This is a genomic window from Amycolatopsis sp. FU40 (genome assembly GCF_021903635.1).
Taxonomy (GTDB): domain Bacteria; phylum Actinomycetota; class Actinomycetes; order Mycobacteriales; family Pseudonocardiaceae; genus Amycolatopsis; species Amycolatopsis dendrobii.
The window spans coordinates 5,010,948-5,068,618 of the sequence record NZ_CP091381.1; the positions used below are offsets into that span (position 1 = coordinate 5,010,948).

Here is a 57,671-nt window from a genome sequence, read left to right on the forward strand (position 1 = left end):
CTACGCCGCTCAACTGCCGCTGCCGACCGAGCCGATCCGGGTCGAACTGACCAGTCCCGACGGGGTCGTCTGGGGGTGGGGCCCGGACGACGCGGCACAGCGGATCCGGGGCAGCGCAAGGGATTTCTGCCTTCGCATCACCCAGCGCCGCACCCTCGACGAAACCGGCCTGGCCGCGATCGGCAAGGACGCGAAGGCGTGGATGGAGAACGCCCGGGTGTTTCTCTAACGCCGCCGCGGCCGCAGCAACGCGATTCCCGCCGACAACGCGCTCGTCGACGCCACGTGAATCGCCAGCGCCTTCCGATTCGGCGCCCACACCCCGGTCGCCGGGCCACCCGACCACATCGCCGCCACGAAACCGCCCGCGGCACAAGCCATAGCCCGCCACAGCGCGGGCGAGCGATCGCGTCCGGCCGCCAAACCGGTGCCCACCGCACCGAAAGCGCCCGCGGTGATCAGGGCTTCGCGTGCCATGTGGTACTGCACGTGACCTTCGCCGTGGCGGACCTCCGGCGCACGGTAGCTCGGATCGGTGATGTGCGTGACCGTCTGCCACACCGAGGGCGCGGCGGCGGCCAGGCCCGCGACGATGGCCGCCGCGCCAAGGGTTTCGCGTTTCATTGCTCGTCCTTTCCTTTGAGGTGGTGCGAGACCCGCCGGAGCGCGTCGTTCACCACGTCGACGGTTTCCGGGTCGAGAGCCTTCGCGATTTCGCGTTCGATCTCCGTCTTGAGCTCGAACGACGCGAGCGCCTGGCGTTTGCCTTCCTCGGTGAGGGACACGAGCACCGAACGCCGGTCGCCAGGGTCCTTGTCGCGGCGGACCCAGCCGCGCGCCTCCAGCCGGGTGATCCGGTGCGTGACCGAACCCGAGGTCAGCTCGACCGCGGCCATCACCTGTCCTGGAGTCAGCCGGTGCCCGGGCGCGCGCTTGAGCGCGGCGAGCATCTCCAGTTCCCACAGCTCGATCCCGTGCGCGGACAGTTCGCGGCGCATGGCCAGTTCCAGCTGGTGCGCGACCCGCCGCAGCCGGTAGGACAGCGACTTCGCGCCCAGCACGCTCTCGTCGCCGCCCCCGCGCCGCACGGCGTCCACCAGGTCGTCGACCGCGTCCCGAGGCGAGGTGTTCACCGGCACGGCCCTTTCTCTCGACATCAAGACAGTGGAAGAATACCTTGACGTCAAGACAGTTCGCGAGGCGAGCACCGACATAGGGGGAAAAATGGACACAGAGGTCGCGATAATCGGCGCCGGGCCGGTGGGAATGGCCGCGGCCGCGTTCCTGCACCGAGCCGGCATCGCGGTCCGGGTCTTCGAGGCCAACCCGGACCGCGCGGGGCAATCGAGGGCGACCACGATCCACCCGCGCACCCTCGAGCTTTTCGACTCGATCCCGGACGAGCGGGGTTCGCTGGCCGCGCGCATGGTCGCCGCCGGAAATCCCGTGCCCGCCACGCATTTCGCGGCCCTGCCGAACCGGCTGGACTACCGCGGGCTCGACACCTCGTTCCCGTTCGTCCTCCTGCTGCCGCAGCCGGAAACCGAGCGGTTGCTCGCCGAGTATCTCGCCGGGCAGGGCGTCGTGGTCGAGCCCAGGTGGAAACTCGCCGGCCTGACGCAGGACGAGCAAGGCGTCGCCATCGTCTCGGAAACCGGCGACACCCGGCGGGCCGGTTACGTCATCGGCGCGGACGGCGCGCACAGCGCGACCCGGCACGCGCTCGGCCTCGGCTTCCCCGGAACTCCCGCGTCCACCATGGGATTTCTCGCCGACGTGAAGCTGGAACGCCCGCCTGCCCAGCCGCACAACTGGGATTGCGAACGCGGCTCGTACAGCGCGCTTCCGCTGCCCGGCGGCATCTACCGCATCTTCGGCCACGAACCCGGCGACACCGGCCTCACCCCGGAGGAGGCCGCGCGCCGCCAGGCCCAGATTCCCGACGAAGCTGAGTTGCGCGCGACGCTCAAACGGCTCGCCGACGATGATTTCGGCCTCACCGAGGTCATCTGGGCTTCGCGCACCGGCGACGCGACGCGCCACGCCGAGCAGTACCGCGTCGGCCGGGTGTTCCTCGCCGGCGACGCCGCGCACGTCCACCTTCCGGCAGGCGGGCAAGGGCTCAACGTCGGCGTGCAGGACGCGGCGAACCTCGCGTGGAAACTCGCCGCGGAGGTGCGGGGACGCGCGCCGCGGCGGATCATCGACGGCCCGCAGTCCTACGACGCCGAACGCCGCCCCATCGCGGCCCGGCTCGCGGCGAACACCCTCGCCCAGGCCGCGCTCATGGTCACCTTCACTCCGGGCGGAAAAGCGTTGCGGGACTTGATGTCCGACCTCATCGGCCGCAACGGCGACACCGCGGACGAACTGCGCGGCTGGCTGTCCGGGCTCGACGTTTCCTACGCCGAAGACGGCAGTCTCGCCGGCCGTCGAGTACCCAACCTGCCGCTCGCCGACGGCCGCACCCTCCATCGTGCGCTGCGCCCGGACAGGTGCACGCTCGTAGTCTTCGGCACCACCGTTGCGGAAGGGGAGAATGTCGTGCGCTCAACCCGCGACTGGCACGATTTGGCCGCCGTCCTCGTCCGCCCGGACGGATACGCCGCCGAAGTATGGACCCCGGGCGAAGAAATCAAGGCGCGCTGAATGGGAGTCGACACCGCGCGCGGCCGTTTCGGCGTTCTCGCGATCCTCTGCTCCAGCATCCTCGTGGTCGCGATGGACAACACCATCGTCAACGTCGCGCTCCCGGTCATCCGCACCGACCTCGACGCGTCCATCAACGGTCTGCAATGGACAATCGACTCCTACACGCTCGTGATCGCCTGCTTCCTCATGCTCGCCGGCGCCACCGGAGACCGGTTGGGGCGCAAGCGGACCTTCCTGGCCGGGTTGGTCCTTTTCGGACTCGGCTCGCTGCTGTGCAGCGTCGCCCCGTCGATCGGCTGGCTGGTCGCCGCGCGCATCGTGCAGGCGCTCGGCGGCGCGATGCTGAACCCGGTCGCGATGTCGATCATCACGAACGTCTTCACCGACCCCGGCGAGCGCGCGCGGGCGATCGGGGTGTGGGGGTCGATCGTCGGGATCTCGCTGGGCGTCGGCCCGGTGCTCGGCGGCGTGCTGACCGAAAGCATCGGGTGGCGGGCGATCTTCTGGGTCAACGTGCCGGTGGTCGTCGCGGCGATCGCGCTGACCGTGCGCTACGTGCCGGAATCGCGGGCGCCGCACCCGCGCCGCCCGGATCCGGTGGGACAGGTGCTGGTCGTGCTGCTGCTCGGTTCGGCGGTGACCGCGGCGATCGAAGGCCAGCGGCTCGGCTGGGGTTCGCCGGCGATCCTCGGGCTGACCGGACTCGGCGTGCTCGCCTTGACCGCGTTGATCCGCTGGGAACTCCGCCGCCGGGAACCGCTGGTCGAACTGCGCTTCTTCCGGAGCGCGCCGTTCTCGTCGGCCACGATCAGCGCGGTGTGCGGGCTCGCCGCGTTCGGCACGTTCCTGTTCCTGTCGCCGCTGTATCTCCAGGACGTGCGCGGGCTGTCGGCGTTGCAATCCGGGCTGATGCTGCTCCCGGCCGCTGTGGCCGTCACGATCGCCGCTCCGCTGTCCGGCCGTCTCGTCGCCAACCGCGGCGCGCGGATTCCGCTGCTGACCGCGGGGATCTCGATGACCGTCGTCGCAGTGCTGCTCACCACCGCGTCCGCCGCCACGCCGCTGTGGGTGCTCGCGATCGCGTACGGGGTGTTCGGGCTGGGGTTCGGGCTGCTGAATCCGCCGATCACCAATGCCGCGGTCAGCGGTATGCCCCGCTCCCAGGCCGGAGTCGCCGCCGCGGTCGCGTCCACCTCCCGGCAGGTCGGGCAAACGCTCGGCGTCGCGATCGCGGGCACCATCCTCGCCGCGGCGACCACCCCGCTGGCCGGGTACGCCACGGCGTGGTGGGCGGTCGCGGGCGGGACCACGTTGATCATCGCGCTCGCCGTCCTCGCCACCACGGCCTGGGCGCGCGCGGGCGCGGAACGGGTAGCCCGCCGTTTCGCCGACGAGCCGATCACCGAACCGGTCTAACCAGGGCGGGGTGAATCGGGCAGAGGTGTGGTCCTTCCGTCGCCTATCCCGGCCGATCGCCCCGCCGCGGTGCGGGCGTCTCCAGAGTGGAAGATGCCCGCACCCGTCGGAGGAAAGGCGCCATCCGCATGCCCACCTCGCCCGAGACCCCGGCCCTCCCGACCACCCACCCACCGGCCCTCCCGACCACCCGCCCGCCCGGCTGCCCGTTCGATCCGCCCGCCGGGTACGCCGCGCTGCGGGAGACTTCGCCGGTGTCGCGGATCCGCTGCCCGGCCGGGTTCGAGACCTGGCTGGTCACCCGCTACGACGACGTCCGCGCCGTGCTCGCCGACCCGGCGCTGAGTTCGCGCGGGGCCTCGTCAGCGCACGTCAAAGCCGATCTGGACCCGTACGAGGAGGCCGACCCCGGTTCGATCATCCAGCTCGACGGCGCGGAGCACGCCCGGCTGCGCAGGATGGTCGTCGCCGAGTTCACCGTGCGGCGGGTGGAACGGCTGCGCGAGTACGTCCGCGAGCAGGTCGAACGGCACCTCGACGCCATGCTCGCCAAACCCGGCCGCGCTGACCTGGTCCAGGACTTCGCGCTGCCGATCCCCTCGCTGGCGATCTGCGAACTGCTCGGCGTCCCGTACGCCGACCGCGAGCTGTTCCAGCGCCAGAGCAGCCTGCTGGTCAGCACCGACCAGGAAGCGGGCACCACGGACCAGGCGTTCCACGAACTGGCCGGCTACCTGGGCAAGCTGTTCGCCGGCAAGCAACAGGACCCGCGGGACGACCTGTTCAGCAAGCTGATCGTCCGCGCCGAGGCCGCCGGGGAATCGCTCGACCTGGACGAGCTGATCATGCTCGGCCTCAGCCTCCTCGTCGCGGGACACGAAACCACCGCCAACATGATCGCGCTCAGCACGCTTGTGCTGCTGGAACACCCGGAGCAGCGCGCGCAAGCCCTCGCCGATCCGCCGCGCGCGGTCGAGGAATTGCTGCGGTATCTGTCGGTCGTGCAGTTCGGTGTGCTGCGGTACGCCACTGAGGAGGTCGAGGTCGGCGGCCAGACGATCGCCGCGGGTGACTGGCTGATCGCCGCGCTGAACTCCGCCAACCGTGACGAGGACCGTTATCCGCACGCCGACCAGCTGGACTTCGCCCGCGAATCGCCGCGCACGCACGTCGCCTTCGGGTTCGGCGCGCACCAGTGCGTCGGCCAGCAGCTGGCGCGGGTCGAAATGCAGGAGGCGCTGACCGCGTTGTTCCGCCGCGTGCCCGGTCTGCGACTCGCGGTGCCGAAGGAATCTTTGGCGTACAAGCACAACACGCTCGTCTACGGCCCCGAGGAGCTGCCGGTCGCCTGGTCCGCGTAGTTCGCCCGGCCGATCCGCGAGCTGTCGGGTTAACCTCGTCGCGCACACCAGCGCACACCAGGGGGACCGATGGCCGCGGACCAGCCTTCGCGCAAACGCGACGCGACGGCGACCAAGACCGCGCTGCTGGACGCCGCGGCCGAACTGTTCGCCGACCGCGGCTTCGATCGCACGACAGTGCGCGACATCGCGAACCGCGCGGGCGTCAACCAGGCGCTGCTGTTCCGGTACTTCGGCAGCAAGGACGCGTTGTTCGAGCACGTGATGGCGCGCGGCGGCCTGGCCCAGGTCGAGACGACCCCGCCCGAGCGGCTGTTCTCCGCGGCGCTGCGGAGCCTCCTCGAACGCGACGACTCGGCGTCCCGCTCGATCGAGACCTACCTGCGGTCATCCGGCACCGATCGCGCCGACGAGGCGCTGCGCGCGCGACTCGACGCCGAGTACACGCGCGCGCTCTCCGGGCTCACCGACGCGCCGGACGCCGAACTCCGCGCCGACCTCGCGATGGCCTGGCTGCTCGGCATCGGGCTGGTCCGCTCGATCACCCGCAAGGACCCGCTCGCCACCGCGCCCGCCGACGAGATCGAGCGGCTCATCGGCCCGGCCGTGCGCACCCTGCTCGAACGCAGCAAGTAATTCGCTACGCCCGCGCCGGGACCCGCGGATACCGTCGCCGCATGTTCCCGCCCGCCGCCACTGCGGCCGAGTTCGACCAGCTGGCCCGCGAAGACCTGCTGCCCGCGGTACGAGACCTTCTCCGGACGCTCGGCGAGCACGGCGAACCCGTGCCGTTCGCCGACGGTTCGCTGCCTGTGTACGCCGTGGGCGAGCAGCTCGTCCTGAAGCTCTATCCGCCGGTGTACCTCGACGAGCTGACTACCGAGCGCACCATGCTGGAAGTCCTGCACGGCAAGCTCCCGATCCCGACCCCGGGCGTCGTGCACGCCGGGACCCGCGACGGCTGGGGTTACGTCGTGATGGAACGGCTGCGCGGACACTCGCTCAGCCAGGTCTGGCCCGACCTGTCCGCAGCGGGCAGACTCGCGCTCGCCCCGCAGATCGGCGAGGCGCTGTCCGCCTTGCATGCCGTGCGCGACCCGGCGTTGTCCGTGCTCGCGCCGCAGGACTGGACCGCGTTCCTTGCCGCCCAACGGGAAAAGCTGCTCGACCACCATCGCAAGACCACATTGGACGAACACTGGCTCGCCCAGCTTCCGGAGTTCGTCGACTCGGTCGAGCTGGGGACGCCGGAAACCGTGCCGCTGCACACCGAAGTCATGCGCGATCATCTGATGGTCACCCGGGAAGGGGACGGCTGGCGGCTGTCCGGCCTGTTCGATTTCGAACCGGCGATGCGCGGCGCGGCGGAATACGAGTTCGCGGCGGTCGGCTTGTTCGTTTCGAGCGGCGACCCGGCATTTCTGCGGAGTCTTCTGCTCGCTTACGGTTACCGTCCCGACGACCTCGGCCCGGACTTCTCCCGCCGGTGCCTCGCGTACACGCTTCTGCACGTGTACAGCAACTTCCGCTGGTACCTGGACGTGCTCCCGGCCCCGGAAAAACCTACTTTCGTATCCCTGGCGGACGCATGGTGGGGCGTATGAGGGGTACCCCGCGACATACCCCCGTAAAAAGGAGTGAAATACGCGACAACCCGGCAATCGCGACGGACACTGGAACCGTTCCCGGGGTACACCAGGGGCCGGGACAGAAGGAGGAACCGCCGTGACTGCCGAGTTGAACCATCGGGAGCGGGCAACCCTGCGTGCCGTCGCCGAGGGGCACGCGGAGATCAGCTGCAGCTGTGAACCGGACCTGTTCGTCGACGGGCTGAGCTGTTGCGACCAAGGCACCGTCCGCGACCTCGTCCGCAAGGGCCTGATCGAGCCCGCCGAGGCCGGAGCGTGCGGCGCGCGGGTGCGCGCGGTGCTCACCGAGGCCGGGGTGCGCGCGCTGGACGGAAAGCCGGTCGCGGCTTGATCTTCCGGGCTTGAGCCCGAGCGCGGGCTACCCGCGCACCCACTCCTCCCCCAGTTCGACCGCGACCGCCTCGCCGCCGGTGAGGTCGGCCAGCCAGCCGCTGAATCGTTCTTCCTCGCCGGGCGAGAGCCCCACCTCGAAGTGCGCCGCCGCCTCGAACCGCGTCTCGTGCAGCACGTACGGCGAGGCGCGGAGATCGTTCTCGAAGCGGCCCGCCCGGGTGTAGTCCATCGTTACGTCGAACAGCCGCAATCGCCGGTACTCCACCAGGCCTACCGCGTCGAGCGCGTCCGACACCGCTTGCCCGTACGCGCGGATCAACCCGCCCGCGCCGAGCAGCACGCCGCCGAAATGCCGCGACACCACCGCGACCGTGTCGGTGACTTCGCGGCGACGCAACACCTCCAGCATCGGCACCCCGGCCGTCCCGGCGGGCTCGCCGTCGTCGCTCGAACGCTGGGTGCGGCCGTCCGGGCCGAGAACGAACGCGTGACAGTGGTGCCGCGCCGCGGGTTCGGCCCGCCGGCGGGCCGAAATGATCTCCCGCGCGGCCGCTTCGTCTCCCACCGGCGCCAGCGCGCACAGGAACCGTGAACGCCGTATTTCGATCTCGTGCAGCCCGGCCACTGCCACGGACAGATAACGATCAGTCATCGGCGTTCCCCCTCACGACCCCCAGTCAACCAGCAGCGAGCACGGGGTTGACACCGGGCAGGCAGACAGGTTTGCGCAGGTCAGCGACTTCGCTGACCGCGTGGCGGGAGAGACGGCCCGACATATGGGAGTACCCCGGAGGGCGTCAACGTATGCGTGGCTTATCCCACGAGAGCGCGATGACGTATGTCGATCACAGCGAATTCACACTATCGTCATAAGACCCGGCGAACCCGGGAGTCACCACCACGCGCCCCGGCTGGCCCCCACCACACAGGCTGACCGACCCCGGCGCGTGCGCCTGTACAGCGACGTGCAGAACTTTTCCCGCCGCCCATCGCCGTGCGGTGACAAACCATCCGGCACCCGGCCCGGTCGTCGACCGGCCGCGGTCAGCCACGCATCGCGACGCAGTGCCGCGCCTCGCGACAGCGGAGGCACCGGATGGTTTCCCTTCTCGACTGACCATCGCGGTTTCGGACCACTTCGTTAACCGGTTCAGTGCTGAACCCCTCTTCGGAGCAACGAAACCGCGCCAACGCCTTGGGAGGCGGCCAGCCGTGACCCACCGTTCGAGCACCCCGGCCACTGACGGCCTCTACGACCCCGCTTACGAGCACGATGCCTGCGGGGTGGCGTTCGTCGCGGACCTGACCGGTCGCCGAGACCATCAGATCGTGGCGAAAGCCCTTGTCGCGCTGAAAAATCTGGAACATCGCGGGGCACGCGGGGCGGAACCGGACACCGGGGACGGCGCGGGCCTGCTCATCCAGGTGCCCGACGCGTTCTACCGCGAGGTCGCCGGGTTCGAGCTGCCTCCGGAAGGCAGCTACGCCGTCGGCACCGCGTTCCTGCCGCAGGACGAAAAGCGCCGCGGCCGCGCCATGACCACCATCGAGCGGATCGCCGCCGAGGAGGACATGCGCGTGGTGGGCTGGCGCGAGCTGCCGGTCGACACCGCGCACTGCGGCCCGACCGCCGCGCAGACCATGCCGCACTTCACCCAGCTGTTCCTGGCCGGGCACAAGAACAACATCGACGGCCTCGCCCTCGAGCGCGCCGCCTTCTGCGTGCGCAAGCGCGTTGAGCACGAGCTGGTCGAGGACGACGTGTACTTCCCGTCGCTGTCCTCGCGCACGATCGTCTACAAGGGAATGCTGACCGAGCCGCAGGTCGAGAAGTTCTTCCTCGACCTCACCGACGAGCGCGTGACGAGCGCCATCGGCCTGGTGCATTCCCGCTTCTCCACCAACACTTTCCCGTCGTGGCCGCTCGCGCATCCGTACCGCTACGTGGCGCACAACGGCGAGATCAACACGCTCAAGGGCAACCGCAACTGGATGGACGCCCGCGAGGCGCTGCTGGAAACGGACCTCATCCCGGGCGACCTCAAGCGGATCTACCCGGTCATCACGCGCGGCGCGAGCGACTCGGCGTCCTTCGACGAGGTGCTGGAGCTGCTCCACCTCGGCGGCCGGTCGCTGCCGCATGCGGTGCTGATGATGATCCCGGAGGCCTGGGAGAACCATCAGGAAATGGACCCCGCGCGCCGCGCCTTCTACGAATTCCACTCCACGCTCATGGAGCCGTGGGACGGACCGGCGCTGGTGGCGTTCACCGACGGCGCGCAGATCGGCGCGGTGCTGGACCGCAACGGCCTGCGCCCGGGCCGCTACTGGGTCACCGACGACGGCCTCGTGGTGCTCGCCAGCGAGGTCGGCGTGCTGGAGCTGGACCAGGCCAAGATCGTCCGCAAGGGACGGCTCGAGCCGGGCCGGATGTTCCTCGTGGACACCGTCGCCGGCCGGATCGTCGAGGACGAGGAGATCAAGGGCCGGCTCGCTTCCGAGCACCCGTACGACGAATGGGTCGACGCCGGGCTGCTCCGCCTGGAGGAGCTGCCCGAGCGCGACCGCGAGGTCCCGCTGCACGCCGCTCTCGTGCGCCGGCAGCAGGCGTTCGGCTACACCGAGGAAGAGCTGGAGACCATCCTCGAGCCGATGGCCCGCACCGGAGCGGAGCCGATCGGGTCGATGGGCAACGATTCGCCCCTAGCGTCCCTTTCGTCGGGTTCGCGCCCGTTGTTCGACTACTTCATCCAGCTGTTCGCCCAGGTGACCAACCCGCCGCTGGACGCGATCCGCGAGGAGCTGGTGACCGCGCTCGGCACGCAGATCGGCGCGGAGCCGAACCTGCTGGCCGCGGACGCGTCGTCGTGCCGCCGGATCGTGCTGCCGTTCCCGGTGCTGGACAACGACCAGCTCGCGAAACTCGTGCACGTCAACGACGACGGCGACCTGCCGGAGTTCCAGGCGGTCACCGTCATGGGCCGGTACAACGTGCACGGCGGCGGCGAGGCGCTGCTCAAGCGGCTCGACGAAATCCGCGCCGAGGTGTCCGAGGCGATCGAGGACGGCGCGCGGCTGATCGTGCTGTCCGACCGCGGGGTGGACGCCGACCACGCGCCGATCCCGTCGCTGCTGCTCACCGGCGCGGTGCACCACCACCTGGTGCGGGAGAAGACGCGCACGCAGGTCGGCCTCATCGTCGAGGCGGGCGACGCGCGCGAAGTGCACCACATCGCGCTGCTGGTCGGCTACGGCGTGGCCGCGGTGAACCCGTACCTGGCGATGGCGACGGTCGAGGAGATGGCGCACCGGGGCCTCATCCCGGGCGTGACTCCCAAGCAGGCCACCACGAACCTGATCAAGGCGCTCGGCAAGGGTGTCCGCAAGACCATGTCCAAGATGGGCGTGTCCACTGTGGCCTCGTACACCGGCGCGCAGATCTTCGAGGCGGTCGGCCTCGGCTCCGAAGTGATCGACACCTGTTTCACCGGAACCACTTCGCGGCTCGGCGGCGTCGGCTTCGACACGCTCGCCGAAGAGGTTTCGCAGCGGCACGTGCGCGCTTTCCCGGTCGACGGCGTCCGGGCGAGCCACCGCGAGCTGGAAACCGGCGCGGACTACCAGTGGCGGCGCGAAGGCGAACCGCACCTGTTCAACCCGCAGACGGTGTTCAAGCTGCAGCACTCCACGCGGTCGGGGAAGTACGACATCTTCAAGGAGTACACGAAGGCGGTCAACGACCAGGCCGAGAAGCTGCTGACGCTGCGCGGGCTGTTCGACTTCAAGTTCGGCGACCGCACGCCGGTGCCGATCGAGGAGGTCGAGCCGGTTTCGGAGATCGTGAAGCGGTTCGCCACCGGGGCCATCTCGTACGGCTCGATCTCGATGGAAATGCACCAGACGCTGGCGATCGCGATGAACCGCCTCGGCGGCAAGTCGAACACCGGCGAGGGCGGCGAGGACCCGGAGCGGCTGTACGACCCGGAGCGCCGGTCCGCGGTCAAGCAGGTCGCGAGCGGCCGGTTCGGCGTCACCAGCGAGTACCTGGTGAACTCCGACGACATCCAGATCAAGATGGCGCAGGGCGCGAAGCCCGGCGAGGGCGGGCAGCTGCCCGGCGGCAAGGTGTACCCGTGGATCGCGAAGACGCGGCACTCCACGCCGGGCGTCGGGCTGATTTCGCCGCCGCCGCACCACGACATCTACTCCATCGAGGACCTGGCTCAGCTGATCCACGACCTCAAGAACGCCAACCCGGACGCGCGCATCCACGTGAAGCTGGTGTCCGAGGTCGGCGTCGGCACGGTCGCCGCGGGCGTGTCCAAGGCGCACGCGGACGTCGTGCTGATCTCCGGCCACGACGGCGGGACCGGCGCCTCGCCGCTGTCCTCCATCAAGCACGCGGGCGGACCGTGGGAGCTTGGCCTGGCCGAAACGCAGCAGACGCTGCTGGCCAACCGGCTGCGCGACCGGATCGTGGTGCAGACCGACGGCCAGCTCAAGACCGGCCGCGACGTCATGATCGCGATGCTGCTCGGCGCCGAGGAGTTCGGTTTCGCGACCGCGCCGCTGGTGGTGTCGGGCTGCATCATGATGCGCGTCTGCCACCTCGACACCTGTCCGGTCGGCGTCGCGACGCAGAACCCGAAGCTGCGCGAGAAGTTCAGCGGCAAGGCCGAGTACGTGGTGAACTTCTTCGAGTTCATCGCGCAGGAGGTCCGGGAATACCTGGCGGAGCTGGGGTTCCGGTCCGTCGAGGAGGCCGTCGGCCACGCCGAGCTGCTCGACAAGCGCAAGGCGGTCGACCACTGGAAGGCCGCCGGGCTCGACCTGTCGCCGATCTTCCACGTGCCCGAACTGCCGCCGCGCGCGGTGCGGCACCAGACCGTCAAGCAGGACCACGGCCTGGACAAGGCGCTCGACAACACGCTGATCCAGCTCGCCGAGGGCGCGCTGGCGGCGGGCGACAAGGTGCGGCTGGAACTGCCGGTGCGCAACGTGAACCGCACCGTCGGCACCATGCTCGGGTCGGAGCTGACGAAGAAGTGGGGCGGCGAAGGGCTGCCCGACGACACCATCGACGTCACCTTCACCGGCACCGCGGGCCAGTCGTTCGGCGCGTTCGTGCCGAAGGGCATCACGCTGCGGCTCTACGGCGACGGCAACGACTACGTCGGCAAGGGCCTCTCCGGCGGGCGGATCGTCGTGCGGCCGCCGAAGGAATCGCCGATCGTCGCGGAGAACCACATCATCGCGGGCAACGTGATCGCTTACGGGGCCACGAGCGGCGAGATCTTCATCCGCGGCCAGGTCGGCGAACGGTTCTGCGTGCGCAACTCGGGCGCGCTGGCGGTCGTCGAGGGCGTGGGCGACCACGGCGGCGAGTACATGACCGGCGGCCGGATGGTCGTGCTGGGCGGGATCGGCCGCAACTTCGCGGCGGGCATGTCCGGCGGCGTCGCGTACGTGCTGGACCTGCCGGCGCACCGGGTCAACCCGGAGATGGTCGACATCGACCCGCTCGACACCGCGGACGTCGACTTCCTGCGCGAAACCATCGAAAAGCATTACAACGAAACGGAATCCGCCGTCGCGCGGGCCTTGCTGGCGGACTGGGACAGTGCGGTCGACCGGTTCGGCAAGGTCATGCCCAAGGACTACAAGCGCGTGCTCGCCGCCCAGGTGGCGGCCGAGCGGGACGGCCGGGACGTGAACGAGGCGATCATGGAGGCAGCTCATGGCTGATAATCGCGAAGCCAGTCATGAGTGCCGACTGGGTGCGGGTATCCCGCAGAACATGGAGGCCGCACATGGCTGACCCCAAGGGCTTTCTGACCACCACGCGCGAGGAACCGAAGCGGCGTCCGGTGGACCTGCGGCTGATGGACTGGCGCGAGGTCTACGAGGACTTCGCGACGACCAAGCTGGAGAAGCAGGCCGGGCGCTGCATGGACTGCGGGATCCCGTTCTGCCACCAGGGCTGTCCGCTCGGGAACCTGATCCCGGAGTGGAACACGCTGGTGTGGCGGGAGGACTGGCAGCAGGCCGCGGACCGGCTGCACGCCACGAACAACTTCCCGGAGTTCACCGGCACGCTGTGCCCGGCGCCGTGCGAGACCGCGTGCGTGCTCGGCATCAACGACGACCCGGTGTCGATCAAGCGGGTCGAGATCTCGATCATCGACCGCGCCTTCGAGGAAGGCTGGGTCACGCCGCAGGTCCCGGTCACGAAGACGGGCAAGAAGGTCGCCGTCGTCGGGTCCGGTCCGTCCGGGCTGGCCGCGGCGCAGCAGCTGACCCGCGCGGGCCACACCGTCGTGGTCTACGAGCGGGCGGACAAGATCGGCGGGCTGCTGCGCTACGGCATTCCCGAGTTCAAGATGGAGAAGTTCCGCCTCGACCGCCGCCTCGACCAGATGCGGGCCGAGGGCACGGAATTCCGGACGTCGGTGAACGTCGGCGTGGACGTCACCGTCGAGCAGCTTAAGTCGGACCACGACGCGGTGGTGCTGGCCGGCGGCGCGACGGCGTGGCGCGACCTGCCGATCGAGGGCCGTTCGGCCCAGGGCATCTACCAGGCGATGGAGTTCCTGCCGCCGGCCAACCGGGTCGCGGCGGGCGAGCTCGAGGAGTCGCCGTATTCGGCCAAGGGCCTCGACGTCGTGGTCATCGGCGGCGGCGACACCGGCGCGGATTGCGTCGGCACGTCGCACCGCCAAGGCGCGAAGTCGGTGACCCAGCTGGAGATCATGCCGAAGCCGCCGGAGTCGCGTTCGGACGCGCACCCGTGGCCGACGTACCCGATGATCTACCGCGTCACCTCCGCCCACGAGGAGGGCGGCGAGCGGCTGTACTCGGTCAACACCCAGGAGTTCCTGACCGATTCCGACGGTCGGGTGCGCGCGCTGAAGCTGGTGGAGGTGCGCAACGAGGGCGGCAAGTTCGTCCCGGTCGAGGGCACCGAGACCGAGCTGCCCGCGCAGCTGGTGCTGCTGGCGATGGGTTTCCTCGGCCCGCAGCGCGAAGGCCTGCTGACCGACCTTGGCGTGGAACTGGACCAGCGCGGCAACGTCGTGCGGGACAAGAACTTCCAGACCACTGTGGACAATGTGTTCGTGGCGGGCGACATGGGCCGCGGGCAGTCGCTGATCGTGTGGGCGATCGCGGAGGGCCGCTCGTGCGCGGCCGGCGTGGACGCCTTCCTGACCGGCCGGGGCGTGCTCCCGGCCCCGATCGCGCCGACGGACCGGCCGATCTCCTGAGGACTCGGAGCAGGCGCGTCACCGTCGCCGCGCCTGCTTCGTTCAAGTCTCGGGGCCAAGCGCGCCAACGTCGTCGCGCTTCGCTCCGTTCAAGTTTCGGGGTTGACGCGTCACTGCCGCCGCGCCAGTCCCGGCTGTCGGGCGGGTGCGACAACGGCGTCGCACCCGCCCTTTTAGTGCGCGGCACCGGCGTTGTAGGCGACCTCGCCGCCCACCACGGTCGCGCCGACGCTGATTTCGCCGATCTTCGCCGGGTCGACCGTCAGCAGGTCGTCGCTCAGCACCGTGAAGTCGGCCAGCTTTCCCCTGCTCAGCGTGCCTTTGCTGGTTTCCTCGTGCACCGCGTACGCCGAGCCGGCCGTGTACGCGCGCAGCGCCTCCAGCGGAGTCACCGCCTCGTCCGGTGCGATCGGCTGCCCTGACGCGGTCCGGCGGTTGACCATGTCGTGGATGCTGAGCAACGGCGACGCCGCGACCACCGGAGCGTCCGTGCTGCCGGGCAGAACGACTCCGGCGTCGAGGAAACTCCGCATCCGATACGCCAGGCGACTACGTTCCGGGCCGAGCGCGGCGAGCAGTCCGTCGCCGATTTCGGACAGGAACCGGCCCTGCGGCACCGGAATCACGCCCAGGTCGGCGATCCGGGCCACCGCGGCATCGTCGGCGACCGCGCAGTGTTCGATGCGATGCCGGACGTCCTCGCGCGGGTATTTCCGCTGAGCTTCCTCGTAGGCGTCGAGCACGGCGCCGAGGGCCGCGTCGCCGATCGCGTGCGTGGCGATCTGCCAGTGGCACCGGTGCGCTTCGAGGATGTAGCGGCGCAGTTCGTCCGGCTCGAACAGCATCAGCCCCTGGTTGCCGGGCGAGTCCTCGTAGTCGCAGCACATCGCGGCGGACCGGCCGATCAGCGAGCCGTCGGAGAGGATCTTGACCGGGCCGATGCGCAGCCGGTCGTCGCCGACGCCGGTGCGCACACCGAGGTCGAGCCCGAACCATTCGCCACCTGGCTCGAACGGGCCGCAGTCGCGCAGCGCGGTGATGTAGGGCATCACCGTCATCCGCACGCCCAGCTGCCCGCGTTCGCGGGTGCGCTGGAAGGAATCGAGGTCGGCGCGGCCGTGGCCGATGCCGTCGACGGTGCCGATGCCGGGCTCGGTGACGCTGGTCAGGCCGTCTTCGAGCGCGGCGTGCGCACCGGCGGCGATGTTGGCGATGACTTCTTCGGTCGCCTCGGGGCGCAGCAGGCGGTCCACGAGGACGGTCGCGCGTTCCTGCAGCAATCCGGTGGCGCTGCCGTCTTCGTCGCGCGCCACGGTGCCGCCGGGAACGTCCGGCACGCCCAGCCGGTCCGGATATCCGGCCAGGGCGAAGGCTTCGGTGCTCGCGACGGACATGTGCCGCGAAGTGTGCGTGAGCCAGACCGGCCGTCCGCCGGCCGCGCGGTGCAGGGCTTCGGCGGTGGGGTGCGCGCCGATCTTGTTCTGGTCGTAGCCGGCGCCGATGACCCAGGCGCCGGCGGGCAGGGTCGCGGCCCGTTCCGCCACCGCACGGTAAAGCGCGTCGAGGGTCGGCGCGGCCTCGGCGGAGACGTCCAGTTCCCGGATCAGCTTGCCGCGCATGCTCAAGTGGTGGTGCGCGTCGTTGAGGCCGGGGACGACCGGCGCGCCGCCGAGGTCGACCACCGTGTCTGCGGAGAGGCCGCGGACCTCGTCGTCGAATCCGGCGATCCGGCCGCCGATCACGCCGAGCGCGGTCGCTTGTGGACGGTCGCGGTCCAGCGTGGCGAATCGTCCATTGTGGAACAAAGCATCGAGACGCACTTGGCTCATCCTTGTCGGGTCAGGGTTTTTTCGGAGTCGGCGACGGCCGCGGTGCGACGGGCAAGCGCCAGGACGCAGGTGAGGGTCAGCGTGAGCAGCACGACGTGGTAGATGACGACCGGCCAGATCGCGCCGTGCGTCGCGTTGAGCAACGCCTGCGCGATGAACGGCGTAGTGCCGCCGAAGATCGTGCTGCACAGCTGGTAGGACAGAGAAATTCCGGTGTAGCGCAGGTGGATCGGGAATCCGCGGGTGAGGAATCCGGCGAGCACCGCGTAGTAGCCGGAACCGCACACGGTCGCGACCGCGATGCCGACGAAGGCCAGCCCCGGGTTGCCGGACGCGATCAGCAGGTACATCGGGACGGTCACCACGATGTTGCACCCCAGCGAGACCGCCATGAACCGCGTTTCGCCGACGCGTTCGGCCAGCCGCGCCGCGACCGGCTGCCAGCAGAACTGCACCACGGATGCGCCGAGCAGCACGTAAAGCATGGTCTGGCGGCCGATGCCGAGTTCGTTCGTGGACCAGGCGAGGACGAACGTGTTGCTGAAGTACGCGGCGGCGATGCCCATGATGCTCGCGCCGATGCCGAGCAGCACGGTCCGCCAAGCGGTCCGCAGCACCTCGGCCAGCGGCACCTTCGCGACGGCGGCTTTCGCCTTGGCGCGCACGAACTCCGCCGGTTCCTCGACTTTCAGCCGGATCAGCAAGCCCAGCGCGACCAGCACGCCGGACAGCAGGAACGGCACTCGCCAGCCCCAGGTCAGGAACTGTTCGTCCGGCAGCGCGCTCACCGCGAGAAAGACCACTGTGGACAGAATCGACCCGGCGGGCGAGCCTTGCTGGGCGAACATGGCGAAGTACGACCCGCGTCCGGCTGGCGCGTTCTCCGCGGCGAGCACGACCGCGCCGCCCCACTCCCCGCCGACCGCGACGCCCTGCACCGCGCGAAGCGCGACGAGCAGCAACGGCGCGGCGAGGCCGATCTTGGCGTACGTCGGCAGCAGCCCGACCGCGAAGGTCGCGAACCCCATCAGCAGCAGCGTGACGACCAGCGTGTTCTTGCGCCCGACCCGGTCGCCGAGGTGCCCGAACACGATCCCGCCCAGCGGCCGGGCGAGAAAGCCGACCCAGAACGTGCCGAACGCGGCGAGCACGCCGGTCGCCGGGTTCAGTTCGGGGAAGAACAGCTTGCCGAAGACCAGCGCGGACGCGGTCCCGTACAGGTAAAAGTCGTACCACTCGATCGCCGTCCCGGCGAAGGAGGCGAGCGCGGCCCGGCGGCCGGTGGCGGTTTCGTGGTTCACGGGCTACTCCCTGGCGGCGGTGTTCCCCAGAGTCTTCGTCCCGGGGCCTATGCTGTCCAATACCTGTCCGGACCCATTCCGATACCTCGGAGGCATAGGCGTGGAACTGCGCGTGGTGCGTTATTTCCTGGCCGTCGCACGAGAAGGCTCGGTCACCGCCGCGGCGCGCACGGTGCGGGTCGCGCAACCGTCGCTGTCGCGGCAGCTCCGCGCGCTGGAAACCGAACTCGGAGTGGCGTTGTTCTCGCGATCGCCGGGCTCGCTGACCCTCAGCGCGGCAGGCACCCGGTTCGTGCCGATCGCCCAGGACCTGGTGCGCCGCGCCGAAGAGGCGGGCGCGGTGATGGCCGCGATCGGCCGCACCGAGGACACCCCGCTGACGCTCGTCGCGCCGCCGAGCACAGTGGACAGTCTCTTGGCGCCGTTCATGGCCACCGGCAAAGCCGGACCGGTGCTGCGGGACGCCTTCCCGGTCCCGCCGGACCAGGTTTTCGACCGGCTCCTGCACAGCAGCGCCGATCTCGGCATCTCGACGTCCCCGCCGCCCGCACAGCTGGAAACCGCCGCACTGGGCCGCGTCCTGGTCAGCGCGCAGGTCCGGCCCGGCCACCGCTGGTACGAGGCGGAGACGATCCCGCTGGCCGAACTGGCCACCGAACCGCTGCTGGTGATGAACCGCAGCAACGCCGCGCGCCTGGTCGTCGACGAGGCGTTCCACCGCGCCGGACTCGTCCCGTCCGAACTGAACGAGACCGGCTCCCCCAGCGTCGCCCAAGCCCGCGCCGCCGGCCGCGGCGAGGTGTGCCTGGTGACGGACCTGGTCCGGTTCGGACTGCGCTCCATCCCGATCGAAACCCCCGACGGGCCGCTGACCGTGCCGCTGTACGCGGGCTGGCGGCTGGACCACTACGCCCGGCCGTCGATTCTGGCGTTGATCGAGGGGTTACGGGAGTTTCGTGGCGCGTTGGGCGAATGAGCCGCACTCGGTGGGAAGTTTTCGTTGCGGCACAACGGGTTTACCCGGGATATGCTCGGCCGGTGCTTTATGACTACTTCGTCGCGGTGGACGACACCATGGCCGCGCTTGCGTTCGATGACCCGGACAATGCCCGTTGCGCGGGCTATGCCGAACTCGTCGTGAAGGGCGCCGATCCGATCACGGACTTGCTGCCCGCCGAGACGTCCCTTACCCGCAGGACCACCGCGGAGGTCGAAGCTGACCCCGGCCGCGGCCGGGAGGTCGCGCTCCTCGACGAAGGCGAAGCTGCGGTGCTGTCGTTGGCCGATTCTTTCCGCGACGCACTGGCCACCGCCGACGACACCGCTCTCCAAGCCGCTGCCGCCGCGTTCGCCGAAGAGCAGGTGGAAGACGTCGAGGCCGAGCACCTCGTCCCGTTCCTCAAGGAACTCGCCGCACTCGCCGGAGGCGCCGCCGAGGAGGGCCACCACCTCTACTGCGCGATCTCGCTGTAACTCTTCACCCGACTCGGTGACCCGGCGCCCTGATCCGTGCTAAACAGTGCGGCGATGGGAAAACTGACCCGCCGGGCCCGGGCCACGGCCGACTATCTCTTCTTCGTCGGAGCCGGGGAATGGCCGGTCGCCGTGTCCGCGCTCGGGGTCGTGCTCGGCGCGGTCACGATCCTGCCGAGCGCGTTCGGCGTCGTGGTCTCGATCGTCGCGCTCCTGCTCGGGCTGCTGACCCTCGTGCGGGACATCCGCTTGCTGCGGAAACGGTGGGCCGGCTACGAATTCACCGCGATCGTCGCGCCGTTCCCGATAGCCGGCACCCCGCCGCCGCATGCCTACCCGGACGCGCAGTACCTGGCGGTTCCCTCCCGCGGCACCGCGTTGGTCAGCGACGCCATCGACGCGGCGCTCACCGGAACGACCTTCAGCATCACTGTCGCAGAGGATCCCTACCGGCTGCCCGCGAAGCTGAAGGCGACCGCGCCGCACGTGCTGCCGTTGCGCGCTCGCGGCCGGTTGCTGTTCAACGGGCCGATCGTCGGCATGCGCGGCGAACCGCTGCCGGTCGCCGGAGCGCGGCCCGCGCCGATCGTCCTGCATCGCGCCCGGTTCTTCGACGCCGTGTGCAGCAACGAACTGGCGTCCCTGCGCATCACGAACTCCGCCGACGGCCACGAGTACGACCTGCGCAACGAGGAACTGACCGACTCCTCCGGCGCGCTGAGAACCCTCGCCGCGAGCACGCTCGCCGATCTCGTCGGCGTGTCCACGATCGCGTTCACCTCCGACGGCCTGCTCGTCGTGGTCCGCCAGTCGGCCCGCAACTCGGCCAGCGGGCTGCTGCTCGCCCCGTCCGGAAGCGGCAGCCTGGAACCGCGGGATCTCCTTACCCCGCAGGGAGGAACGCGCCGGACCCTGCACACCGCGGTGTGCGCCGGAATGGAACGCGAACTGTGCGAAGAGGCGGCCGTCCGGCCCCATGAAGTCTCCGAGACGCGGCTGACCGGCTTCGCCCGCTGGCTCGAACGCGGCGCGAAACCGGAGTTCTTCGGCGTGACCCAGCTGTCGGTCGACAGCACCGAACTGACCAGCCGCCGCACCAAGGGCGCGGAACGGCTCTACAGCGCCGGAGTCACCGTCCTGGAAATCGACCTGGCCGCGCTGGGCCAAGAACTGGCCGACGGAGTGCCGCTGGCCGAAGCGAACGCGCTGCCGCCCCGGCTGCGCGACGACAGTTCGCTGCCGCTGCTGCTGTGCCTGCGCAGCGCCGCGCTGCGGGTCAGTACGCGTTCTTGACGACGAAGTAGGACCCGCGGATCGTCCCGGCGAGCTTCGACTTCTGGCGCGCGAACTTGAACTTGTCGGCGAGTTCTTCCGGGACGTCCATCCCGTCGGAAAGCTTGAACCCGACGGCCCGCTTGCCGCCCTCCTCGAGGGTGTACATGACGTTGACCGACAGGCCGCTCTCGTAGAACACGTACGACATCCGGATGCCGTCGACCTCGAACTCGGTCGCCTCCAGCGGCCGCGAGGAAATGACGAGATCGCGTTCTTCCTTGAGGATCCGGTGCACCCGGTCGACGATCTCCGGGACCTCGGCCGCGGGCTCGACGGTGAACACGTGGTCGTACTTGTTCTTGAAGTAGCGCGCCTCGTTCGCCCGCAGCCCGGCGAGCGCGTCCGCGACCGGGGAAGACTCCAGGCCGACAGTCGACACGGCGGTGAAATCGACGGCGTAGGACATGATCCGCACTCCCGGGCTGGGTTTGATCGCGACGCTCGGCAGAATACCCCGGGAAAACCCTTCGGCAACTGGAGTGCGCCATGCCGAGCACGCTTCTCCTGGTCCACGGCGGACTGGCGGACGACATGGACGCCGACCGTTTCTGGACGCGTCCCGGCATCACCGGCGGCCTCCGCCGGGACGGCCGCACGGTGCTGGTCCCCGACCGTCTCCGCGAGCCGCCGGACTGGTCCGCCGAAGCCGCGCATCTCGCGTCCTTCCTGCCCGGTCAGCCGGTCGTGGTCGTGGCCGGTTCGAACGGGTGCTCCGCGGCCGTCCGGCTCGCGCTGGACTTTCCGCGGCAGGTCGACCGGCTGCTGCTGGCTTGGCCCGCCACCGCCGGAGACGCCGCGGTGGACGCCCGCGCTGCCTCGGTCCCGCGTGCTCTGCTGGGCGGCGAGACCTTGCGCGGCGTCGCCGACGCCGACCTGGCCACGCTCGCCCTGCCGGTCGGCGTGCTCCCGTCCGTCCCGGACAATCCGTTCCACCAGCGCCGCACCGTCGACGCCCTGCTGCGGCTCGTGCCCGGGTGCACCGAACTGCCCGGCTGCCCGGAGCCGCCCCGGCCCGGCTTTGAGTCCCATGTGGACGATCTGCTCGCCTCGATCGCCGGGTTCGCCGGCCGCTGACGCCGCTTTCCCTCCCGAACGCCCGGTGGGGGAATTTCGTGCAGGGCCTACGGTGGCTGAGTGCGCAACCACCTGATCGACCTGGCCGCGGCGCTCGCCGTGCTCGGACTGACGCTGGCCGGCGACCTGCCGGACGCGGACCATCCGTGGTTCTGGCCGGTCGCCGTCGCGGTGATGTTCCTGGCGGTGTTGCTGCGCCGCCGGTTCCCGCTGCCCGCGATGCTGGTCTCGGTCGGCGTCGCGCTGGCCACGCCGCCGTTGTGGGGCACCACCGTCACCCTCTACACGGTCGCTTCGCTGCGCGGGCTCCGCTGGCCGACCGCGGTCGCGGTGCTCGCGGAAATCGGGCTCGTGGTGTCGTTCATCCGGCCGTCGAATCCGCCGGACTGGAAGACGTTCGGGCTCGCCCTCGTCATGCAGGTCGTCGTGCCGGTGCTGGCCGGGCTGTGGATGCACCAGCGCGCAGCGTTGCTCGTGGCCCTGCGCGACCGCGCGGAGCAGGCCGAACGCGAGCGGGACCTGCTCGGCGAGCGGGCCGTGACGGCCGAGCGGCGGCGGATCGCGCGCGAGATGCACGACGTGGTCGCGCACCGGGTCAGCATCGTCGCGCTGCAGGCGGGCGCGCTGTCGGTGCGCGCCAAGGACGACGAGACGGCGCAGCTCGCCGAAGTGATCCGCGAATCGAGTTCCGCCGCGCTCAACGAATTGCGCGACATCCTGAAGGTGCTCCGCGACGACGGCCCGGAACCGCGTTCGCTGCCGGATCCGACGCTGGGCGGGATCCGCCAGCTCGCCGACGACCTCGCCGCCGCCGGTGCGCAGGTGCGCACCAGCCTGCCGGAACCGATGCCGGACGTGCCCGATCCGATCGGGCGCGCGGCGTACCGGATCGTGCAGGAAGCGCTCACCAACGCGGCGAAACACGCGCCGGGAGCGGCGATCGACGTGCGACTGTCCGCTTCCGGCGCCGACCTGGTGGTCGAAGTGGCCAATCCGCTCGCCGAGTCGTCCGGGCTGCCCGGCGCGGGCTACGGAGTGATCGGCATGCGCGAACGCGTCACGCTGACCGGCGGGACGCTCCGCGCCGGCCCGGACGGCGCGGGCAGCTACCGGGTGCGGGCCGCGTTCCCGTTGCGAGCGGAGGAATCGTGCTGAAAATCCTGCTGATCGACGACGAGGTGCTCGTGCGCAGCGGCATCCGGATGATCCTGGAGTCCGACCCGGGGATCGAGGTGGTCGCGGAAGCCGGCGACGGCCGCGAAGCGCTCGCTCTCGTCCGCGAGCACCGGCCCGACCTGGTGCTCACCGACGTGCAGATGCCCGAGGTCGACGGCCTGGAGGTGACCCGTCTGGTGACCGCCGAACCGGACGCGCCCGCGGTGGTCGTGCTGACGACGTTCGACCTGGACGAGTACGTCCACGAGGCGCTTCGCCACGGTGCCACGGGATTCCTGCTGAAAGACACGCCGCCGCGCGAGCTGGTCAAAGCGATGCACGTGGTGGGCAGCGGCGAGGCGATGCTGTCGCCGTCCATCACGCGGCGGCTGCTGACGCACTTCGCCGGCACCGCCACGCCGACGCCCGCCCGCGCCCGGCTCGAACCGCTGACGCCGCGCGAACGCGAGGTCGCGGTGGCCGTCGGACAGGGTTCGAGCAACGCCGAGATCGCCCGCGGGCTCGGCCTCAGCGAGGCGACCGTGAAGGTCCACTTGGGACGGATCATGGCCAAGACCGAGGCCGCGAACCGCACGCAGGTCGCGATTCTGGTGCACGACGCCGGGCTCGCCTGAACCGTCCGGTCAGGGCGCGCCCGGCGGCACGAACGGCAATCCTCCCGGCGCGCCCGCCTCCGCGAGCGCCATCAGCATCCCGGTGTCCACTTCGGACTGGATCGCGTCGGCCAGCCGGTCCAGCATGTCCTCGCGCAGGTCCGCGAACCCCGGCGCACCCTCGGCCGCCCGCCATTCGATGCCCGCCTGCGCCGCTGCTTCGGCGAGCCAAGCGCGCCGGAACCCGTCGTTTTCCAAGGCGCCGTGCCACGTCGTGCCCCAGACCGAACCGACCCGGTAACCGTCCAAAAACGACTCCGCGTCGGCTGGAGCCGCGCTGCCGTGGTGGATCTCGTACGCCTCCACCCGATGGCCGCGCCATTCGCCGACCGGACGGCCGAGCATCTTCTCCTCGGCGAACTTCACGCGGGTCGGCAAGAGCCCCAATCCTTCGACGAACCCGGCCCCGGATTCGACATCGTCCTCAATGGACTCCGCGAGCATCTGGTACCCGCCGCAGATCCCCAGCACCGGACGTCCCGCTGCGGCTCGCGCGGTCACCGCGTGCGCCAAACCCCTGCCGCGCAACCACTTCAGATCGTCCACAGTGGCCCTCGAACCCGGCAGCACGACGAGATCCGCCGCGGCGACGGTATCCGGATCAGCGGTCAGGCTCACCGTCACACCCGGCTCCGCCGCGAGCGCGTCGACATCGGTGGCGTTGGACGCCCGCGGGAACCGCACGACCGCGACGCGCAACCCGCGTTGCGCGGCTTCGTGCCGCCAGCCGGCAGCGGCGAGGGCGTCCTCGGAGTCGATCCACACCCGGTCCAGCCACGGCAGGACGCCGAGCACCGGCCGTCCGGTGACCTTCTCCAGGCTGTTCAGACCAGGCCGCAGCAATCCGACGTCACCGCGGAACTTGTTCACCAGCCAGCCCGCGACCAGCGCCTGGTCCTCGGCCGACAGCAACGCGAGCGTCCCGAACATCGCCGCCAGCACCCCACCGCGGTCGATGTCGCCGACCACCAGCACCGGCAGGGAAAACCGCCGTGCCAGGCCCATGTTGACGTAGTCGCCGGAACGCAGGTTGATCTCCGCCGGACTGCCCGCGCCCTCGCAGACAACGACGTCAAACCGTTGCTGCAGTTCGGCAAACGCTCCGAAGGCGATGTCGGCGAGCCCTGCCCGGCCGGTGGCGTATTCGCCGGCTTCGAGGGCGCCGTACGGCTTGCCGAGCGCGATGACGTGACTGCGCCGGTCGCTGCCCGGCTTGAGCAGCACAGGATTCATCGCCGCTTCCGGCTCCGCCCGCGCGGCCCGCGCCTGCAGCCACTGCGCGCGGCCGATCTCCGCGCCGTCCGCGCAGACCATCGAGTTGTTCGACATGTTCTGCGCCTTGAACGGCGCGACCCGCACGCCGCGCCGCGCGAACCAGCGGCAGATTCCGGCGGTGACCAGGCTTTTCCCGGCGTCGGAGGTGGTCCCGGCGATCAGCAGCCCGCTCATCCCGCCACCGTAATGCCCGCGCTCGGCGGCCTGCTCACCGAGCCACCGCGATTCCCGCCGCGACCGCCAGCGCCGCCGCCCCGACCAGCCGCGACAACCGCACCGCCCGGCGCAGATCGCTCGCCCCCGGCGGACGTCCGTCGCCGAGGGTGCTCCGGCGCTCGACCTCGCCGTGATACGTATTCGTGCCGCCGAGCCGGATGTCCAGCGCCCCGGCGAAAGCCGCTTCGACCTGTCCCGCGTTCGGGCTCGGATGCGCGCGGCCATCGCGTCGCCAAGCCCGCCAAGCCGACCGGGCGTGCCCGCCGGCGAGTGGCGCGGTCACCGTCGTCAGCACCGCGCCGACGCGCGCCGGCACCAGGTTTGCCCAGTCGTCGGTGCGCGCGGCGAACCAGCCGAAGTTCCGGTGCCGCGGCGAGCGGTAGCCGACCATCGCGTCAAGGGTGTTCACCGCGCGGTATCCGAGCAGCCCCGGCACACCCGCGACCGCGCCCCACAGCAGCGGCGCGACGACCGCGTCGGAGGTGTTCTCGGCGATCGATTCGGTGGCCGCGCGGGTCAGCTCGGCCGCGCCGAGACCGGTGGCGTCGCGCGCGCAGAGGTGGCTGAGCCGCTTCCGGGCGGCGGGCAATTCACCCGATTCGAGTAATCGCGCCATTTCGCGCCCCTCCGCGGCGAGTCCTCGCCCGCCCAGTACGGCCCACGTCGCCGCGGCGGTCAGGACAAATCGGACACCCGGCCGGTTCCGGACCGCCCTTTCCGCGAGGATCCCGAGCCCGGCGGCAGAGCCCGCGCAGACCGCCGCGTACGCCGCCCCGCGCGGCTTGGAATCGGCCCACCACCAGCGTTCCAGCTGGCCAGCGGCGGTGCCGAAGGCCGCGACCGGATGCCCCCGGCGCGGGTCGCCGAACCAGGCGTCGGCGGCGTATCCGGCGATCAGCCCGGCCGCGGTGACGGCTTGTCGGAGTGGCACGTGGCGAACCGTAGCGCGCGGGAGAGAATGCCGGGTATGACCAAGCTGACGCACCGGCTCGCCGGGTCTCTCGAAACCCTGGCGCAGGCCCTCCGCCGGTACGGACGCGACGACGGCAAGGTGCTCGTTCTCGGCGGGGTTCGCTCGGGCAAGTCGAGGCACGCGGAGCGGCTCGTCGCGCACCACCCCCACCTCGTGTACGTCGCTCCCGGGCTGCCCCCGTCGGCCGAGGACCCGGAATGGGCCGCCCGCGTCGAGGCGCACCGGGCCCGCCGCCCGCGCCACTGGACCACGGTCGAGACCACCGACCTGGCGACCGTGCTGCGCAACGCGACGAGCCCGTTGCTGATCGACTGCCTCGGCACCTGGCTGTCGCGGGTCCTCGACGAGGTCGGCGCGTGGTCGGGCAAATCGGGCTGGGAGCGCAGACTGGACGACCGGCTCGAGGATTTCCTCGCCGCGTGGAGCCAGGCGCGGGTGCCGATCGTCGCGGTCAGCAACGAGGTCGGCAGCGGTGTGGTGCCCGCAACGGTGTCCGGGCGGCTGTTCCGTGATGTGCTGGGCGCACTCAACAACCGGGTGTCCGCCGACAGCGACCGGGTTTCGCTCATCGTCGCCGGGCGGGCGCTCGACCTTCCGTGAGGAGCAAGCCGTGCCGAGTTTCGCCATCCCCGTCCCGGACGCCGCCGCCCGCGCCGCCGCCTTGGAGCGCCTGGACGGCCTGGTCAAACCGGTCGGCTCGCTCGGCCGGCTGGAGGAACTCGCGGCCTGGCTGAGCGCCGCGCACGGAGCGGTTCCGCCGCGCCCGCTGGACGACGTCCGCGTGGTCGTCTTCGCCGGCGACCACGGGGTGTCGGCGCAGTCGGCGTACCCCCGCGAGGTCACGGCCGCGATGGTGCGCGTATTCCTCGCCGGGCGCAGCGGGGTAACAGTCCTCGCAGCACAGGTCGGGGCTTCTGTGCGGGTCGCCGACATCGCGGTCGACTGGGACGCCGCGGACGTTCCCGGCGAAGTCACCGCCCACAAGATCCGCCGCGGTTCGGGTGCCATCGACGTCGAGGACGCTTTGGCCCAGGGCGAGGCGCTTGCCGCTTTTGAAGCCGGTCGTGCCATCGCTGCCTCGGAGTCCACTGCGGACGTTCTCATTCCCGGCGACATGGGCATCGGCAACACGACCGTCTGCGCCGCGGTCGTGGCTTCGGCCCTGGGCCTTCCCGCAGCTGAAGTGGTGGGCGCCGGCACCGGGGTCTCCGGCGAGGCTTTGGAACGCAAGACCTCTGTAGTCGCCGCTGCTTTGGCGCGACGCCCCGTGACCGATCCGTTCGACCGCCTGACGGCCCTCGGCAGCGCCTGCCTCGCCGCGACGGCCGGATTCCTGGTGGAAGCTGCCGTCCGGGGAATCCCGGTGCTGCTGGACGGCATCTTCTCCGCGACGGCCGCGCTGGTGGCCCGGGACATCGCGCCGGGTGCCGAGCAGTGGTGGCTGGCGGGGCATCGGTCGACGGAACCCGCGCAAGCGTTTGCTTTGAAGGCGCTGGGGTTGACGCCGATCCTGGACCTGGGCTTGCGGCTCGGCGAGGGCAGCGGCGCGGTGCAGGCCGTGCCGACCCTGCGGGCGGCTCGTGCGGTGATCGCGGAGATGGGTTTGCTGGCGGACCTCGGGTGAACGGGGTGCATGGAGGGCAGGCTTGGCCCGGGGGCGGGTTCGCGGTTCGGGCCAGGGCTTTGGCCGGGGTGCGGTTCGCGGGTTCGGCTGGGGTTCGGGCCAAGGCTTTGGCCGGGATTCGGTTCGCGGGTTCGGCTGGGGTTCGAGCCAGCGCTTTGGCCGGGGTTCAGTTCGCGGGTTCGGCTGGGGTTCGAGCCAGCGCTTTGGCCGGGGTTCAGTTCGCGGGTTCGGCTGGGGTTCGAGCCAGCGCTTTGGCCGGGGTTCAGTTCGCGGGTTCGGCTGGGGTTCGAGCCAGCGCTTTGGCCGGGGTTCAGTTCGCGGGTTCGGCTGGGGTTCGAGCCAGCGCTTTGGCCGGGGTTCGATTCGCGGGTTCGGCTGGGGTTCGAGCCAGCGCTTTGGCCGGGGTTCAGTTCGCGGGTTCGGCTAGGGTTCGAGCCAGCGCTTTGGCCGGGGTTCAGTTCGCGGGTTCGGCTAGGGTTCGAGCCAGCGCTTTGGCCGGGGTTCAGTTCGCGGGTTCGGCTGGGGTTCGAGCCAGCGCTTTGGCCGGGGTTCAGTTCGCGGGTTCGGCTGGGGTTCGAGCCAGCGCTTTGGCCGGGGTTCAGTTCGCGGGTTCGGCTGGGGTTCGAGCCAGCGCTTTGGCCGGGGTTCGATTCGCGGGTTCGGCTGGGGTTCGAGCCAGCGCTTTGGCCGGGGTTCAGTTCGCGGGTTCGGCTGGGGTTCGAGCCAGCGCTTTGGCCGGGGTTCGATTCGCGGGTTCGGCTAGGGTTCGAGCCAGCGCTTTGGCCGGGGTTCGATTCGCGGGTTCGGCTAGGGTTCGAGCCAGCGCTTTGGCCGGGATTCGGCCCGGGACCCCCGCTGAGGTTGAGTCCGGCGTCCAGCGCGGGACTCGGTTAGCGGCCCGGTCCGCGGATGGGCGCGGCATCCGTTTCGCTGAGGATCGCCCCAATGTGGCGTTGGGTGCGCTAGACGCACCCAATGTGGCATTCGGTGCGTCCCACGCACCCAATGCCACATTGGGGCGCACCCCGTGAGCCGGCTCAGCGACGGCATCCGCCTCGCCGTAGGCACCTTGACAACCGTCCCGGTCCCCGCCCCGCGCACGATCGACCGTCGGGTCGCGGGCGTGGCGATGGCGCTCGGCCCGCTCGCCGCGCTCCCCCTCGCCGCGGTGGCCGGGCTCATCGTGGCGGGCGGGGTCGCGATCGGACTCCCCGCGCTGGCCGTAGCCGCACTCGCGCTGGGGGCAGCAGCCCTGGGCAGCCGCGGATTGCACCTCGACGGCCTGGCCGACACCGCCGACGGACTCGGTGCCTCCTACGACCGCGCGAAAGCCCTCGACGTCATGCGCCGCGGCGACTCCGGACCCACCGGTGTCGCGACGCTGCTTTTCGTCCTGCTCGTCCAGGTCGGCGCGCTGACCGGCGCGATCGCGCACGGACACGGGGTCGCCGCCGCGGTCCTGTCCATCCTCTGTGGACGGTGTGTCCTCTCGCTGTGCTGCGCACGAGGGGTCCCCTCGGCCCGCCCGGAGGGTCTGGGCGCGACGGTCGCCGGATCAGTCCCCGTCCTGGTGTCCGCGGCGGTGTTCGCACTCGCGGCGGGATGTGCCGCGCTGACGCCGGGTTTGCCGTGGTGGCGCGGGGTTCTCGCGGTGACACTCGGCTACGCGGCGGCAGCGGTCTTGCTGGCCCGGTGCGTCCAACGCATCGGCGGAGTGACCGGCGACGTCTTGGGCGGTTGCGTCGAGGTGGCGGCGGCTGCGGCGTTACTGGCGAGCGCCTGAATCAGGAAAAGAAATCGCCGGCATCCGCGACCAAGGCGCGCCGGGGAAACACGGCACTTGAATCACCGTCCGGAACGGCATCGGGCACCGTGAGATCGACGCTCACCGAATCAAGAGCCCAGCCGAGGGCTTCCGCCCCGTCGGCTGGCAAGGGCGCACGGCAACCGATTTTCCTGGTACTTCTGGGCAGGCCACCAGTCCCGGGCTGCGACGCGCGCACTACTCGTGTTACCAAGGGAGGGTCCGCGACGCATGACCGAGGGGACCTCGTGGCACCCAGCTCGCCCGAATCCGCGCGCCTTACCCGGCGTCGGCTCTTCCAGTTGTCCGCCGGTTTTTCGGTTCTCGCCACGGCGGCCTGCAGTTCGACGCCGGACAGTCCCGCTCCGAACACCGCCGCGCCCAAGGCGGACGGAGCGCTCGGGGCGAATTTCAACGCCGATCCGGACACGATGGGCTGGGACGAGCTCCAGCGGTCCGCCGCGAAGTGGGTGCGCGGGTTCACCGCGATGCCCGATCTGGACAAGCACGACGCCACCGAAAATCCGACGATCAAGACATTGCGGCAAGCGGCCGACCGCCAGTACGGCACCGTGCTGTCGCTCAAGTTTCCGTACTTTCCCGACTCCCACAAGCAGATCCCGCGGCCCGGGACCCCGGCGATGCAGGCCGATCTCGCGCGGGTCGACAAAGTGCTTCCGGCGGTCATGGACAAGGTCGACATCCTGGTGATCGGCAACGAGCCGTTCATCGAATGCCCGCAGTCCGACTGGAACAACGGCGCGCTCAACGAATTCTACGAGACCGTCGCAGCCCATGTGATCAAGCAGCGCAAGGGAAAGACCGTCCTGTACATGGGCGCGCTCAACAATCTCGAGAATCCCAAGTGGACTGGCGCGGGCACGGAACGCTGGATGAAGTACGTCCGCGAGACGCCGGAGATCGAGGGCACCGACCTGCATCCGCACGTCGGGGCGCCGGACCAGGTTCAGGCATTTCTCGATTACACCCTGCCCAAGCTGGGCGGCAAGAAGTTTCTCGTCACCGAGTTTTCGCTGGTCCAGCTGTGGAAGAAGCATCTCGCCGACCGGATCTCGGCCGAGTACGCGGACAAGTACCACGTGCCCAAGGACACGTTGGTCTGGCAGGTCATCCGCAACGCGCTGCACCAGCCGTTCCCCAAGGCGCGGTGGGACGATTTCCTCCGCACCAGCCCGTGGTTCGAGAACAACAAGAACTTCCTCACCGACCAGATGACGAAGTTCCGCGCGACCGGCAAGCTCGCCGTCGCCGCGTACGGGATCGATCAGGGCATTGCCGCGCTCAAGGGCGGGGACTTCGGGCCGGATACTCCGCCGTGGCTCCTCAACAGCGTGTTCGCGCGGGCGACCGTCCAGAAGAATCCCGACGGCACGGCAGCGCCGAATTACGCTTGGCTCGAGGAATTCACCGCGCTCCAGAAGCATTAGCCAACGCGGCGAGGAAAGCGTCCGTCGTCGCGCGGTCGCGGACCGCGATGCGCAGGTGATCTGGGCCGAGGCCGGGGAAAGTGTCGCCGCGGCGGACGGCGTAGCCTGCTTCGCGCAGTCGCAGCCGGACGTCCGCGCCGCCGGGGACTCGGACCAGCACGAACGGGCCGCGCGCGGTGCCGAGTACGGGGATTCCCCGTGCGGCCAAGCCGGATTCCAGATAGTCGCGGTCGGCTTCCGCGGCAGCGGCCAGTTTTTCGGCCTCTTCCAGGGCGGCGGGGCGGCAGCAGGCGACCGTCGCTACGGCGGCCAAAGTGGACACTGACCAGGGCGGCTGCACCGCGCGCAGGCGGGCGATCAGCGATGGTTCGCCGAGGACGTATCCGGCGCGCAGGCCCGCCAAGCCCCAAGTTTTGGTGAGGCTGCGCAACACCACGACGCCGGGGATTCGTTCTCCGGCAAGGCTTTCGACTTCTCCGGGGACGGCATCGAGGAAAGCTTCGTCCACCACGAGCACCCGCCCGGGGCGTGCCAGGGCTCGCAGCGAAGCGGCTGGGTGCAGGACCGAGGTCGGGTTGGTCGGATTGCCGATGAAGACCAGGTCAGCCGAATCGGGGACCGCGGCGGGATCCAGACGGTAACCGTCCGCTTCGGACAGTAGGACTCGGTCGACCGGGTGTCCGGCGGCGCGCAGGGCGGCTTCCGGTTCGGTGAATTGCGGGTGGACCACTACCGCGTGCTCAGCCGGAAGCGAAGCCAGCAGCGTGAACGCTTCCGCGGCGCCGGCGGTCACGAGGACGTCGTCGAAATCCCGGCCGTGTCGGGTGGCGACGGCTTCCGCGGCGCGAGTCGGGTCCGGGTAGGCGGCCAGGTCGTCCAGGGCGGCGGCGAGTTCGGCACGCAGCCACGAAGGCGGGGCCGGGAGCCGGACGTTCACGGCCAGGTCGACGAGCCCATCGCCGACCTCGCGATCGCCGTGGTGGTGGAGGTCGTAATCAGCCATGGACTGCTGCCAGGGAACGGGCGCGCACCTGCGAGGCGAAACGGTCCGCCAGTTCGGGATGTCCGGCCCAGTGGACATGCAAGTAAGACGCGTGCAGGGAGGCTGAAGCAAATCCGTCCAGGCTGCGATCCCAGCCCCACGCGGCGGTTTCCCCATGGGCGGGCGCGATTTCGGTGCGGTGGAACTCGTGTCCGGTGACCCGCTGTCCGGCCGCTGCGAGCACGTTGTCGGCGACCGCGACAGCCCGGCGGTAGCCGAGCTTCCCCCGCGAAGTCATGGTCGCGTCCGCGGCCACGGCGCCGACCATCGGCAATCCGTCCAGCGAACGGCACAGGTACAGCAAGCCCGCGCATTCCGCGCTCACCGGCATCCCGGCGTCAATCGCCGCGCCGACGGCCGTCCGGAGTTCCGCATTGGCCGACAACTCGGCAGCGTGCACTTCCGGGAACCCGCCGCCGAAGTACAAACCGGCACACCCGGCAGGCAAGGCCTTGTCCCGCAAGGGGTCGATGTCCACGACGTCGATTCCGCGGGCGGCCAGCAGTTCGATGTTCTCGGCGTAGCGGAAGGTGAACGCCGGACCGCCGGCGGCGGCGAGCGTCGCACGTGGACCGTCCCACTCCGGACCGGCGTTCCACAACGGACCAGTCAGCGCGGGAGCACTTCGGGCCACCCGCACAATGGCTCCGAGATCGACCCCGGCGGCGACCCATTCCGCCAGTTCCGGCAGCAACCGCTGCGACTCCGCGGCACGTTCGGCGGCGGGAACCAGGCCGAGGTGCCGGCTCGGCGCATGCACGTTTTCGTTGCGCCGCAAGGCACCCAGCAACGGGACGCCGGTCGCTTCCAAAGCGGTGACGATCTCGTCCTCGTGCCGTTGCGAGCCCAGCTTGTTCAGGATCACCCCGGCGAGCCGGACGCGCGTGTCGTATTGCGCGAACCCCAGCACGGTCGCCGCGACGCTGCGGGAGGCCGCCGAAGCGTCGACCACCAGCACGACTGGTGCGTCGAGCAATCGCGCGACGTGGGCGGTCGACGCGTAACCTTCGGTGCCCAAGGCGCCGTCGAAAAGGCCCATCACGCCTTCGATCACGGCGATGTCCGCACCCGCGGAACCGTGGCGCAGCAACGGAGCCAGCGTGTCCTCGCCTTGCAGGAAGGGGTCCAGGTTCCGCGCGGGACGGCCGGTGGCGAGCGAATGGTAACTGGGGTCGATGAAGTCCGGGCCGACCTTGTGCCCGGACACCGCGTGCCCGGCCGTGCGCAACGCGGCCATGAGCCCGGCCGCGATGGTGGTTTTGCCGTGCCCGGAACCGGGTGCGGCGATGACGACCCGTGCTACCACTCGATCCCCCGCTGGCCCTTCTGCCCGGCGTCCATCGGGTGCTTCACCTTCGTCATTTCCGCGACCAGGTCCGCGGCCTCGATCAATTCCGGCGGCGCGTACCGGCCGGTGATCACGACGTGCTGGTGCCCGGGCCGGGAGGCCAAAGCGGACACGACGTCGTCCGCCTCGAGCCAGCCCCATTTGAGCAGGTAGCTGAATTCGTCCAGGACGTAGAAATCGTGCGTTTCGGCAGCGAGCCGTCGTTTGATTTCCGCCCAGCCTTCCTGGGCGTTCGCGGCATGGTCCTCTTCGGACCCCTGCTTGCGCGACCAGCTCCAGCCCTCGCCCATTTTGTGCCACTCGACCGGACCGCCCTGCCCGGTGTCGTCGTGCAGCTTCCCGAGCGCCTTGAACGCGGCTTCCTCGCCGACGCGCCATTTCGCCGACTTCACGAACTGGAACACGCCGATCGACCAGCCCTGGTTCCACGCGCGCAACGCCATTCCGAACGCCGCGGTCGATTTCCCTTTCATCTCGCCGGTGTGCACGGCGAGCAGCGGACGGTTGCGGCGCTGCCGCGTGGTGAGCCCGTCCTTCGGCACGACAGCCGGTTTCCCTTGCGGCATCAGGCAGCCCTCCCCGTCCGTTCGCGCACGGCCGAAGCCAGCGATTCAGCGGCCACATCGGACAGTGGCACGTGCTCGGCTCCCAAGTGCCCGGCCAGTTCCGCGGCCAGGCCGAGGCGCATCCGGCCGGTCTCGCAGTCCATCACGATCGTCGTCACGTCGGTCAGCAGACCCGCGGCGGCCTTGGCCCGGGCGACCGCGTCGGAGCCGCTCGTAGCGCGGCCGTCGGTGACGAGCACCAGCAACGGACGACGGCGCGGGTCACGGATCGCCTCGACCCGCAGCACCCGTGCGGCTTCCAGCAGTCCTTCGGCGAGCGGCGTGCGTCCGCCGGTCGGCAGGCCTTCCAGCCGGGCCGCGGCTGCTTCGACGCTGATCGTCGGCGGGAGCGCCAGCTCGGCATCCGTGCCGCGGAACGTGACCAGACCGACCTTGTCCCGCCGTTGGTAGGCGTCCAACAGCAGGGAAAGCACGGCGGTCTTCACTTCCCGCATCCGTGCCCGCGCGCCCATCGACCCCGACGCGTCCACGCAGAACAGCACCAGATTGCCTTCGCGGCCTTCGCGCAGCGCGAACCGCAGGTCCGCCGAACGCACTTCGAGACCCGCCCCGGACCGGCCCCGCGCCTGCTGATGCGGTGCGGCAGCACGGATCGTCGCGACCAGATGCGGCCGTCCGTCCCGCACGCTGGGCGGCTGCACGCCGATCGTCCGGCCGGTGTCCGTGATGGCGCGCGACCGACGGCCGCGCTCGCCCTCGCCGGTGCCTTTCACCCGGAACACCCGCGCGCGAAAGGTGTCCCCGGCGCCGACCGTCTTCTGCGGCGAAGACCCATTGCCCGTCGGCTCGGAAGGCCCGGAAGACGGAGCCCCCTCGGCCGGACCGCCATCCGGAACCGGCCCGCTGTCATCCGGTCCAGGCCCGCCGCCGGACGGGCCATCGTCGTCCGGCCCCTCGGGCGGCGGCTGCGAATCCTCCAGCGCCTGTTCCAGCTGCTCCTCGGAAATCCCCGGCGCGTCAAACGGATTCCGCCGCCGCCGGTGCGGCAGCGCGAGCCGCGCCGCGACCCGGATGTCCTCGGTGGTGACCTCGGCGCGCCCGGCCCACGCCGCGTGCGCGACCGCCGTCCGCGCCGTCACGATGTCCGCGCGCATGCCGTCGACCTCGAACGACGCGCACACCTCGGCGATCTGCCGCAGCGCCTCGTCCGGCAGCTTCACCGACGGCAAAAGCCGTTGCGCCGCCTCGATCTCCGCCGCCAGCGCCGCGTCCGCCTCGGCGTAGCCGTCGGCGAACCCGTCCGGATCCGCTTCGTAGGCAAGCCGTCGCCGGACGACCTCGACGCGCTGCTCCGGATCCCGGCTCGACGCGACCTCGACGGTCAGCCCGAACCGGTCGAGCAGCTGCGGCCGCAGTTCGCCTTCCTCCGGGTTCATCGTCCCGATCAGCACGAACCGCGCGGCGTGCGAGACGGAAACGCCCTCGCGCTCGACCGTCGCCCGGCCCATCGCCGCCGCGTCGAGCAGCGTGTCCACCAGATGGTCGTGCAGCAGGTTGACCTCGTCGACGTACAGCAGCCCGCGGTGCGCTGCGGCCAGCAGCCCGGGCTGGTAGTCGGTGACGCCTTCGGACAGCGCCTTCTCCAGGTTCAGCGAGCCGACGACCCGGTCCTCGGCCGCGCCGACCGGTAGTTCCACCAGCCGCGCCGGCCGCCGGTGCGCGGGGACGCCCGCCTCGTGCGGGCCGTCCGGGCACACCGGGTCCGGGCTGACCGGGTCGCAGGAAAACCGGCAGCTGTCCACCACGTCGACACCCGGCAGCAGCCCGGCGAGCGCGCGCACCATGGTCGACTTCGCGGTGCCCTTCTCGCCCCGCACCAGCACCCCGCCGACCGCGGGCGAGATCGAGGACAGGACGAGCGCCAGACGCAGGTCCGGCATCCCGACGACAGCGGTGAACGGATAGGGCTTCAAGAGCACTCCCTTGTGGGTCGGCGTCCGGCCGATCATCGCACAGGCAAGCTCTCGCTTAGGGTGGGAAATCGTGCGCGAAGAATCACGCCTGACGGTGGTCGGGATCGGGGCCGACGGGTGGGCCGGGCTCACCCCGGCGGCCCGTGCCGCCGTGCGGCGGGCGGACGTCGTGCTCGGCTCGGAACGGCAGCTGAAGTCCCTGCCGGAAGACCTCCGCACCCGCCCCTGGCCGAGCCCGCTGCTGCCCGCGCTCGACGAGTTCCTGGCCGAGCAGAGCGGCCGCGTGTGCGTGCTGGCCAGCGGCGATCCGTACCTGTCCGGCATCGCCACCACCCTGCGTGACCGCGGGTACGCGCTCGACGTCCACCCCGCGATCTCCTCGGCGACGCTGGCCCGCGCGCGGCTCGGCTGGTCGTTCGAGGAAACCGAGGTCGTGACGGTCGTCGGCCGCGCCGTCCATCGCGTCGCGCGCGCCCTGGCACCGAACCGAAAGCTGCTGGTCCTGGGCGGTTCCGCGACCGAACTGCGCGAGCTGCTCAAAGCCCGCGGGTACGGCGATTCCGCCCTTACCGCCTTGGAAAACCTCGGCGCGGAGGACGAGCGGATCACCGACGGCTGGACCCGCGACCCCGGCCCGCTCACCGTGTTCGCCGTGCGCTGCACCGGCCCCGGCCTCCCGCTCGTCGGCCTCCCCGACGACGCCTTCGAGCACGACGGCCAGCTCACCAAACGCGACCTCCGCGCGTCCGCCCTCGCCCGCCTGGCACCGGCTCCGGGCGAACTCCTCTGGGACGTCGGCGCGGGCGCGGGCAGCATCGGCATCGAATGGTCCCGCGCACATCCGCTGAACCGCGCCATCGCGATCGAACGCGACCCCGCGCGCGCCGGACGCGTCCAGCGCAACGCCAATACCCTTGGCGTGCCGGAATTACAGGTGGTCACCGGTCCGGCACCCGAGGCGCTCGCCGGCCTCCCCCGCCCCGACGCGATCTTCGTCGGCGGCGGCCTGACCGTGCCCGGAGTCCTCGATCAGTGTGTCGAAACCGACGCCCGGATCGTCGCGCACGGTGTCACCCTCGAAGCCGAGCAGATCCTGGCCGCCGCCTACGCCCGGCACGGCGGGGAACTGCAACGGATCTCCGTGGAGCAGGCGAAACCGCTCGGCGGGTTCACCGGATGGACGCCGTCCCGGGCAGTCACGCAGTGGAGCTGGAAATGACCGTTTACTTCATCGGCGCCGGGCCGGGCGCGGCCGACCTGATCACCGTGCGCGGCCGCGACCTGCTCGCGCGCTGCCCGGTGTGCCTGTACCCGGGCAGCATGACGCCGACCGACCTGCTCGCCTACTGCGCGCCGGACGCCGAACGCGTCGACACCGCGAACCTCAGCCTGGAGGAGATCACCGCGAAACTGGTCGAAGCGCATCGAGCCGGCCACGACGTCGCGCGGCTGTGTTCCGGAGATCCGTCGCTGTACAGCGCGGTCGCCGAGCAGGTGCGGCGGCTGGAACCGGAAGGCGTGCCCTACGAGATGGTGCCCGGCGTTCCCGCGTTCGCCGCGTCCGCTGCCGTGCTCGGCCGCGAACTGACCGTCCCGGGCATCGGGCAGAGTCTCGTGATCACGCGCGCGCAGGCGAGGTCCACCGCGATGCCGGACGCCGAAACGCTGGAGAATTTCGCCCGCACCGGCACGACTCTCGCGCTGCACCTGGCGATCAATCACATCGAGCGCGTCACCGGAGAACTCGCCGGGCACTACGGCGAGGACTGTCCCGCCGCCGTCGTCGCGCTGGCCAGCCAGCCCGGCGAAACGGTGGTGCGCGGCACCCTCGCCGACATCGCCGGTCAAGCGCGGGCCGCCGGAATGACCCGCGCGGCCACGATTTTCGTCGGCCGGGTCCTCGCCGCGGGCGGATTCCCGGACAGTTTCCTGTATTCGAGCACCCGGGACCGGGCGAGCCAACCGGAGTCATTGTGACGGATCTGCGCTGGGGCCTGCTGGCCACCGGGACCATCGCCGCCGAATTCGCCGCGGGCGTCGAGCAAAGCCGCCACGGCGTGCTCGCCGCGGCGGCCTCGCGCACGGCCGAGCGGGCACGTGATTTCGCGACCAGGTACGAAATCCCGAAGGCGTACGGCAGCTACGAAGAACTCCTCGCCGACCCGGACGTCGACGCGGTCTACGTCGCCACTCCGCACGCACAGCACGAGGAATGGGCGATCCGGGCCGCCGAAGCGGGCAAGCACGTGCTGTGCGAAAAGCCGCTCACGCTCACCGCGGCCGACGCGGAGAAGGTCATCGATGCCGCACGGCGCAACGACGTTTTCCTCATGGAAGCGTTCATGTACCGGCTGCATCCGCAGACGCGACGGCTGGTCGAACTGATCGAATCCGGGGCGATCGGCGAGGTCCGCGCCGTCGACGTCACGTTCAGTTTCGACTCCGACGAGAACGACGCGGCCCGCCTCGGCGATCCCGCGCTCGGCGGGGGCGGAATCCTCGACGTCGGCTGCTACTGCACCTCGCTCGCCCGGCTGGTTTCGCAGGCCGCGACCGGAACTCCGGCGGTCGAGCCGACGCGCCTCACCGGCATGGCGCGGCTCGCCGAAAGCGGCGTCGACGAGTTCGCGATGGGCCTGCTGCGACTGCCCGGCGACATCATCGCGCAGCTGTCCTGCGGTTACCTGCTCACGCAGGACGACCACATCCGGATCTACGGCACCGCCGGCCAGTTGTACGTGCCGAAACCCGCGTGGATCCACGAACTCCGCACTCCGGGCGTGTCGACGATCGTGCTGACCCCGTCGGACGGCGAGCCGGAGATCATCGAAATCGAAGCCACCCAAGGGGTTTACGCGCGGGAAGCGGATTACGTCGCCGCCCATGTCGCGAACCGGCAAGGACCGGAACTGACCTGGGCCGAAACGCTCGCCAACATGCGCACCCTCGACCGGTGGCGCGCGGCCGTCGGGTACGGGCGATGACCGTCCTGATCCTGGGCGGCACCGCGGAAGCCCGCGACCTCGCCGCCCAGCTGCACGAACGCGGCGTCGACGTGGTCTCCTCGCTCGCCGGACGCGTCACGCGACCGCGCCTGCCGGTCGGAGAAGTACGGGTCGGCGGATTCGGCGGCGTCGAAGGCCTTACGGCTTGGCTGCGCGAAAACGGTGTCCAGGCAGTGGTCGACGCCACGCATCCGTTCGCGGAACGCATCGGCGGCAACGCTTTCCACGCCACCCAGGCCGCGGGCATTCCGCTCCTGCGCCTCGCCCGCCCCGGCTGGCAGCCGGCCGAAGACGACCGCTGGCATTGGGCCGACGACCTCGAAGAAGCCGCCGCGCTCCTGCCCGGCCTCGGCGGCCGCGTCTTCCTCACCAGCGGCCGCCAGGGCCTGGCCGCGTTCGCCGACCTCGACCCGCTGTGGTTCCTGATCCGCTGCGTCGACCCGCCCGGCCAGCCGCTGCCGCGCCGCCACGAAGTGGTGCTCGACCGCGGCCCGTACCGTCTCGACGGCGAGCGCGCGCTGATGACCGAACACGACATCGACGTGCTGGTCACCAAGGACAGCGGCGGCGCGATGACGGCCGCGAAGCTGATCGCCGCGCGGGAACTCGGCCTCCCGGTGGTCGTCGTGCGCCGCCCGCCCCGACCGTCCGCTCCGGAAACCGCGGACGCAGCCGCCGCAGCCGAATGGGTGCTCAACCAATGAATCAACTGTTCTACGACGTCCTGCACCGCCGCCGCGACGTCCGCGCCGAGTTCACCGGCGAACCGATCGACGACGCCGTCCTCACCCGGGTGCTCGAGGCCGCGCACGCCGCGCCGAGCGTCGGGATGAGCCAGCCGTGGGACTTCGTGCTGGTCCGCGACCCCGCGACGCGCGAGGAATTCGCCCGCCACGTGCACGAGGAGCGCGAAGTCTTCGCCGCGTCCCTGGACGGCGAGCGGGCGGAGACGTTCGCCAAGATCAAGGTCGAAGGCATCCGCGAATCGAGCCTCGGCATCGTCGTCACCTACGACGAGCAGCGCGGCGCCCCGGCCGTGCTCGGACGGCACGCGATCGCCGACGCCGGGCTGTACTCGGTGTGCCTGGCGATCCAGAACCTGTGGCTCGCCGCGACCGCGGAGGGCCTCGGCGTCGGGTGGGTGAGTTTCTACCGTGAACCCGCGCTCGCGGACCTGCTCGGCATTCCCGCCGGGATCCGCCCGGTGGCCTGGCTTTGTGTAGGACCGGTAACGAATCTGGCCGAGGTCCCCGACCTCGAACGGCACGGCTGGCGCAGCCGCGCGCCGCTGGCCAGCGCGTTACACCACGAGCGGTTCACCCCGCGCGACGAGGGGTCAGCGTAAACCTGTCGGGGTGACCCAATAGATTTCCTCTAATGCGTCCGATTGCCGTAGTGCTGGGGTTGCTTTCGGCGCTGTGCGCCCTGGCCTATCCCTTCCTGCCCGTAGTGCAGGACACCGCGGAAGTCGTCTGGCCCGTCGCCTCCGACACGCGTGCCGTCAACGCGCCCTTGACCGGGTACTGGGCACAGGACCTGAAGGCCGAGCTGCCCTGCGAGACGATCCGCTCGCTCGACGCGCGCACGAACGGCCCCGCGCTGCTGTTCTCCACCGTCCCGGACGGGCGCACCGGCAAGCACGCGGCCAACGGCGTCGGCATGCAGCTGCGCGTCGACAACGGCGTGCTGCTCGCGTCCAGCCAGGGCCAGCAGATCTCGCAGCAGCCGCTCCCGGAGACCGGCTGCTCGGTGACGCTCGACGCCGACGCGACCCAGATGACGCTCTCGGTCGGCAAGACCCCGATCTTCCACACCACCGGCGACGTCCGGCCGCGCGTGCTCGGCATCTACTCCTCGATCACCTCCGCGCGCGACCCGATCGCCGGGCTGCACGTGTCGGTCGTCCCGGACACCCGCTACCAGACCTCGCCGACCACGCTGAAGATCGTCGTCGGCATCCTGGCCGCGCTGTCGTTCCTCGGCTGCCTGATCGCGGTGTGGCGGATGGACTCCGGGTTCGCCCGCCGCGCGCCGCGCTGGGCCCCGGTCGGCTGGTGGCGGCTCACCGGCCGCGACGCGACGGTGTTCGGCGTGCTCGGCGCGTGGGTCTTCATCGGGCCGGTGACCTCGGACGACGGCTACATCCTCACCATGGCCCGGGTCACCGAGGCCACCGGATACCTCACGAACTACCACCGCTGGTTCGGCGTCGCGGAGGCCCCGTTCGGCTGGTTCTACCACCTGTACGAGCTGATGACGCACGTCAGCACGGTGCCGCCGTGGATCCGGCTGCCCTCGTACCTGCTCGGCGTGATCAGCTGGCTGCTGATCAGCCGCGAGGTGATGCCGCGGCTGGGCACCCAGGTCCGCCGCAGCCGTGCCGCGGGTTGGGCCGCCGCGGCGGTGTTCCTGGTCTGGTGGATGCCCTACAACAACGGCGTCCGGCCGGAACCGGTCGCCGCGCTCGGGTCGCTGCTGGCGATCTGCGCGGTCGAACGCGCGCTGGTCACCCGCCGGCTGCTGCCGCTGTGCCTCGGGCTCACCGCCGCCGCGTTCACCCTCGCCGCGACGCCGACCGGGCTGATCGCCGTGGCTCCGTTCCTGGTCGCCGGGAGACCGCTGTTCAAGCTGGTCCGGCAGCGATCGTCGAGCGGCTGGCTGCCGATGCTCGCGCCGATCCTCGCGTCCGGCTTCCTGGTGCTCGTGGTGATGTTCGCCGACCAGACGTTCGCGACGGTCCAGGAGGCCACCCGCATCCGCACCGCGGTCGGCCCGAACCTGTCGTGGTTCCAGGAACTCGCGCGGTACCAATTGCTGTTCGAGAACCTGCCGGACGGCTCCGCGCCGCGCCGGTTCCCGGTGCTGCTCGTGCTGCTCTGCACGATGACCTGCCTGGTGGTGCTGCTGCGCCGCGGCCGGATTCCCGGCGCCGCGCTCGGGCCGAGCCGCAGGCTGATCGGCACCACCGCGCTGTTCTTCCTGCTGCTCGCGCTGACGCCGACGAAATGGACGCACCACTTCGGCGCGTTCGCCGCGGTCGGCGCGTCCATGGCGGCGCTCACCGCGCTCGCGACCAGTTCCACCGTGCTCCGTTCCAACCGCAACCGTGCGGCGTTCCTCGCGGTATTGCTGGTGGTCGGGGCGCTCGCCGCGACCGGGCCGAACGCGTACTGGTTCGTCTCGAAGATCGGGGTGCCGTGGACGACCGGCGCACCGTCGATCGGCGGCATCCCGCTGTCGACGATCCTGCTCGGGGCCGCCGCGGTCGCCGGGATCTACGCGTTCGTGGAGAACGTCCGGGCGCACCGGCCGGGACCGGCGCCGCAGGAAGGCCGGAGCCGGTCGCTGCGGCTCGGTTCGCTGTCGCTGGTCGTGGTGTGCGGCCTGGTCGCGGCGGGCGAGATCTACACGATGGGCGCGGCGATCTACTTCCAGCGCGACAGCTACAGCCTCGGCGCGGCCAACATCGGGCATCTGTTCGGCAAGAGCTGCAACCTGTCCGACCACGTGATGGTCGAGCGCGACGCGGCGAAGAGCATCCTGCACCCGCAGCCCGAACAGCGGACCGTGCCGGAGAAACCGGTGACGCAGAACCCGCCGAACCCGCTGCCGAACCCGGACCAGGACAACGGCCGGGTCCAGACCGGCTTCCACACCAGCCCGGTCGACGACAAGGACCCGCTGGCCGAACCGCCGCACGGGTTCAAGCAGGACCAGGTGCCGATGTGGAGCAGCTACCTCGACACCCAGACGCGCGCCGGACGGCTGCGCAGCGACTGGTACGCGCTCACCGACCGGACCGAGAACGGCCAGATCGTGGTCGCCACCGCGAGCCAGCCCCGGCGGCCGACGTCGGTGAGCCTGGAGTACGGCGTCAACACCCCGGAGGGCGTGCGGGTGCTGCGCGGCCAGTTCGCGCTCCCGCCCGGCGCGGGCACCGGCGGCTGGAACGACACCCGGATCAACCTGCGCGACCTGCCGCCGGAAACCACGTCGGTGCGGATCGTGATGGTGGACAACGACCTGACCGAGGACGGCTGGATCGCCGCGTCCGCGCCGCGCGTGCCGACCTTCACCACGCTCACCGACAAGCTCGCGGGCAAATCGGTGTACATCGACTGGCCCGCGTCGTTCGTGTACCCGTGCGCGAACCCGGTCACCTCGCACGACGGCATCTCCGCGATGCCGGACTACCGGATCACCCCCGGCCAGCTCGCCGACGAGGCGAAATGGGCGTCCAGCACCAACGGCGGCCCGAACGGCTGGCTCGAGGAGATCGCGGACGAGCCCGAGGTGCCGAGCTACCTGAACGGGCAGCCCTACCAGTCGTGGGGACAGCTGCTGCAGATCGAGCCCTACACGACCGGGGTCGAGCCGACGGTGCGGCACGGCGAGAAGACCGTGTGGGGCTGGTGGTCGCCTGGACCCGGTCCTTCGCAGCCGAACGGCAAGGACCCGACGCGCTAATCCCGCGGCTCGCGCTGTGGTTCTCGTAGCCGCCGCGCGGCGAACACCGACACCGCGGGCAGCACCGCGAGCGCCAGCAACGCCCACTGCAACCCGGCCGCGTTGGCGAGTGCCCCCACCACAGGCGCGACCACTCCGCCGACGCTGACGGCCAGCCCGAGCGTCACCCCGCTGGCGGTGCCCAGCCGGTTCGGCAAGTAGTCCTGCCCCAGCGTCACATGCAGCGAGAACGGCACATACAACGCCACCGCCGCGAGCGCGACCAGCGGAAACACGCCGTACCCCGGCATGAGCGCGATCCCGGCGACCGCGGGCACCGCCGCCGTGTACGAAACGCGGACCGTCCGGATCCGGCCCCAGCGTCCGGCCAGCACCCCGCCGAGCAGCGTGCCCAGCGCACCGACGCCGAACAGCACCACCAACGCCACTTCCCCGGCGAACACGCTGCCGGTTCGCTGCGTGACCCAGATGGCGAGGAAGGTGTTGAGCGAGAAGGCCGCGATGGAGCGTCCGACGACCACGACGGTCAGCCAGCCGAACTGCCGCCAGTCGTCGCGCCCGGCGGGTGCCCTCCGATGCGCCCCGGAATGCAGGTCGCTCATCCGCCGGAACAACGCGGCGATGACCACCCCGGCGACGAGCGCGGGCAGCACCAGATACGGCGTCGCGCCGAGCCCGCCCGCTCGCAGCACCGGGGTGACGACGATCGGCCCGAACGCGAACCCGACGTTGCCGCCCAAGGAAAACCAGCTCATCCCGACGTGCCCGTCGCCGGCGATCCGGCGGGCGATCCGCGCCGACTCCGGGTGATAGGCGGCGACGCCGAGGCCGGACAGCGCGATCGCGAGCCAGGTCAGCGCGTAGGAATCGGCGAGCCCGGACAGCCCGATCCCGGCCCCCGCGACCGTCATCCCGACCGGCACGAGCCACGGCATCGGCCGGCGGTCGGTCAGCACGCCGAAGAGCGGCTGGACCACCGAGGACAGCAAAGTCGCGGCCACCGTGATCCCGGCCGCGGCGAGGTAACCGTAATGCCGCTCGGCGACGAGGAACGGGACGAGCGCGGGGACCGCGCCCTGGTAGAGGTCGTCGACCGCGTGGCCGATCACCATCAGCGGCATCGGCCAGCGCGCGGCGCGGACCGGGGCGGGGAGTGTTGTCGGCACCCGATCATCGTCAGACCCGCGGCAGCCTTCGCGATTCCGTTATTATGCCGAATTATGTCGATTTCCGGCCATCTGCCGACCGCGCCCACGAGCACCCGCGACCTGGCGGCCACCGCGAGCATTGCCGAGCACTGGCACGACGAACACCAGATCGTCTATGCCAGCAGCGGTGTGCTGGCCGTGCACACAGACCAGTCGCGGTGGATCGCGCCCGCGCACCGGGCACTGTGGATTCCGGCGGGAACCGTGCATTCCCACCGCGCATACGGCGTCACGCGGCTGCATCTGTTCGGCTTTCCGCAGGAACTGAGCCCGCTTCCGGTGAGCGAACCGACGGCGCTGGCGGTCACCCCGCTGCTGCGGGAACTGCTGATCGCGTACACCGAACTCGGCGAGGACCGCTCGAGCCCGGCTGGCCACCGGATGCGGGCGGTGTTGTTCGACCAGCTCATCGTGGCGCCGGAACGCCCGGTGCAGGTGCCCGCCGCGCATGATCCGCGGTTGGTCGCCGTGTGCCAGTTGCTGGAGTCCGATCCGTCGGACTCGCGCAGCCTGGCAGCGCTGGGCCGCGTTGCCGGTGCCAGCGGGCGGACGCTGACCCGGCTGTTCCGCGCGGACACCGGCATGACGTTTCCGCAGTGGCGTACGCAACTGCGGCTGTACCACGCCTTGCGGTTGCTGGTGGAGGGACGGTCAGTGACGTCCGTGGCGCAGCTGTGCGGGTTTGCCACGACCAGCGCGTTCATCGACGTGTTCCGGCGGTCTCTTGGCCATACGCCGGGGTTTTACCTCCATAGTGGACAGACCGATGCCGCACCACGAGACTCGCCGCGAGCCTGTTGACACCGAACGAGACCAGGATCAGCCCGGTCGCGTCGAGCAGATGCGGATCACGAGAAACAGCGCCCACAGCACGATTCCCGCACCGGTGAGCCGATATTGCAACCCGTCAGCCTGCCGGAACCGCGTCACGCACCCCATCGCGGTGCCGGTGCCCGCGACCAGGACGAGCTCGCCGGCCAGCAACCAGTCCGCCCGCTGGAACCCTTCGCCCAGCTCGAAGCCCAGGTACACCAGCCCCACCGCGATCACCAGGAGCGGCATCAGCAGCATCCGCCTCGGTTCGGCGGAGCGCCACTGGAACTGCCGCACGATCAGGAACCCGACCACGACCGCGATCAGCACGTCGTCGACCATCGCCAACTCCATCACTAGTGATACTTCTTCGAATGTATCACTAGTGATTGAATAGGGCCATGCGCGCCGCCGACCTGCACCTCCTCGCCCGCAACCTGCGCGAGATCGCCCTGGCCAGCACCGGGAACACCGGTGCGGAGCACGTCAACGCGGGAGAACTGGCGGTGGTCGAAGACGTCTCGCGAAACCCGGGCGCGACCATCAGCGACGTGACCCGCCGGACCGGGCTGGCGCAGAGTCTCGTCTCCCGGATCACGCACCGGATGGCGGACGCAGGCGTCATGCGCGTGCGGCCCGACGAGAAAGATCGACGCAAGTCCAGGCTGGAAATCGAACCGTCCGCCCGCGCGATGTTCCGCGCTCGCGCGGACGGTTCGATCGCCTCAGCCCTCGCCGCGCACGCACCGAAACTCAGTGCCGCGCAGCGGAAACAACTCACCCACCACCTCGCCGAGGCGGAACGGCTACTGCGCCAAGGTCAGGAATAGCTCCGCGGCGTCCACACGATCGACCGCCCGTCCGGCCCTTCCTCCACCACCGTGCGCGACGAGCCCACGATCAGCAGGCACCGCATGTCCACGGCAGCCGGATCCAGCCCGCCCAACGTGGTGACCCGGATGTCCTCCTCCGGCCCGCCGACATCCCGCGCCACCACCACCGGCGTGCCCGGGTCCCGGTGCCGCAGCAGGACTTCCCGCGCGTTCGCCAGCTGCGTCACCCGCGTCCGCGAGGCCGGGTTGTACAGCGCCAGCACCAAATCCGCCGCACCGGCCGCGTCCAGGCGACGTTCGATGATCTCCCACGGCTTCAACCGGTCCGAAAGGGACAGCACGCAATAGTCGTGTCCCAACGGCGCACCGACCCGCGACGCGGCTGCCTGCGCCGCCGTCACGCCGGGCACGATCCGTACCCGCGCACCGGCGCCATTGCCAGCCGAAACTTGTTCCAGCACCGCCGAAGCCATCGCGAACACACCCGGATCGCCGGACGACACCACGGCCACCCGCGCGCCGGTCGCGGCCAACTGCAATGCCTCGACCGCCCGGTCCGCCTCGACCCGGTTCCCCGAGGCGTGCCGCTGCTGCCCCGCTCGCTGCGGAACCCGCGCGACATACGGCCCGTAGCCGACGATGTGGTCCGCCGCCGCCAGTTCCGCCGACGCTTCCGGCGTCAGCCACTCCGGTCCGGCCGGGCCGAGCCCGACGACGACTACCTCGCCGCCTTCCGCCGGGGCCGGAGAGCTCGCCGGAACCGCCGGTTCACCGTCCACACGAGACTGGTAAGCCGGACTTGGCAGCAACGCCAAGGAGAAATACGGCACCGACTCCGGGTCGACGTCCGCGAACGGTTCCACCCGCTGCTGTCCCCAGGTCGCCCGCTCGATGTACCAAGCGTCGTCGAGCTTGCCCGACTCCGCGAGCGCTTCCCGCACCGAACCGAAGGTACGGCCCAATTTCAGCACCGCCGCCGCTTCGGTGTCCGCCAGCCGCCGCGCCAATTCGGGCGCTGGCAACGTTCCTGGCAGCACCGTGAGCACTTCGTCCCGCTGCACCAACGGACGGCCGAGCACCGAGGCCGCCGCGCTCACCGACGTCACGCCGGGCACCACCTCGGCCTCGAACCGTCCGGCGAGCCGCTCGTGCATGTACATGTAGGAGCCGTAGAAGAACGGGTCGCCCTCGCACAACAGCACCACGTCGCGTCCGGCGTCGAGGTGCTCGGCAAGCTTTTTCGCGCTCAGCTCGTAGAAATCGGCGATCGCGCCCTCGTAGCCGCCGGGATGATCGGTGGTCTCGGTGGTGACCGGGTAGACCAGCCGCTCCTCCAGCTGCCCCTCGCGCAGGTACGGCTCAGCCACCGACCGCGCGATGCTGCGCCCGTGCCGCGCGCTGTGGTAGGCGATGACGTCCGCCTCGCCGATCAGCCGCGCCGCTTTGACCGTCATCAGTTCCGGATCGCCGGGTCCGAGCCCGACGCCGTACAGCCGCCCCGTCATTCGACCGTGCTCGCAATCGCGTTCACAGCACCGACCGCCATCGCGCTTCCGCCACGACGACCGTGCACGACCAGATACGGCGCGGGCGCGCGCTTCGCGAGTTCCACTTTGGACTCGGCCGCGCCGACAAACCCCACCGGCACACCGATGATCGCGGCCGGTGCGCCGACTCCTTCGTCCAGCAGTTCCAGCAACCGGAACAACGCGGTCGGCGCGTTGCCGATCGCCACCACCGAACCGGGAAGCCGGTCGCGCCACAGCTCCAGCGCCGCGGCCGACCGCGTGGTGCCGAGCCGTTCGGCCAGACCGGGCACGCTCGGGTCGTCCAAAGTGCACACGACGTCGTTCGCCGCGGGCAAGCGTTTGCGCGTGATGCCGCTGGCGATCATCTTCGCGTCGCACAGGATCGGCGCGCCCGCCTCCAGCGCGCCGCGGCCGGCCTCGACCACGTCGAGCGAGTACCGCAGGTCGTCGACCAGGTCGACCATGCCGCAGGAGTGGATCATCCGGACCGCGACGCCCGCGACGTCGTCGGGCAGGATCGCCAGGTCCGCCTCTTCGCGGATCGTGGCGAACGAGTGCCGGTAGATCTCGGCCCCGTCCCGCAGGTAGTCGATCACGAAGGTCCCTTTCTCGCCAACGCATCCGCCAACTCGGACGCCGTGCTCCAGCGTCCGTCGACACGGTAGCCGCCGGGTTCGGCGACAACGTCGCGGTGGGCGCCGGACGGTCGTCCGCACCGCCGTGCACAGCCCGAGACGTGCACCCGCTCCCCGTCCGCGACCAGTGTCGCCGCGTCCGCCCGGACGTCGGCGAGAGACTTCGCACACCCCGGCGCGCCGACGCAGGCGCTAAGCTCCGCCGTCGCCGGATCCGTCGAGAGCCCCGCCGCGTGCAGGCGTTCGACGTCCGCGCCGCCGGGCAGCAGGACCGAACGCCACGGCGTGACCACGGCGTCGCCGAAGTCAGCCAGCGCGCGCAACTGGGCGGCCGTCAACTGGCCGAATCGAGGTGCGACCCCGACCGCGTCGCCGCCGTCGTCGCGCCGGATCCTGCCGACCGTCGGGTCGATCCGCGTCGGCCGCGCTTGGGGCGCTTCCCGGTGACCGTCCGGGAGCAGCGCCGAAGGATCGGCCAGTTCCCCGATCCGCCACGCCGACCCGCGCGTGCGCGCAAACGCTTCCGCCACCGTGAGCAGCGCGGACACCGCCTCGTCCCGCGGCACCAGCCAGCCGGAATCAGCGCCCGCCAGCAGTACCGCTCCGGTCGTCGAACCGATCGCGCGCCAGCACACGTCCGTGCCCACGACGTCGCCGCGCCCGTCGTCGAACCCGAACAGAAACCGTCCCGGCAACTCCGCGAGTTCCGGCCGCGCGCACAACGCACGATCCAGCGTCGCGGAAAGGCCGCGGACGTCGGCGAGCCCGCCGCGCACCCCGCTCAACGGCGAGGCCAGCACGTTCCGCACGCGTTCGTGACTCGGCGACGGCAACAGCCCGGCTTCCGTCAGCCGTCCGGCCAAGCCCGGCCGGTGCACGCCGCGCAACTGGACGTTCGCGCGCGAGGTCAGGTGGACGTCGCCGTCGCCGAGGTCTTCCGCACAAGAAGCCAACGCCCGCAACCGATCCGCGCTCACCACGCCGCCGGGAAGCCGGACCCTGGCGAGCGGCCCGTCCGCCGCGTCGTGCGTCGCGAAGACTCCAGGGCAGGCGTCGGCGCGCACGCGGGCAGGGCTGGACATGGCGCTCACTGTAACCCGCGGCAGTTTTAACAGGCTTGCGATCGTATGTAGTACATCTGCTACATTCCATCGTACAGGCAGGATGGGGGTCATCCAATGAGAGATCAAGCGGACACCGTGCTCCGCGTCGAAGGCTTACGCATGCGCTACGGCGCGAACGACGTGCTGCACGGCACGTCGTTCACCGCGCACCGCGGCGAGGTGCTGTGCCTGCTCGGCCCGAACGGGGCGGGCAAGACCACGACGATCGAAATCCTCGAGGGGTTCCGCATGCGGTCCGCGGGCGAGGTGTCCGTGCTGGGCACCGACCCGGCGCGCGGCGGCGAGGACTGGCGGGCGCGGCTGGGGGTCGTCCTGCAATCCTGGCGCGACCACGGCAAATGGCGCGTGCGCGAGCTGCTCGACCTGCTCGGGTCGTACTACGCGCCGTACTCCACCGATCGGATCCGCCGCCCGTGGGACACCGACGAGCTGATCGAGGCGGTCGGGCTCAGCGAGCACGCGGGCAAGAAGATCCGGATGCTGTCCGGCGGGCAGCGGCGCAGGCTGGACGTGGCGATCGGCATCGTCGGCCGTCCCGAGCTGCTGTTCCTCGACGAGCCGACCGCCGGATTCGATCCGCAGGCGAGACGCGATTTCCACGAGCTCGTGCACCGGCTCGCCGACGACGCCACCACGATCCTGCTCACCACCCACGACCTCGACGAGGCCGAGAAGCTCGCCGACCGGATCCTGATCCTGAGCGGTGGCCACATCGTCGCCGACGGGTCTCCGGACCAGCTGAGCAGGCAGATCGCCGGCGAGGCCGAGGTGCGCTGGAGCATCGACGGGCAGCGATTCGTGCACTCGACCACGGAGGCGACGAAGTACGTGTACGAGTTGTTCAAGCAGCACGGCGAAGCAGTCGCCGACCTGGAGGTCCGGCGCGCGTCGCTGGAGGAGACCTACCTGACCCTCGTGCAGCGCGCGGAGTCCGGGCTCGCCGAGGCAGGTGCGCGGTGACGGCGTCGGCACAGCGGACCGCGGCACGGGCGGGACTCCGCCGCGGGTTCATCGAATTCCGCCAGCAGTGGACGAACCGAGACGACCTGCTCGGCCAGCTCGTGTGGCTGGCGATGATCTTCGGCGCGCTCTTCTTCATGCGCGGCGCGCAGCTGCCGGGCACCTCGTTCTCGCTGGGCACCGCGACCGTGCCGAGCGTGATCGGCGCGGGCATCGTGTTCAACGGCCTGTCCGCTGTCGCGGGCGCGCTGATCGTCGATCGCGAAGACGGCACGCTGCTGCGCGCCAAGGCGACGCCGAACGGAATGCTCGGCTACCTCATCGGCAAGATCACGACGTTCTCGATGGTGCAGGTCGCGGGCATCGTCGTGATGCTGGTGCCGTCGCTGTTCCTGTTCCCCGGACTCGCCCCGGACGGGTTCTTCTCGATCCTGAACCTGCTGTGGGTGCTCGCCGCCGGCCTGGTCGCGACCATGCCGATCGGCGCGGCGATCGGCTCGCTGATCCAGAGCCCGCGGATGATGGCCCTGGTCGTGCTGCCGATGTTCGGGCTCGGCGCGATCTCCGGGATCTTCTACCCGATCACCGCGCTGCCGGGCTGGCTGCAGGACGTCGCGCAGGTGTTCCCGATGTACTGGCTCGGGCTCGGCATGCGCTCGGCTCTGCTGCCCGGCCAGGCGGTCGTCGTCGAAATCGGGCAGTCCTGGCGGCCGTGGGCGACCCTGGGGGTGCTGCTCGCGTGGGCCGTGATCGGATTGGCGCTGGCCCCGATCCTGCTGAAGCGGATGGCCCGGCGCGAATCGGGGTCGTCGGTGGCGGCGCGAAGGGAAAGGGCACTTCAGCGTGTGTGAGGCGCGGTGAGCGAAAACGTCTACAACCGCATCGCGGTGCTGCGCGCCGAACGCGGCATCTCGCGGCGGCAGCTCGCGGACGCGCTCGGCGTGCACTACCAGACCATCGGGTACCTGGAGCGCGGCGAGTACAGCCCGAGCCTGTACCTGGCGTTGCGGATCGCGGAGTTCTTCGAGGTCGCGGTGGAGGTGCTCTTCTCCACCGCGCCCTTCCCTCGGATCGGGGACGAAAGCAAGCCCGCGTGAGGGTCTGCTCACCTTGACGACGCGGGTGCGCCCCGCGAGAGTAAGAGCGCACACGCGTCGGCACGCGGAGGAACCCGGTGGAAATCCGGGGCGGTCCCGCCACTGTGACCGGCGGCCCCGCGGCCGCCGGCAGCCAGGAACTCCCGCCGGCGTGCCCGACGACCCGGGGCGCGGACACCCCGAGTGAGGAACGCCGTGATCCTGCTGCTGTCCACTTCGGACACCGACCTGCTCAGCGCCCGGGCCAGCGGCGCGGACTACCGGCTCGGCAACCCGTCCCGGCTCCCGCTGCAGGACCTGCCCGGACTGCTGGAGGGCGCGTCGATCGTCGTCGTCCGGATCCTGGGCACGCCGCGGACCTGGCAGGAAGGCCTCGACACGCTGCGCGCGTCCGGTGCGCACGTGATCGTGCTCGGCGGCGAGCAGACGCCGGACGCGGAGCTGATGAAGCTCTCCACCACGCCCGCCGGGATCGCCGCGCAAGCGCATCTGTACCTCGCGCAGGGCGGTCCGGAGAACCTCACGCAGCTGCACCGGTTCCTGTCCGACACGCTGCTGCTCACCGGCGAGGGCTTCGAACCGCCCGCCGAACTGCCGTCGTGGGGTGTGCTTTCGCGGCCGGATTCGGCTGGTGACGGTCCGGTCATCGGGATCCTCTACTACCGCGCGCACCACCTGTCCGGGAACACCGGTTTCGTGCACGCCCTGGCCGACGCGGTCGAGTCCGCGGGCGGCCGCGCGTTGCCGATCCACACCGCGTCCCTGCGCACCCGCGCGCCGGAGATGATGGCCGAGCTGGGCAAGGTCGACGCCCTGCTGGTCACCGTGCTGGCCGCGGGCGGCACCCGTCCGTCGGAAGCCGGAGCAGGCGGGGACGACGAATCGTGGGACGTCGCGGAAATGGCCGCGCTGGACGTGCCGGTGCTGCAAGCGTTGTGCCTGACCAGCGACCGCGAAACCTGGTCCGCCAGCGACGACGGCCTGTCCCCGCTCGACGCGGGCAACCAGATGGCGGTGCCCGAATTCGACGGCCGGATCATCACCGTCCCGTTCTCCTTCAAGGAATTCGACGACGACGGCCTCCCTCGCTACATCGCCGACGCCGAACGCGCCTCCCGCGTCGCGCGCATCGCCCTCGCGCACGCGCGGCTCCGCCACACCCCGCCGGAGTCTCGCCGGATCGCCCTGATGCTGTCCGCGTACCCGACGAAGCACTCGCGCGTCGGCAACGCAGTCGGCCTCGACACCCCCGCTTCGGCGATCAAACTCCTGCGCCTCATGCGCGACCGCGGCTACGACCTCGGCGCTGAGGCCTTCCCCGGCGTCGACCCGACCGGCACCGACCAGCCGGACGGCGACGCGTTGATCCACGCCCTGATCGCCGCGGGCGGCCAGGATCCCGAATGGCTCACCGAAGAACAGCTGTCCGGCAACCCGATCCGCGTTCCCGCCGCCCGCTACCGCTCGTGGTTCGCCGCGCTGCCAGCGGAATTGCGGGAGGCGATGGAAGAACACTGGGGCCCCGCACCGGGTTCGCTGTATGTCGACACGTCGGCGAACCCCGAGGGCGACATCGTCCTGGCGTCGCTGCAGTCCGGCAACGTCATCCTGATGATCCAGCCGCCGCGCGGATTCGGCGAAAACCCGGTCGCGATCTACCACAACCCGGACCTGCCGCCGAGCCACCACTACCTCGCCGCCTACCGCTGGCTGGAAGAGGAATTCGGCGCGCACGCCGTGGTCCACCTCGGCAAACACGGTTCGCTGGAATGGCTGCCCGGCAAGACCGCGGGCCTCTCCGCCGCCTGCGCGCCCGACGCCGTGCTGGGCAACCTGCCGTTGGTGTACCCGTTCCTGATCAACGACCCCGGCGAAGGCGCGCAAGCGAAACGCCGCGCGCACGCGACCATCGTGGACCACCTGGTCCCACCGATGGCCCGCGCGGAATCGTACGGCGACCTGGCCCGCCTGGAGCAGTTGCTGGACGAGCACGCCAACATCGCCGCGATGGACCCGGCGAAACTCCCGGCGATCCGCGCCCAGATCTGGACCCTCATCCAGGCCGCGAAACTCGACCACGACCTCGGCGTAGAGGAACGCCCGCACGACGCCGAGTTCGACGACTTCCTGCTGCACATCGACGGCTGGCTGTGCGAGGTCAAGGACGCCCAGATCCGCGACGGCCTGCACATCCTGGGCGAGGCCCCCGTCGGCGAGGCCCGCGTCAACCTGGTCCTGGCGATGCTCCGAGCCCAGCAAATGTGGGGCGGCAAGCAAGGCGCGGTCCCCGGCCTGCGTTCTGCCTTGGGCCTGAAGGAAAACTCGGACGCCCCGCTGTCCGAAGTAGACGCCATCGAGTCGACCGCGCACACGCTGGTTTCTCGGATGGAGACCCACGAGTGGTCCCCTTCTTCGGTTTCTTCAGTGGTTACTGAGGTCCTTGGCGCTTTCGACGCCGAAGTCGCCCGCGTCCTGACCTTCGCCGCCACCGAAATCGTCCCCCGCCTGGCCGGCACTTCGTCCGAAACAGACGCGGTCCTGCACGCGCTGGACGGCGGCTACATTCCCGCCGGCCCCAGCGGTTCCCCGTTGCGCGGCTTGGTCAACGTCCTGCCGACCGGCCGCAACTTCTACACCGTGGACCCGAAGGCCATCCCCAGCCGCCTGGCGTGGGAAACCGGCCAGGCCCTGGCAGACTCCCTGCTCCGCCGCTACCGCGAAGACACCGGCGACTGGCCGCGGTCCGTCGGCTTGTCGGTCTGGGGCACCTCCGCCATGCGCACCTCCGGCGACGACGCCGCGGAAGTCCTCGCGCTGCTGGGCATCCAGCCGGTCTGGGACGAAGCCTCCCGCCGCGTGACCGGCATCGAACCCATCCCGCTCTCCGAACTCGGCCGCCCCAGGATCGACGTGACAGTCCGCATCAGCGGCTTCTTCCGCGACGCATTCCCGCACGTCATCACCCTGCTGGACGACGCCGTCCGCCTAGCCGCCTCCCTGGACGAGCCGGAGTCCGCCAACTACGTCCGCGCCCACGTCAACGCGGACCTGGCCGCCCATGGCGACAACCGCCGCGCCACCACCCGCATCTTCGGCTCGAAACCAGGTGCCTACGGCGCAGGACTGCTCCCCCTGATGGACTCCGGAAACTGGCGCGACGACAAGGATTTAGCCGAGGTCTACGCAGTCTGGGGAGGCTTCGCGTACGGCAGGGATTTGGACGGCCGCCCCGCTCGCGAAGACATGGAATCGTCGTACAAACGCATTGTGGTAGCCGCGAAGAACACCGACACCCGCGAACACGACATCGCCGACTCGGACGACTATTTCCAGTACCACGGCGGAATGATCGCCACCGTCCGCGCCCTGACCGGCTCCGCACCCGCTTCGTACGTCGGCGATTCCACCACCCCGGACGCCGTCCGCACCCGAACCCTGGGAGAGGAAACGGCCCGCGTCTTCCGCGCCCGGGTCGTAAACCCGCGCTGGCTGTCCGCAATGCGCCGCCACGGTTACAAGGGAGCTTTCGAACTCGCGGCAACCGTGGATTACCTCTTCGGCTTCGATGCCACCGCGGGCGTTGTGGGCGACTGGATGTACGAGAAATTGTCACAGTCGTACGTTTTGGATGAGGAAAACCAGCAGTTCCTGCGGGACGCGAACCCGTGGGCGTTGCGGGGAATCATCGAACGCCTGACGGAGGCCGCGGATCGCGGGTTGTGGGAAGAGCCGGATCCGGAGTTGATGGCCCAGATGCGTGAGGTTTACCTGACGCTGGAAGGCGATCTGGAGAACGACTGAACTGCTGCCGGCGGGTTGCCTCTGCCGGCGGAGACTCTTCCGGTCAGCTCGCCTCCCTCGCGCGGATGCCGCCCGGCAGGTTGACGGGCCTTGCCCACGCCTTCTCGCGGAACTCACTAGGGCAACCGCGGTGCCGATATCCGCCATTCAGCCGATCTGCCGCCGACACGCCGCACCCGGCTACGCACGCTGCCCAGCCCCCGCGCACCATCCACCCCAACGACGCACGCCGCACCGTTCCAACCCATCGCATCAACCCGCGCCCCGGCCGTCGCCTCGTCGCGCGGCCCGCCCAGACAACGCACGCCGCACCATCTCAACCTGCTCGCCCCCGCAGCACCGCGCTCACTCGCTGCGCGACTCCCCAAGCGCGCCCGCCGCCACACCGCCCCGCGCCACCACACAGCGCGGCTCATCCACCGGCACCGCCCCAGCCCGCCACACCGCCACCACACAGCGCGACTCATCCACCGGCACCGCCCCAACCCGCCACACCGCCCCGCGCCACCACACAGCGCAACTCCTCCGCCCCCAACCCGCCACACCGCCCGCGCCCCTAGCCGTTACTCCGCCCCATGCCCTCGCCAAACCAGCCGCGCCGCCCCAGCCGCGCCGCCCCAGTCCGCCGCACCGTCCGGCAGTCCCGGCCGCAACTCCGCAGCGCCGCCCTCGCCCTGAACTCACCAACCAACCGCGGCACCAGGCCCCCACCACCTCCGCCGGCGAACTAAGCCCGGCCGCCGAAACCTCAGCCCCCGCCGCCGAGCCCAAGCGTCACCACCCCCGCCCCCGTCAGCGTCACCAAACCGCCCCCAGCCACCCCGTCCCCAACCGCGTCGTCATCGCTGCCCCGCCAGAGCCACGAAACTCCGTCCACCCGCATTGCCCCCAACGGCGTTCTCATCGCTGCCTCGCCAGTCTCACGAAACTCCGCCCGCCCAGCCGCATTCCCCCTACCGCCAAGCCCGCCCCGCCCAGCCGCGCCACCACCACTGCTCACGCCACCACTCGCCGAACCGCCCGGACTTCCCCCGCCGGGCAGCCGCCGCGGTCCCCGGCCGACGTCCCCTTCCCGAGCCTGTCCAGTCCAACCGCACCGTCACCGTCTCCCCCTCTCCCCAGCGGACCACTCGCCCCCGCGGTCCGCGTCCCTTTGCGCGGACCCGTTGCGCCGCAAGGGTGAACCCGCCGCAGCGAATTCCGGCATACCTCCCGAACCAGCCCCCCGCGGGACAAGAGCAGCCGACCGCACCTTGACTTCATAATGGTCTAGTCCAATGCTTACCGCATTCATTTCCCGAATGCTCGCCGGAGGACAGATGCAGCGAAGCAGACTGGCCGCCACATTCGTCGCCGCCGCTACCGTGGCCGGGGCAGCTGCCGTCGTGGCCGCGACCGCCCACGCGCAGACCGGGGCGACGACCGGCCTCGACAACAACTGGTACGCCGCCGCGCCGTACCTCATGCCGCAGAGCAACAACCCGCCCGACCCGGTGACCGTCATGAACGCGACCGGGCAGAAAGCGTTCCAGCTGGCCTTCATCCTCGCGCCCAAGGGCGGCGGATGCAGCCCCACCTGGGACGGCACCACACCGGTCTCCTCGGACACGACCGTCGGCGACGCGATCAACCGCATCCGCGGCAACGGCGGCGACGTGTCGGTTTCGGTCGGCGGCTACGGCGGCACGAAACTCGGCCAGACTTGCGGCACTGTCGACGCGACCGCCGCGGCCTACCAGCAGGTCGTCGCGAAATACAACCTGAAGGCCATCGACTTCGACCTCGAAGAACCCGAGTACGAAGACACCGCGGCCATCGCGAACGAACTCGGCGCCGCGAAGAAACTCCAGGCGGACAACCCCGGCCTGTTCGTCTCGGTGACCATGCCGGGAACCGCGGCGGGCACCGGCTGGTTCGGCACTCAGCTGCTGGACCAGGCGAAGTCGATCGGCTTCTCTCCCAACAACTTCTCGATCATGCCGTTCGACGGCGGCTTCAACGGCGGCGGCGCGTCGCAGGTGTCGGCGCTCGAGGCGTTCCACGGCTTGCTCCAAAGCCACCTTGGCTGGGACAGCGACACCGCGTACGCGCACGAGGGTTTCTCGGGAATGAACGGGAAATCGGACACGTCGGAGATGTTCAACGTTTCCGATTTCCAGACCGTGTACGACTACGCGACGAGCCACCACCTCGGCCGGTTCACTTTCTGGGCGGTGAACCGCGACCGGCAATGCACGACGACGACCGACAACAGCGTGTGCTCGAACGTCCAGCAAAACGACTGGGACTTCACGAAGTTCACCACGCGGTTCGCCGGCGCGACGCCGCCGCAGACCACTCCGCCGACGACCCCGACCAGTCCGACCGGCAATCCCCCGGGAACCTGTTCGGCACCGGAATGGCAAAAAACACAGGT

General features: G+C 70.5%; 49 protein-coding genes and 1 riboswitch (2 of these 50 cut by a window edge). Of the genes, 32 read left to right on the forward strand and 17 right to left on the reverse strand.

Features of this window, described 5'->3' with window-relative positions:
• Window positions 1-229 carry the final stretch of a maleylpyruvate isomerase family mycothiol-dependent enzyme gene (locus L3Q65_RS23905; protein ID WP_237596666.1) on the forward strand. 524 nt of this gene lie to the left of the window's left edge, so the window shows 229 of its 753 coding nt (coding positions 525-753); its start codon lies off the left edge, out of view; it ends in the stop codon at window positions 227-229.
• Here L3Q65_RS23905 and L3Q65_RS23910 read toward each other — a convergent pair.
• Both L3Q65_RS23910 and L3Q65_RS23915 read right to left on the reverse strand, forming a co-directional pair.
• Entirely contained in the window at window positions 226-624 is a 399-nt protein-coding gene (locus L3Q65_RS23910) for a hypothetical protein (protein WP_182895472.1), read from the reverse strand. The two genes, L3Q65_RS23905 and L3Q65_RS23910, sit on opposite strands and share 4 nt — an antisense overlap.
• A complete protein-coding gene (locus L3Q65_RS23915; RefSeq protein WP_237596667.1) occupies window positions 621-1,157 on the reverse strand; it encodes a MarR family winged helix-turn-helix transcriptional regulator in 537 nt (178 codons plus the stop codon). Before L3Q65_RS23915 ends, L3Q65_RS23910 begins: the two co-directional genes overlap by 4 nt.
• Before the next feature lie 67 nt (window positions 1,158-1,224).
• On the opposite strand from L3Q65_RS23915, the gene L3Q65_RS23920 reads away from it, so the two are divergent.
• The 6 genes from L3Q65_RS23920 to L3Q65_RS23945 all read left to right on the forward strand — a co-directional run bounded on the left by L3Q65_RS23920 (window position 1,225) and on the right by L3Q65_RS23945 (window position 7,409).
• Window positions 1,225-2,649, forward strand: coding sequence for an FAD-dependent monooxygenase (locus L3Q65_RS23920; RefSeq protein WP_237596668.1), 1,425 nt, complete (start codon window positions 1,225-1,227; stop codon window positions 2,647-2,649).
• Window positions 2,650-4,068, forward strand: coding sequence for an MFS transporter (locus L3Q65_RS23925; RefSeq protein ID WP_182895470.1), 1,419 nt, complete (start codon window positions 2,650-2,652; stop codon window positions 4,066-4,068).
• A gap of 128 nt (window positions 4,069-4,196) precedes the next feature.
• Complete coding sequence (locus tag L3Q65_RS23930) at window positions 4,197-5,429, forward strand: cytochrome P450 (protein WP_237596669.1); 1,233 nt, start codon at window positions 4,197-4,199, stop codon at window positions 5,427-5,429.
• A gap of 69 nt (window positions 5,430-5,498) precedes the next feature.
• Complete coding sequence (locus L3Q65_RS23935) at window positions 5,499-6,065, forward strand: TetR family transcriptional regulator (protein ID WP_182895468.1); 567 nt, start codon at window positions 5,499-5,501, stop codon at window positions 6,063-6,065.
• Window positions 6,066-6,106: 41 nt separating this feature from the next.
• Window positions 6,107-7,033, forward strand: coding sequence for a phosphotransferase (locus L3Q65_RS23940; protein WP_237596670.1), 927 nt, complete (start codon window positions 6,107-6,109; stop codon window positions 7,031-7,033).
• A 121-nt stretch (window positions 7,034-7,154) separates the two neighbouring features.
• Entirely contained in the window at window positions 7,155-7,409 is a 255-nt protein-coding gene (locus L3Q65_RS23945; protein WP_182895466.1) for a hypothetical protein, read from the forward strand.
• A 27-nt stretch (window positions 7,410-7,436) separates the two neighbouring features.
• Here the strand turns inward: L3Q65_RS23945 and L3Q65_RS23950 are convergent, their stop codons facing one another.
• The gene (locus tag L3Q65_RS23950) at window positions 7,437-8,063 is read right to left on the reverse strand and encodes a YigZ family protein (protein WP_182895465.1); all 627 of its coding nucleotides are present in this window, start codon (window positions 8,061-8,063) and stop codon (window positions 7,437-7,439) included.
• 560 nt (window positions 8,064-8,623) lie between these two features.
• On the opposite strand from L3Q65_RS23950, the gene gltB reads away from it, so the two are divergent.
• The gene (gene gltB, locus L3Q65_RS23955; protein ID WP_237596671.1) at window positions 8,624-13,156 is read left to right on the forward strand and encodes a glutamate synthase large subunit; all 4,533 of its coding nucleotides are present in this window, start codon (window positions 8,624-8,626) and stop codon (window positions 13,154-13,156) included.
• Between the two features lie 65 nt (window positions 13,157-13,221).
• The gene (locus L3Q65_RS23960) at window positions 13,222-14,673 is read left to right on the forward strand and encodes a glutamate synthase subunit beta (RefSeq protein WP_237596672.1); all 1,452 of its coding nucleotides are present in this window, start codon (window positions 13,222-13,224) and stop codon (window positions 14,671-14,673) included.
• Between the two features lie 173 nt (window positions 14,674-14,846).
• Here the strand turns inward: L3Q65_RS23960 and L3Q65_RS23965 are convergent, their stop codons facing one another.
• Both L3Q65_RS23965 and L3Q65_RS23970 read right to left on the reverse strand, forming a co-directional pair.
• Window positions 14,847-16,502, reverse strand: a complete 1,656-nt coding sequence (locus L3Q65_RS23965; RefSeq protein ID WP_370648114.1) for an amidohydrolase — start codon at window positions 16,500-16,502, stop codon at window positions 14,847-14,849.
• A complete protein-coding gene (locus L3Q65_RS23970; protein ID WP_237596674.1) occupies window positions 16,499-17,803 on the reverse strand; it encodes an MFS transporter in 1,305 nt (434 codons plus the stop codon). The genes L3Q65_RS23965 and L3Q65_RS23970 overlap by 4 nt, the downstream gene beginning before the upstream one ends.
• Window positions 17,804-17,903: 100 nt before the next feature.
• Between L3Q65_RS23970 and L3Q65_RS23975 the strand changes: the two genes are divergently transcribed.
• The 3 genes from L3Q65_RS23975 (at window position 17,904) to L3Q65_RS23985 (ending at window position 20,569) form a co-directional block, all read left to right on the forward strand.
• Entirely contained in the window at window positions 17,904-18,779 is an 876-nt protein-coding gene (locus L3Q65_RS23975) for a LysR family transcriptional regulator (RefSeq protein WP_220508388.1), read from the forward strand.
• Between the two features lie 62 nt (window positions 18,780-18,841).
• Window positions 18,842-19,276, forward strand: a complete 435-nt coding sequence (locus tag L3Q65_RS23980; protein WP_182895459.1) for a hypothetical protein — start codon at window positions 18,842-18,844, stop codon at window positions 19,274-19,276.
• Between the two features lie 54 nt (window positions 19,277-19,330).
• The gene (locus L3Q65_RS23985; RefSeq protein ID WP_182895458.1) at window positions 19,331-20,569 is read left to right on the forward strand and encodes a hypothetical protein; all 1,239 of its coding nucleotides are present in this window, start codon (window positions 19,331-19,333) and stop codon (window positions 20,567-20,569) included.
• Here L3Q65_RS23985 and L3Q65_RS23990 read toward each other — a convergent pair.
• Window positions 20,553-21,017, reverse strand: coding sequence for a phage tail protein (locus tag L3Q65_RS23990; RefSeq protein ID WP_182895457.1), 465 nt, complete (start codon window positions 21,015-21,017; stop codon window positions 20,553-20,555). The two genes, L3Q65_RS23985 and L3Q65_RS23990, sit on opposite strands and share 17 nt — an antisense overlap.
• 80 nt (window positions 21,018-21,097) lie before the next feature.
• Between L3Q65_RS23990 and L3Q65_RS23995 the strand changes: the two genes are divergently transcribed.
• Genes L3Q65_RS23995 through L3Q65_RS24005 form a run of 3 tightly spaced genes read left to right on the forward strand, consistent with a single transcriptional unit; the run spans window position 21,098 to window position 23,475 of the window.
• Entirely contained in the window at window positions 21,098-21,685 is a 588-nt protein-coding gene (locus L3Q65_RS23995; protein WP_237596675.1) for an alpha/beta fold hydrolase, read from the forward strand.
• 60 nt (window positions 21,686-21,745) lie between these two features.
• The gene (locus L3Q65_RS24000) at window positions 21,746-22,840 is read left to right on the forward strand and encodes a sensor histidine kinase (RefSeq protein WP_237596676.1); all 1,095 of its coding nucleotides are present in this window, start codon (window positions 21,746-21,748) and stop codon (window positions 22,838-22,840) included.
• Entirely contained in the window at window positions 22,834-23,475 is a 642-nt protein-coding gene (locus tag L3Q65_RS24005) for a response regulator transcription factor (protein WP_237596677.1), read from the forward strand. Before L3Q65_RS24000 ends, L3Q65_RS24005 begins: the two co-directional genes overlap by 7 nt.
• 9 nt (window positions 23,476-23,484) lie before the next feature.
• Here L3Q65_RS24005 and L3Q65_RS24010 read toward each other — a convergent pair whose 3' ends face one another.
• Together L3Q65_RS24010 and L3Q65_RS24015 are read right to left on the reverse strand one after the other, a co-directional pair.
• Window positions 23,485-24,963, reverse strand: coding sequence for a cobyric acid synthase (locus L3Q65_RS24010; RefSeq protein ID WP_237596678.1), 1,479 nt, complete (start codon window positions 24,961-24,963; stop codon window positions 23,485-23,487).
• 34 nt (window positions 24,964-24,997) lie between these two features.
• Window positions 24,998-25,936 (reverse strand): cobalamin biosynthesis protein, encoded by a 939-nt coding sequence (locus tag L3Q65_RS24015; protein WP_182895452.1) that lies wholly within the window; start codon window positions 25,934-25,936, stop codon window positions 24,998-25,000.
• Window positions 25,937-25,972: 36 nt separating this feature from the next.
• Between L3Q65_RS24015 and L3Q65_RS24020 the strand changes: the two genes are divergently transcribed.
• The 4 genes from L3Q65_RS24020 (at window position 25,973) to L3Q65_RS24035 (ending at window position 30,854) form a co-directional block, all read left to right on the forward strand.
• Window positions 25,973-26,578, forward strand: a complete 606-nt coding sequence (locus L3Q65_RS24020; RefSeq protein WP_043839015.1) for a bifunctional adenosylcobinamide kinase/adenosylcobinamide-phosphate guanylyltransferase — start codon at window positions 25,973-25,975, stop codon at window positions 26,576-26,578.
• Between the two features lie 10 nt (window positions 26,579-26,588).
• Complete coding sequence (gene cobT, locus L3Q65_RS24025; protein WP_237596679.1) at window positions 26,589-27,602, forward strand: nicotinate-nucleotide--dimethylbenzimidazole phosphoribosyltransferase; 1,014 nt, start codon at window positions 26,589-26,591, stop codon at window positions 27,600-27,602.
• Window positions 27,603-28,629: 1,027 nt separating this feature from the next.
• Window positions 28,630-29,385, forward strand: a complete 756-nt coding sequence (locus L3Q65_RS24030) for an adenosylcobinamide-GDP ribazoletransferase (protein ID WP_182895450.1) — start codon at window positions 28,630-28,632, stop codon at window positions 29,383-29,385.
• Window positions 29,386-29,654: 269 nt separating this feature from the next.
• Window positions 29,655-30,854, forward strand: coding sequence for a hypothetical protein (locus L3Q65_RS24035; protein ID WP_237596680.1), 1,200 nt, complete (start codon window positions 29,655-29,657; stop codon window positions 30,852-30,854).
• Here L3Q65_RS24035 and cobC read toward each other — a convergent pair.
• From cobC to L3Q65_RS24055, 4 genes are read right to left on the reverse strand one after another with little or no spacing between them, the layout of a single operon-like run.
• Entirely contained in the window at window positions 30,832-31,857 is a 1,026-nt protein-coding gene (gene cobC, locus L3Q65_RS24040) for an Rv2231c family pyridoxal phosphate-dependent protein CobC (RefSeq protein ID WP_237596681.1), read from the reverse strand. The genes L3Q65_RS24035 and cobC overlap by 23 nt on opposite strands.
• Entirely contained in the window at window positions 31,850-33,202 is a 1,353-nt protein-coding gene (locus tag L3Q65_RS24045) for a cobyrinate a,c-diamide synthase (RefSeq protein WP_182895448.1), read from the reverse strand. The genes cobC and L3Q65_RS24045 overlap by 8 nt, the downstream gene beginning before the upstream one ends.
• The gene (gene cobO / locus L3Q65_RS24050) at window positions 33,196-33,810 is read right to left on the reverse strand and encodes a cob(I)yrinic acid a,c-diamide adenosyltransferase (protein ID WP_182895447.1); all 615 of its coding nucleotides are present in this window, start codon (window positions 33,808-33,810) and stop codon (window positions 33,196-33,198) included. Before cobO ends, L3Q65_RS24045 begins: the two co-directional genes overlap by 7 nt.
• Window positions 33,810-35,783 carry a putative cobaltochelatase gene (locus L3Q65_RS24055; protein ID WP_237596682.1) on the reverse strand — a complete coding sequence of 658 codons (1,974 nt, stop codon included), beginning with the start codon at window positions 35,781-35,783 and terminating at the stop codon, window positions 33,810-33,812. The genes cobO and L3Q65_RS24055 overlap by 1 nt, the downstream gene beginning before the upstream one ends.
• 70 nt (window positions 35,784-35,853) lie before the next feature.
• On the opposite strand from L3Q65_RS24055, the gene cbiE reads away from it, so the two are divergent.
• The 6 genes from cbiE to L3Q65_RS24085 are packed head-to-tail and all read left to right on the forward strand — an operon-like array spanning window position 35,854 to window position 43,255.
• Window positions 35,854-37,002: a precorrin-6y C5,15-methyltransferase (decarboxylating) subunit CbiE gene (gene cbiE / locus L3Q65_RS24060; RefSeq protein ID WP_182895445.1), complete on the forward strand. Its 1,149-nt coding sequence runs from the start codon at window positions 35,854-35,856 to the stop codon at window positions 37,000-37,002.
• Window positions 36,999-37,760 carry a precorrin-4 C(11)-methyltransferase gene (cobM, locus tag L3Q65_RS24065; protein WP_182895444.1) on the forward strand — a complete coding sequence of 254 codons (762 nt, stop codon included), beginning with the start codon at window positions 36,999-37,001 and terminating at the stop codon, window positions 37,758-37,760. Before cbiE ends, cobM begins: the two co-directional genes overlap by 4 nt.
• Window positions 37,757-38,767, forward strand: coding sequence for a Gfo/Idh/MocA family protein (locus L3Q65_RS24070; RefSeq protein ID WP_182895443.1), 1,011 nt, complete (start codon window positions 37,757-37,759; stop codon window positions 38,765-38,767). The genes cobM and L3Q65_RS24070 overlap by 4 nt, the downstream gene beginning before the upstream one ends.
• Window positions 38,764-39,492 (forward strand): cobalt-precorrin-6A reductase, encoded by a 729-nt coding sequence (locus tag L3Q65_RS24075; RefSeq protein WP_237596683.1) that lies wholly within the window; start codon window positions 38,764-38,766, stop codon window positions 39,490-39,492. Before L3Q65_RS24070 ends, L3Q65_RS24075 begins: the two co-directional genes overlap by 4 nt.
• Entirely contained in the window at window positions 39,489-40,133 is a 645-nt protein-coding gene (gene bluB / locus L3Q65_RS24080) for a 5,6-dimethylbenzimidazole synthase (protein ID WP_182895441.1), read from the forward strand. The genes L3Q65_RS24075 and bluB overlap by 4 nt, the downstream gene beginning before the upstream one ends.
• 32 nt (window positions 40,134-40,165) lie before the next feature.
• Complete coding sequence (locus L3Q65_RS24085) at window positions 40,166-43,255, forward strand: arabinosyltransferase domain-containing protein (RefSeq protein WP_237596684.1); 3,090 nt, start codon at window positions 40,166-40,168, stop codon at window positions 43,253-43,255.
• Here L3Q65_RS24085 and L3Q65_RS24090 read toward each other — a convergent pair.
• On the reverse strand, window positions 43,252-44,421 hold the full coding sequence (locus L3Q65_RS24090; protein WP_237596685.1) for an MFS transporter: 1,170 nt from the start codon (window positions 44,419-44,421) through the stop codon (window positions 43,252-43,254). The genes L3Q65_RS24085 and L3Q65_RS24090 overlap by 4 nt on opposite strands.
• A 54-nt stretch (window positions 44,422-44,475) precedes the next feature.
• Here L3Q65_RS24090 and L3Q65_RS24095 point away from each other — a divergent pair, with 54 nt between their 5' ends.
• The gene (locus tag L3Q65_RS24095) at window positions 44,476-45,264 is read left to right on the forward strand and encodes a helix-turn-helix transcriptional regulator (RefSeq protein WP_237596686.1); all 789 of its coding nucleotides are present in this window, start codon (window positions 44,476-44,478) and stop codon (window positions 45,262-45,264) included.
• 18 nt (window positions 45,265-45,282) lie between these two features.
• Here the strand turns inward: L3Q65_RS24095 and L3Q65_RS24100 are convergent, their stop codons facing one another.
• The gene (locus L3Q65_RS24100) at window positions 45,283-45,630 is read right to left on the reverse strand and encodes a hypothetical protein (protein WP_237596687.1); all 348 of its coding nucleotides are present in this window, start codon (window positions 45,628-45,630) and stop codon (window positions 45,283-45,285) included.
• Window positions 45,631-45,677: 47 nt separating this feature from the next.
• Between L3Q65_RS24100 and L3Q65_RS24105 the strand changes: the two genes are divergently transcribed.
• On the forward strand, window positions 45,678-46,106 hold the full coding sequence (locus tag L3Q65_RS24105) for a MarR family winged helix-turn-helix transcriptional regulator (RefSeq protein ID WP_182895437.1): 429 nt from the start codon (window positions 45,678-45,680) through the stop codon (window positions 46,104-46,106).
• On the opposite strand, the gene L3Q65_RS24110 is transcribed toward L3Q65_RS24105, so the two are convergent.
• From L3Q65_RS24110 to L3Q65_RS24120, 3 genes are read right to left on the reverse strand one after another with little or no spacing between them, the layout of a single operon-like run.
• Window positions 46,097-47,614: a precorrin-2 C(20)-methyltransferase gene (locus L3Q65_RS24110; RefSeq protein ID WP_182895436.1), complete on the reverse strand. Its 1,518-nt coding sequence runs from the start codon at window positions 47,612-47,614 to the stop codon at window positions 46,097-46,099. The two genes, L3Q65_RS24105 and L3Q65_RS24110, sit on opposite strands and share 10 nt — an antisense overlap.
• Window positions 47,611-48,234 carry a precorrin-8X methylmutase gene (locus L3Q65_RS24115; RefSeq protein ID WP_182895435.1) on the reverse strand — a complete coding sequence of 208 codons (624 nt, stop codon included), beginning with the start codon at window positions 48,232-48,234 and terminating at the stop codon, window positions 47,611-47,613. The genes L3Q65_RS24110 and L3Q65_RS24115 overlap by 4 nt, the downstream gene beginning before the upstream one ends.
• Entirely contained in the window at window positions 48,231-49,355 is a 1,125-nt protein-coding gene (locus tag L3Q65_RS24120) for a nitrite/sulfite reductase (RefSeq protein ID WP_182895434.1), read from the reverse strand. The genes L3Q65_RS24115 and L3Q65_RS24120 overlap by 4 nt, the downstream gene beginning before the upstream one ends.
• A 96-nt stretch (window positions 49,356-49,451) precedes the next feature.
• Between L3Q65_RS24120 and L3Q65_RS24125 the strand changes: the two genes are divergently transcribed.
• From L3Q65_RS24125 to L3Q65_RS24145, 5 genes are all read left to right on the forward strand, one after another.
• Window positions 49,452-50,357 (forward strand): ABC transporter ATP-binding protein, encoded by a 906-nt coding sequence (locus L3Q65_RS24125; protein WP_182895433.1) that lies wholly within the window; start codon window positions 49,452-49,454, stop codon window positions 50,355-50,357.
• Complete coding sequence (locus L3Q65_RS24130; RefSeq protein ID WP_182895432.1) at window positions 50,354-51,208, forward strand: ABC transporter permease; 855 nt, start codon at window positions 50,354-50,356, stop codon at window positions 51,206-51,208. The genes L3Q65_RS24125 and L3Q65_RS24130 overlap by 4 nt, the downstream gene beginning before the upstream one ends.
• Window positions 51,209-51,214: 6 nt before the next feature.
• Entirely contained in the window at window positions 51,215-51,454 is a 240-nt protein-coding gene (locus tag L3Q65_RS24135) for a helix-turn-helix transcriptional regulator (RefSeq protein WP_037354504.1), read from the forward strand.
• Window positions 51,455-51,521: 67 nt separating this feature from the next.
• A riboswitch (cobalamin riboswitch) is annotated at window positions 51,522-51,597 on the forward strand.
• Between the two features lie 52 nt (window positions 51,598-51,649).
• On the forward strand, window positions 51,650-55,255 hold the full coding sequence (gene cobN, locus L3Q65_RS24140) for a cobaltochelatase subunit CobN (protein WP_182895547.1): 3,606 nt from the start codon (window positions 51,650-51,652) through the stop codon (window positions 55,253-55,255).
• Window positions 55,256-56,574: 1,319 nt separating this feature from the next.
• A protein-coding gene (locus L3Q65_RS24145) for a chitinase (RefSeq protein ID WP_182895431.1) crosses the window boundary here: on the forward strand, window positions 56,575-57,671 show its 5' portion. Its footprint extends 124 nt past the window's final position; the window shows 1,097 of its 1,221 coding nt (coding positions 1-1,097); it begins with the start codon at window positions 56,575-56,577; the stop codon falls past the right edge of the window.

Excerpts from the sequence above, each read along its gene's own strand:
- L3Q65_RS23910 (WP_182895472.1), bottom strand. The coding sequence starts at position 624 with ATGAAACGCGAAACCCTTGGCGCGGCGGCCATCGTCGCGGGCCTGGCC.
- L3Q65_RS23915 (WP_237596667.1), bottom strand. The coding sequence starts at position 1,157 with ATGTCGAGAGAAAGGGCCGTGCCGGTGAACACCTCGCCTCGGGACGCG.
- L3Q65_RS23920 (WP_237596668.1), top strand. The coding sequence starts at position 1,225 with ATGGACACAGAGGTCGCGATAATCGGCGCCGGGCCGGTGGGAATGGCC.
- L3Q65_RS23925 (WP_182895470.1), top strand. The coding sequence starts at position 2,650 with ATGGGAGTCGACACCGCGCGCGGCCGTTTCGGCGTTCTCGCGATCCTC.
- L3Q65_RS23930 (WP_237596669.1), top strand. The coding sequence starts at position 4,197 with ATGCCCACCTCGCCCGAGACCCCGGCCCTCCCGACCACCCACCCACCG.
- L3Q65_RS23935 (WP_182895468.1), top strand. The coding sequence starts at position 5,499 with ATGGCCGCGGACCAGCCTTCGCGCAAACGCGACGCGACGGCGACCAAG.
- L3Q65_RS23940 (WP_237596670.1), top strand. The coding sequence starts at position 6,107 with ATGTTCCCGCCCGCCGCCACTGCGGCCGAGTTCGACCAGCTGGCCCGC.
- L3Q65_RS23950 (WP_182895465.1), bottom strand. The coding sequence starts at position 8,063 with ATGACTGATCGTTATCTGTCCGTGGCAGTGGCCGGGCTGCACGAGATC.
- L3Q65_RS23960 (WP_237596672.1), top strand. The coding sequence starts at position 13,222 with ATGGCTGACCCCAAGGGCTTTCTGACCACCACGCGCGAGGAACCGAAG.
- L3Q65_RS23965 (WP_370648114.1), bottom strand. The coding sequence starts at position 16,502 with ATGAGCCAAGTGCGTCTCGATGCTTTGTTCCACAATGGACGATTCGCC.
- L3Q65_RS23985 (WP_182895458.1), top strand. The coding sequence starts at position 19,331 with ATGGGAAAACTGACCCGCCGGGCCCGGGCCACGGCCGACTATCTCTTC.
- L3Q65_RS23990 (WP_182895457.1), bottom strand. The coding sequence starts at position 21,017 with ATGTCCTACGCCGTCGATTTCACCGCCGTGTCGACTGTCGGCCTGGAG.
- L3Q65_RS23995 (WP_237596675.1), top strand. The coding sequence starts at position 21,098 with ATGCCGAGCACGCTTCTCCTGGTCCACGGCGGACTGGCGGACGACATG.
- L3Q65_RS24010 (WP_237596678.1), bottom strand. The coding sequence starts at position 24,963 with ATGAGCGGGCTGCTGATCGCCGGGACCACCTCCGACGCCGGGAAAAGC.
- L3Q65_RS24020 (WP_043839015.1), top strand. The coding sequence starts at position 25,973 with ATGACCAAGCTGACGCACCGGCTCGCCGGGTCTCTCGAAACCCTGGCG.
- cobC (WP_237596681.1), bottom strand. The coding sequence starts at position 31,857 with ATGGCTGATTACGACCTCCACCACCACGGCGATCGCGAGGTCGGCGAT.
- cobO (WP_182895447.1), bottom strand. The coding sequence starts at position 33,810 with ATGCCGCAAGGGAAACCGGCTGTCGTGCCGAAGGACGGGCTCACCACG.
- cobM (WP_182895444.1), top strand. The coding sequence starts at position 36,999 with ATGACCGTTTACTTCATCGGCGCCGGGCCGGGCGCGGCCGACCTGATC.
- L3Q65_RS24075 (WP_237596683.1), top strand. The coding sequence starts at position 38,764 with ATGACCGTCCTGATCCTGGGCGGCACCGCGGAAGCCCGCGACCTCGCC.
- bluB (WP_182895441.1), top strand. The coding sequence starts at position 39,489 with ATGAATCAACTGTTCTACGACGTCCTGCACCGCCGCCGCGACGTCCGC.
- L3Q65_RS24085 (WP_237596684.1), top strand. The coding sequence starts at position 40,166 with ATGCGTCCGATTGCCGTAGTGCTGGGGTTGCTTTCGGCGCTGTGCGCC.
- L3Q65_RS24095 (WP_237596686.1), top strand. The coding sequence starts at position 44,476 with ATGTCGATTTCCGGCCATCTGCCGACCGCGCCCACGAGCACCCGCGAC.
- L3Q65_RS24100 (WP_237596687.1), bottom strand. The coding sequence starts at position 45,630 with ATGGAGTTGGCGATGGTCGACGACGTGCTGATCGCGGTCGTGGTCGGG.
- L3Q65_RS24105 (WP_182895437.1), top strand. The coding sequence starts at position 45,678 with ATGCGCGCCGCCGACCTGCACCTCCTCGCCCGCAACCTGCGCGAGATC.
- L3Q65_RS24110 (WP_182895436.1), bottom strand. The coding sequence starts at position 47,614 with ATGACGGGGCGGCTGTACGGCGTCGGGCTCGGACCCGGCGATCCGGAA.
- L3Q65_RS24120 (WP_182895434.1), bottom strand. The coding sequence starts at position 49,355 with ATGTCCAGCCCTGCCCGCGTGCGCGCCGACGCCTGCCCTGGAGTCTTC.
- L3Q65_RS24125 (WP_182895433.1), top strand. The coding sequence starts at position 49,452 with ATGAGAGATCAAGCGGACACCGTGCTCCGCGTCGAAGGCTTACGCATG.